Annotated in this window: 50 protein-coding genes (2 of these 50 only partly in view); 28 read left to right on the forward strand and 22 right to left on the reverse strand. The window is 39.2% G+C overall.

The features are described 5' to 3' along the window. A protein-coding gene (locus ACE1EF_RS13300; RefSeq protein ID WP_375721166.1) for a metal-dependent hydrolase crosses the window boundary here: on the forward strand, positions 1-134 show its 3' end. The gene continues 664 nt to the left of window position 1, outside the view; 134 of the gene's 798 nt are visible here — the last part of the coding sequence; its start codon lies beyond the left edge, outside the window; its stop codon occupies positions 132-134. On the opposite strand, the gene ACE1EF_RS13305 is transcribed toward ACE1EF_RS13300, so the two are convergent. From ACE1EF_RS13305 to ACE1EF_RS13335, 7 genes are all read right to left on the reverse strand, one after another. Next, positions 124-1806: a T9SS type A sorting domain-containing protein gene (locus tag ACE1EF_RS13305; RefSeq protein ID WP_375721167.1), complete on the reverse strand. Its 1683-nt coding sequence runs from the start codon at positions 1804-1806 to the stop codon at positions 124-126. The two genes, ACE1EF_RS13300 and ACE1EF_RS13305, sit on opposite strands and share 11 nt — an antisense overlap. Before the next feature lie 122 nt (positions 1807-1928). After that, the gene (locus ACE1EF_RS13310) at positions 1929-3602 is read right to left on the reverse strand and encodes a T9SS type A sorting domain-containing protein (protein WP_375721168.1); all 1674 of its coding nucleotides are present in this window, start codon (positions 3600-3602) and stop codon (positions 1929-1931) included. Between the two features lie 253 nt (positions 3603-3855). Then, on the reverse strand, positions 3856-4197 hold the full coding sequence (locus ACE1EF_RS13315; RefSeq protein ID WP_375721169.1) for a cupin domain-containing protein: 342 nt from the start codon (positions 4195-4197) through the stop codon (positions 3856-3858). Positions 4198-4208: 11 nt separating this feature from the next. Then, complete coding sequence (tal, locus tag ACE1EF_RS13320) at positions 4209-5165, reverse strand: transaldolase (RefSeq protein ID WP_375721170.1); 957 nt, start codon at positions 5163-5165, stop codon at positions 4209-4211. A gap of 138 nt (positions 5166-5303) precedes the next feature. Beyond that, positions 5304-5873, reverse strand: a complete 570-nt coding sequence (locus ACE1EF_RS13325; protein ID WP_375721171.1) for a YceI family protein — start codon at positions 5871-5873, stop codon at positions 5304-5306. A gap of 27 nt (positions 5874-5900) precedes the next feature. Continuing rightward, positions 5901-6614 (reverse strand): pirin family protein, encoded by a 714-nt coding sequence (locus tag ACE1EF_RS13330; RefSeq protein ID WP_375721172.1) that lies wholly within the window; start codon positions 6612-6614, stop codon positions 5901-5903. An 85-nt stretch (positions 6615-6699) separates the two neighbouring features. After that, a complete protein-coding gene (locus ACE1EF_RS13335; RefSeq protein ID WP_375721173.1) occupies positions 6700-7590 on the reverse strand; it encodes a helix-turn-helix domain-containing protein in 891 nt (296 codons plus the stop codon). Between the two features lie 256 nt (positions 7591-7846). Between ACE1EF_RS13335 and ACE1EF_RS13340 the strand changes: the two genes are divergently transcribed. The 14 genes from ACE1EF_RS13340 (at position 7847) to ACE1EF_RS13405 (ending at position 29006) form a co-directional block, all read left to right on the forward strand. Continuing rightward, positions 7847-9754, forward strand: coding sequence for a toxin-antitoxin system YwqK family antitoxin (locus tag ACE1EF_RS13340; protein WP_375721174.1), 1908 nt, complete (start codon positions 7847-7849; stop codon positions 9752-9754). A 5-nt stretch (positions 9755-9759) separates the two neighbouring features. Further along, on the forward strand, positions 9760-11055 hold the full coding sequence (locus ACE1EF_RS13345; RefSeq protein WP_375721175.1) for an energy transducer TonB: 1296 nt from the start codon (positions 9760-9762) through the stop codon (positions 11053-11055). A gap of 10 nt (positions 11056-11065) precedes the next feature. Further along, positions 11066-12328, forward strand: a complete 1263-nt coding sequence (locus tag ACE1EF_RS13350) for an energy transducer TonB (protein WP_375721176.1) — start codon at positions 11066-11068, stop codon at positions 12326-12328. Between the two features lie 13 nt (positions 12329-12341). Continuing rightward, entirely contained in the window at positions 12342-13664 is a 1323-nt protein-coding gene (locus ACE1EF_RS13355; RefSeq protein WP_375721177.1) for an energy transducer TonB, read from the forward strand. A gap of 229 nt (positions 13665-13893) precedes the next feature. Next, positions 13894-14583 carry an NADPH-dependent F420 reductase gene (locus ACE1EF_RS13360; RefSeq protein WP_375721178.1) on the forward strand — a complete coding sequence of 230 codons (690 nt, stop codon included), beginning with the start codon at positions 13894-13896 and terminating at the stop codon, positions 14581-14583. A gap of 422 nt (positions 14584-15005) precedes the next feature. After that, positions 15006-16445 carry a circularly permuted type 2 ATP-grasp protein gene (locus ACE1EF_RS13365; protein WP_473774495.1) on the forward strand — a complete coding sequence of 480 codons (1440 nt, stop codon included), beginning with the start codon at positions 15006-15008 and terminating at the stop codon, positions 16443-16445. A 10-nt stretch (positions 16446-16455) separates the two neighbouring features. Next, complete coding sequence (locus tag ACE1EF_RS13370; protein WP_375721179.1) at positions 16456-17418, forward strand: alpha-E domain-containing protein; 963 nt, start codon at positions 16456-16458, stop codon at positions 17416-17418. A 10-nt stretch (positions 17419-17428) separates the two neighbouring features. Further along, positions 17429-18181: a proteasome-type protease gene (locus ACE1EF_RS13375; RefSeq protein ID WP_375721180.1), complete on the forward strand. Its 753-nt coding sequence runs from the start codon at positions 17429-17431 to the stop codon at positions 18179-18181. A 5-nt stretch (positions 18182-18186) separates the two neighbouring features. Further along, positions 18187-19032 (forward strand): transglutaminase family protein, encoded by an 846-nt coding sequence (locus tag ACE1EF_RS13380; protein WP_375721181.1) that lies wholly within the window; start codon positions 18187-18189, stop codon positions 19030-19032. An 87-nt stretch (positions 19033-19119) separates the two neighbouring features. Continuing rightward, positions 19120-20580, forward strand: a complete 1461-nt coding sequence (locus ACE1EF_RS13385; RefSeq protein WP_375721182.1) for an arylsulfatase — start codon at positions 19120-19122, stop codon at positions 20578-20580. A 109-nt stretch (positions 20581-20689) separates the two neighbouring features. Then, positions 20690-22330 (forward strand): SulP family inorganic anion transporter, encoded by a 1641-nt coding sequence (locus tag ACE1EF_RS13390; protein WP_375721183.1) that lies wholly within the window; start codon positions 20690-20692, stop codon positions 22328-22330. A 147-nt stretch (positions 22331-22477) separates the two neighbouring features. After that, positions 22478-25252, forward strand: coding sequence for a T9SS type A sorting domain-containing protein (locus ACE1EF_RS13395; protein ID WP_375721184.1), 2775 nt, complete (start codon positions 22478-22480; stop codon positions 25250-25252). Between the two features lie 139 nt (positions 25253-25391). After that, positions 25392-28106, forward strand: a complete 2715-nt coding sequence (locus ACE1EF_RS13400) for an alpha-L-arabinofuranosidase C-terminal domain-containing protein (RefSeq protein WP_375721185.1) — start codon at positions 25392-25394, stop codon at positions 28104-28106. Positions 28107-28175: 69 nt separating this feature from the next. Continuing rightward, complete coding sequence (locus tag ACE1EF_RS13405; RefSeq protein WP_375721186.1) at positions 28176-29006, forward strand: metallophosphoesterase; 831 nt, start codon at positions 28176-28178, stop codon at positions 29004-29006. On the opposite strand, the gene ACE1EF_RS13410 is transcribed toward ACE1EF_RS13405, so the two are convergent. The 14 genes from ACE1EF_RS13410 to uvrB form a co-directional block, all read right to left on the reverse strand. Then, a complete protein-coding gene (locus ACE1EF_RS13410; RefSeq protein WP_375721187.1) occupies positions 29003-29956 on the reverse strand; it encodes a CPBP family intramembrane glutamic endopeptidase in 954 nt (317 codons plus the stop codon). The genes ACE1EF_RS13405 and ACE1EF_RS13410 overlap by 4 nt on opposite strands. 97 nt (positions 29957-30053) lie before the next feature. Then, entirely contained in the window at positions 30054-30497 is a 444-nt protein-coding gene (gene rplI / locus ACE1EF_RS13415; RefSeq protein WP_375721188.1) for a 50S ribosomal protein L9, read from the reverse strand. A 17-nt stretch (positions 30498-30514) separates the two neighbouring features. Further along, positions 30515-30784: a 30S ribosomal protein S18 gene (gene rpsR / locus ACE1EF_RS13420; protein ID WP_375721189.1), complete on the reverse strand. Its 270-nt coding sequence runs from the start codon at positions 30782-30784 to the stop codon at positions 30515-30517. A 3-nt stretch (positions 30785-30787) separates the two neighbouring features. Then, positions 30788-31135, reverse strand: a complete 348-nt coding sequence (rpsF, locus tag ACE1EF_RS13425) for a 30S ribosomal protein S6 (protein WP_375721190.1) — start codon at positions 31133-31135, stop codon at positions 30788-30790. A 195-nt stretch (positions 31136-31330) separates the two neighbouring features. Beyond that, positions 31331-31738 (reverse strand): hypothetical protein, encoded by a 408-nt coding sequence (locus ACE1EF_RS13430; protein WP_375721191.1) that lies wholly within the window; start codon positions 31736-31738, stop codon positions 31331-31333. 58 nt (positions 31739-31796) lie between these two features. Continuing rightward, positions 31797-33296, reverse strand: a complete 1500-nt coding sequence (locus ACE1EF_RS13435) for a TolC family protein (protein WP_375721192.1) — start codon at positions 33294-33296, stop codon at positions 31797-31799. Beyond that, positions 33293-33997 carry an ABC transporter ATP-binding protein gene (locus tag ACE1EF_RS13440; RefSeq protein ID WP_375721193.1) on the reverse strand — a complete coding sequence of 235 codons (705 nt, stop codon included), beginning with the start codon at positions 33995-33997 and terminating at the stop codon, positions 33293-33295. The genes ACE1EF_RS13435 and ACE1EF_RS13440 overlap by 4 nt, the downstream gene beginning before the upstream one ends. A gap of 10 nt (positions 33998-34007) precedes the next feature. Further along, the gene (locus ACE1EF_RS13445) at positions 34008-35246 is read right to left on the reverse strand and encodes an ABC transporter permease (RefSeq protein ID WP_375721194.1); all 1239 of its coding nucleotides are present in this window, start codon (positions 35244-35246) and stop codon (positions 34008-34010) included. Between the two features lie 10 nt (positions 35247-35256). Then, positions 35257-36450, reverse strand: coding sequence for an efflux RND transporter periplasmic adaptor subunit (locus ACE1EF_RS13450; RefSeq protein ID WP_375721195.1), 1194 nt, complete (start codon positions 36448-36450; stop codon positions 35257-35259). After that, positions 36447-37709: an efflux RND transporter periplasmic adaptor subunit gene (locus tag ACE1EF_RS13455; RefSeq protein WP_375721196.1), complete on the reverse strand. Its 1263-nt coding sequence runs from the start codon at positions 37707-37709 to the stop codon at positions 36447-36449. The genes ACE1EF_RS13450 and ACE1EF_RS13455 overlap by 4 nt, the downstream gene beginning before the upstream one ends. Beyond that, entirely contained in the window at positions 37699-38949 is a 1251-nt protein-coding gene (locus tag ACE1EF_RS13460) for an efflux RND transporter periplasmic adaptor subunit (RefSeq protein ID WP_375721197.1), read from the reverse strand. The genes ACE1EF_RS13455 and ACE1EF_RS13460 overlap by 11 nt, the downstream gene beginning before the upstream one ends. A 75-nt stretch (positions 38950-39024) precedes the next feature. Next, positions 39025-40137 carry a DUF6340 family protein gene (locus ACE1EF_RS13465; RefSeq protein ID WP_375721198.1) on the reverse strand — a complete coding sequence of 371 codons (1113 nt, stop codon included), beginning with the start codon at positions 40135-40137 and terminating at the stop codon, positions 39025-39027. Further along, complete coding sequence (locus ACE1EF_RS13470) at positions 40134-40715, reverse strand: acyltransferase (RefSeq protein ID WP_375721199.1); 582 nt, start codon at positions 40713-40715, stop codon at positions 40134-40136. Before ACE1EF_RS13470 ends, ACE1EF_RS13465 begins: the two co-directional genes overlap by 4 nt. A 141-nt stretch (positions 40716-40856) precedes the next feature. Next, positions 40857-42875: an excinuclease ABC subunit UvrB gene (uvrB, locus tag ACE1EF_RS13475; protein WP_375721200.1), complete on the reverse strand. Its 2019-nt coding sequence runs from the start codon at positions 42873-42875 to the stop codon at positions 40857-40859. Between the two features lie 219 nt (positions 42876-43094). Between uvrB and ACE1EF_RS13480 the strand changes: the two genes are divergently transcribed. From ACE1EF_RS13480 to ACE1EF_RS13540, 13 genes are all read left to right on the forward strand, one after another. After that, positions 43095-43550, forward strand: a complete 456-nt coding sequence (locus ACE1EF_RS13480) for a hypothetical protein (RefSeq protein WP_375721201.1) — start codon at positions 43095-43097, stop codon at positions 43548-43550. A 58-nt stretch (positions 43551-43608) separates the two neighbouring features. Continuing rightward, positions 43609-44079, forward strand: a complete 471-nt coding sequence (locus ACE1EF_RS13485) for a hypothetical protein (RefSeq protein ID WP_375721202.1) — start codon at positions 43609-43611, stop codon at positions 44077-44079. 252 nt (positions 44080-44331) lie between these two features. Further along, entirely contained in the window at positions 44332-44817 is a 486-nt protein-coding gene (locus tag ACE1EF_RS13490) for a T9SS type A sorting domain-containing protein (protein ID WP_375721203.1), read from the forward strand. Between the two features lie 3 nt (positions 44818-44820). Next, positions 44821-46278 (forward strand): fibrobacter succinogenes major paralogous domain-containing protein, encoded by a 1458-nt coding sequence (locus ACE1EF_RS13495; protein ID WP_375721204.1) that lies wholly within the window; start codon positions 44821-44823, stop codon positions 46276-46278. A 72-nt stretch (positions 46279-46350) separates the two neighbouring features. Next, positions 46351-47826 (forward strand): right-handed parallel beta-helix repeat-containing protein, encoded by a 1476-nt coding sequence (locus ACE1EF_RS13500; protein ID WP_375721205.1) that lies wholly within the window; start codon positions 46351-46353, stop codon positions 47824-47826. Positions 47827-48006: 180 nt separating this feature from the next. After that, on the forward strand, positions 48007-48681 hold the full coding sequence (locus ACE1EF_RS13505; RefSeq protein WP_375721206.1) for a VOC family protein: 675 nt from the start codon (positions 48007-48009) through the stop codon (positions 48679-48681). A gap of 80 nt (positions 48682-48761) precedes the next feature. Next, positions 48762-49763 (forward strand): helix-turn-helix domain-containing protein, encoded by a 1002-nt coding sequence (locus ACE1EF_RS13510; RefSeq protein ID WP_375721207.1) that lies wholly within the window; start codon positions 48762-48764, stop codon positions 49761-49763. Positions 49764-50009: 246 nt separating this feature from the next. Further along, entirely contained in the window at positions 50010-51155 is a 1146-nt protein-coding gene (locus ACE1EF_RS13515; RefSeq protein WP_375721208.1) for a DUF819 family protein, read from the forward strand. 12 nt (positions 51156-51167) lie between these two features. Further along, complete coding sequence (locus ACE1EF_RS13520; protein ID WP_375721209.1) at positions 51168-52598, forward strand: pyridoxal phosphate-dependent decarboxylase family protein; 1431 nt, start codon at positions 51168-51170, stop codon at positions 52596-52598. A gap of 55 nt (positions 52599-52653) precedes the next feature. Then, entirely contained in the window at positions 52654-55068 is a 2415-nt protein-coding gene (locus tag ACE1EF_RS13525; RefSeq protein WP_375721210.1) for a carboxypeptidase regulatory-like domain-containing protein, read from the forward strand. Positions 55069-55208: 140 nt separating this feature from the next. Further along, entirely contained in the window at positions 55209-55889 is a 681-nt protein-coding gene (locus ACE1EF_RS13530; RefSeq protein WP_375721211.1) for a 3-keto-disaccharide hydrolase, read from the forward strand. An 18-nt stretch (positions 55890-55907) separates the two neighbouring features. Then, on the forward strand, positions 55908-56360 hold the full coding sequence (locus ACE1EF_RS13535) for a VOC family protein (RefSeq protein WP_375721212.1): 453 nt from the start codon (positions 55908-55910) through the stop codon (positions 56358-56360). A 204-nt stretch (positions 56361-56564) separates the two neighbouring features. Then, positions 56565-57029, forward strand: a complete 465-nt coding sequence (locus ACE1EF_RS13540; protein WP_375721213.1) for a phage tail protein — start codon at positions 56565-56567, stop codon at positions 57027-57029. A 63-nt stretch (positions 57030-57092) separates the two neighbouring features. Here ACE1EF_RS13540 and ACE1EF_RS13545 read toward each other — a convergent pair whose 3' ends face one another. Beyond that, positions 57093-57671 carry the 3' portion of a hypothetical protein gene (locus ACE1EF_RS13545; protein WP_375721214.1) on the reverse strand. It continues 12 nt past the right edge of the window, so 579 of the gene's 591 nt are visible here — the last part of the coding sequence; the start codon falls outside the window, past its right edge; its stop codon occupies positions 57093-57095.

A 57671-nucleotide genomic window follows, 5' to 3' on the forward strand; every position in this document is an offset into this window, starting at 1 on the left:
TTAATTATACTTCGTACAGGAAAGATTACCAACAGCTTGAACTTAAATCAAAAGAAGTGCAGAAACAAATCCTCGGGGAACAGTTATATTCCTGGATGGATAATTTTGATAAAAAAGTTCCTTTTAATTTTTAATCAGCTTTCCTCTGAATTTTTCTCCTTTTAATGCTATCTGATATATGTAAATCCCCGTTTTCAGCTCTTTCATAGAAACCTTTTCACCACTTCTGATCCGTTTTGACAAGACTATTTTACCGCGGACATCAAATACAGAGAGGAGGGTTTGCTCACCTTCAATACCAGTATTGAAAATCACTGATTCAGTAAACGGATTTGGAAAGGTCTGAATAACGGGTTCTTTACCAGTCCCTTTCAACGCTGTTTCAACAGTGTGTACGTAATAATATGCTTTTTGCGTTACCGACCAGGCATCTGCAGTTTGATCCCAGGAGTAAGATTGATAATTCCGTAACTGGTTGCTGCCATCAAAAAATTCATAATCAATCTTTTGATCATTTATCCATTTTAGGTTTTCATCATCCCATTTAAAAGACACATACCGGGTTTCATTGCTATTACTGTCATACTGCATTTCATCTCTAAGTTCTCCAATCCAGTATTCATTTTCCGAATCCCAGTTATAGTAAGCAACCAGGGTTGTTTTACCCTGATCGTTAAAGTTATACTCATTTTTATTTTCCGGAATCCAACGGTTATTTTCAACATCCTTACTGAACGTTTCTGTCAAAGTTGTCGATCCATTTGAATTATATGTGTACATCACCTTTCTCCAGTCTATCCAAACCTCAACACCCTGGTCCCAGGTTGATCTCACATAAGCATATTGGAATGCCGTTGTATCATAGGAATACGTAAATTTTTCGTTTTTCAACCAGTCATCCAGAAAATTATCCCACCCGGAGCTTACATAATAGTCCAGATAGCCATCCACATCATAGCTGTATTCTGTTTTATAATCTCCTTTCCAGTCGTTGGTTTCTGAATCCCACTTATAAGATATATCGCTAAGTGTAAATCCATCTTCATCATATTCTGTCACATTTCTGGTATACCCGATTAAGCTATTGCTTTGCTCATCCAGTATATACTGTGTTTGTGAGGTGTTAAAGTTTAATGCATTAAAGGTATACTCTATCTGCCCGGTCTGTTTCCAGTCCTCCGGTTCAGCATCCCATTCATAAAACTGCCGGAGAATCTGATTCCCCTGATCATCGTATACATATACATCCTTAGAGTCTTTTAGCCATTCCATCGTATTGCCGTCCCATACATAATATACATATCCTGTTAATTCGTTCTTTGAATTGTATGTATAAGTGAGCCTGGCTGATTTTACAGGTTTGTTTTCCACTGCATCCCAGGCATAAATAATAGCCTCCGTTTTATTTCCATTCGAATCAAAAGCTGTACCTTCCATATCATCAGACACCCAGCTGTTTGTTGAGTTATCCCAGAAATAACTCTGACTTGATATTTCATTCCCAAAAGAATCATATTCATAGGTAGATTTCTCATAAGGTACCGAGTCCATAGGAGTATCAAAATTATACCTGACCATAGAATCCACCAACCAAACAAAGGAATTGAATAATACGGCGTTTTTAGGTGTCGTTTTATGACTTCCTGTATTTATATGAACCGGAAAATATTCAGGGTTTAAACTCTTCAATGGCGCATTGAAGTTTCTATTCTCAACTGCTTTCCTTTGCCAGTGATGTTGCGCAGATGTGTAGCTTAATGCTCCAAACAGCAACAGAATTATTGTATAAGTTTTATTCATTCTCATATTTAGTTGTTTAACAGGTTTTCCTTTATACAAAATCTTCAGAACAGAATGCAAGTGCGATGGAACTAAACCGGGGATATGTATGAAGATCGATACACATTTAATCGTCATCCTTCGTGCGATTATTTTTTTAAGAGCTTACCTGTAATCTCTTTTCCTTCAGTCATTAACCGATAAAAATAAACGCCGCTGTCAAGGCCATGTAACGATACTTTTGCATTATTCAATTTTGTTTTTGTTAAAATCATTTTGCCGTTGGAATCATAAATCATCAGGTGTGCATTCATTAAATTCAGATGAGTGGAAAAAGTAATTTCATTGTTAAAAGGATTCGGATACACCTCCAGATCACTTTGATTAATATTGTCCATTCCGGTATTGAGGCTCTGATAATAGGTCCATTCTTTTTCGTAGACAACCCAGTCACTTTGTTCTGAATTCCAGCGGTATAATTTTTTATTTTGCCTGTTTGAGCCATCCGCCAAATACGCATATTCTGTTTTGGAACTGCCCTTTAAACCGCCATTATCAAAGTCCTTATAGTACACCTCGTAATTGAGCAGTTTATTTTTGGCATTGAATTCCTGAACTATTTTTGAATCCTGCACCCAATCTCCCGGATCAGCATACCAGGTAAACTCCTCCTCCAAAAGTCGGTAACCTTCAGGGGAATTTACATACGTCGTTTTTTCATCCATTTCCCAGTCCGGTAATACCTCATCCCATTTATATTGTATAATTGAAGAAGTAAAACCATTTTCATCGTACGTATATTCAGCCTTTGAATCGGAATACCATTCCTCCGTGCTGCTGTTCCAGTACGATGTTATACTTGATAGCATAAGCCCATCGGTACTGTAGTCATATACTTCTTTGTAGTTATAGATTAGAGATTCATTGGCGTAATCCCAACGCCAGGAAATTTTTTCAGCAGGATAGCTGTTCTCATCCATAGCCGTTTCACTTTTGCCGGTCATTATCCAATCACTTACATCCCGATCCCAGGAATACCGAAAACCTGAATACTGAAATCCTTTTGCGTTGCTCAGGTATTCACCCTTTGATCCTACCCATCCTCCCTGGTCATCATCATAATACAACATGGAGCTTATGTATTCTGAGCCGTTTTCATCTTCGGTAAGTGAGGATTCATTCATGCTTGTTTCCATCCAGGTACCTTCTGTGCTGTTCCAGTTATATTCGGTTTGTTTGGAGGTAAATCCATTTTCGTTCGATTCATTTTCAAACTCATATTTTAAAGTTGGCTCCCATATATCATTTTCAGGATGCCAGTCTGAATAGGTCTCATTGGTTTTAATGCCCTCCGGATTGTATTCAACAGTAATCCTGGAGCTCAAATCAAATGCCATGCTTTCTTCATTCCAGGAATAATAAATCGTTGCCGTCCGCATACCATTGGTATTATAGGTGATTTCATTTTTAAACCTCCTGAACTGTGCATTGAAATCATTCCAGATATACCCCTGATTAGAAACCACCAAACCACTACTATTGTACACATTTTCAGAATGTTGAATCTGGGATGAATCACCGTCTAATGTAAAAGAGTAGGTATTAACGGAATCAATTAGATATTCCATCTCTGTGCTTTTAAATACAGTATTTGCACTCAGGGATTCTTTTATACCCGGAGGGTTTACATCTTCTCCGGCATATATAAAATCAGTGCCAATATGTATAGCGGATTCATTCTGTTGATTTGCGTTTTGCGAACGTACCGGCGTTAACAGAAAAGCAAATGTTACTAAAGCGAAAAAAAGTAAAAATGGTTTCATGCATCAAATTTTTAAGTTAAATAATCAGCTTACAGGAGCCATTATAAGGCCTTTAAGCCTAACATTTTGGGGGTAAATAGCGAAATGACCGGATAATATCCTGCCGGTTTCAACCATACATCGGATAAAAGTTGGAAGGTCATCATAAAAATGAAGTCTATTTTTTTATTATTGTCATTTCGGTAGATCAGACATAAAAAAACCTGATCTGTTTTATTCAGATCAGGTTATTATCACATCTTTTATAATAGATTTATTTCTTCATAAAATCTTCCCGCAAAGGTGTAAAATTATCCACAATTCTGGCCGTAGCACTGAGCAACTGTATCGTATGCATTTTATTGGGCGGCACAGCATACATATCACCAGCTTTCAGGTGCTGATCCGGTTCGCCTTCGCACAAAAAAATCAGTTCTCCTTCGGCCACATAAGCAGTCTGTTCGTGCGGATGATTGTGCGGTGGTTCCGGTTCACTCCACGGGCCATTTGTAAAATCAATGACTACAGTCATCAACTTATCCGTGTGAATTATTTTACGTTGTAACCCTTCCTTTACCTTTTCATAAGGTGTTTCATCAAATTTTAATACAGCCATTTCATATCAGATTATAGTTTTTTCTTCATCATCTCTTCCAGCTTAATCAGATCGGCACTGAATTTACGGATGCCTTCAGCCAGTTTTTCGGTAGCCATAGCATCTTCGTTCAGCAACCATCGAAATGTTTTTTCATCCACATCCATCTTTTCAATATCAGCCTTTTTAGCGTCATCAACAGTAAGCTGACGTTCAACTTCCACATCCATACCCTCCATTTCTTCAAGTAAATCAGGTGATATGGTCAAAAGATCACATCCTGCTAATTTAAGAATTTCTCCGGTATTTCTAAAGCTGGCTCCCATCACTTCGGTTTCATATCCAAACTTTTTAAAATAGGTATATATTTCCTGAACCGATTTTACACCCGGATCTTCATCTGCCGATATGGAATCCACACCCCAGTCTTTTTTATACCAGTCGTGTATCCTGCCCACAAACGGAGAGATCAATTGTAATCCTGCATCGGCGCAGGCAATAGCCTGAGCTTTACTGAACAGCAAAGTCATATTACAATGTATGCCATCCTCCTTTAATATTTTAGCGGCTTGAACTCCTTCCCAGGTTGAAGCTATTTTAATGAGGATTTTTTCCCTTGTTGCCCCCTCCTTTTCATACATCTCAATCAGATGTCTGGCTTTATCCACCGTTTTTTCAGTGTCAAAACTTAATCTTGCATCTACTTCGGTGGAGACGCGCCCGGGGACGATTTTTAGTATCTCAAGTCCAAAATTTACCGCGGCCCTGTCCATGGCCAGATCCAGTTGTTTCGATTTATCCGGTTCATTTTTTTTAGCAAATTCCGCTGCTTCATCAATCAGTTTTGCATACTGTTCATTTTGCGATGCTTTCAGAATCAACGATGGATTGGTGGTTGCGTCCTGCGGTTTATAATTTTTTATCGATCCAAAATCGCCTGTATCAGCTACAACTTTGGTGAATTGTTTTAATTGTTCGAGTGTATTCATGGTTTTGAATTTTAATAAGTTACATACTATATAACGTATTAGTTATAAGCATAAAACCAGATGATTTGTTCAAATATTTAACACAAAAAAACCTGTGGATAATTCCACAGGTTTTCTGAAAGATCAACATATTTTTGTTTACTCCACCACTAATTTCACTCCCAGAACAAAAATATCATCGATCACTTTATCTCCAAGATTATCAAAAAATGAATCTGAGCCATAACGTACATCATACTTTGCTCTGTCAACATTAATGTTGGCTGTATACGTATTTCCTTCTTTATTCACATCAAAAGTGATGGGATGCGTTATACCTTTAATGGTCAGATCGCCGGTTACCGTTGTCGAACCATCTATAACAGGAAAATTTTTCCTGATCATCAGTTTGGCTTCCGGATGCTTCTCCACACTAAAGAAATCATCTGATTTAAGATGGCCCACCAGTTTCTGATTATATTCCTGACTTTCGAGGTCCAGATTTTTTATTGAATTCATATCTACCACAAATTCTCCACCTGTAATGGCATTGTTTTTCACTTCCAGTTGTCCACTTTTTAAATCTATGGTTCCATGGTGCTGACCTCCAACTTTTTTACCTGTCCAGGTAATTTCACTCTTGTTGGTGTTTGCCTTCAATACTTCGGCTGATACATTACTAACCAGTAAGCTCAGCACAAGAACAGTTAAAAGATTAATTGTTTTCATTTTTTAATGTATTTAAAGTGTTAATAATCATATCTGCATTGGAACTTCCATCACTAAAAGCGAAGTTCCTTTTTCAGTATTAATTTTGATTTTATCCGTTTCACTAATGGCTATTCCGTCACGCTTTTCAAGTCTTGACTCCCCAATGAAAGCCTGTCCTTCCAAAACAAAAACATAGACGCCATCTGTTTGATTTTTCAATTCATACTCCACTGATTTAGCAGTGGTAAAATGCCCCATACTAAACCATGCTTTCTGATAGATCCAAACGCCCTGATCATCTTTATCCGGCGATAAAACCTGGAATAACGCATTTTCTGTTTTAAGGTCTCTGATCGAAATCTGATCGTAACGGGGTTCAATGTTTTTGCGATCCGGGAACACCCATATCTGCAGCAGGTTAACCGCTTTGTCGCTGTTCGGATTAAACTCACTGTGAAAAACACCTGTTCCGGCACTCATCACCTGCACATCTCCTTCTTTAATAACGGCCTGGTTTCCCATATTGTCTTTATGTTCCAGATCACCTTCGAGGGGGATAGTAATAATTTCCATATTGTCATGCGGATGCATGCCGAATCCTTTTCCGGGGTCCACAACATCGTCATTCAGTACACGCAGTGCTCCGAAATGAATGCGTTCAGGATTGTAATAATTCGCAAAACTGAACGTGTGATGCGTATCAAGCCAACCATGATTGGCGTGTCCTCTGCTGCTTGCCTTATGAATTATTGTTTTCATATCTCAATCCTCTTATTTTACAGTACAAAATTACGGAGAGTTGGCCCATCGGACCATGCGAAAATCAGGTCGGGTATTGCAAAAATCAGTTCTGGCGGGCGCTGTTTCTGAAATCCAGTGGCGATAAACCACTGTAACGCTTAAAAAAGTTGCTGAAATGTGCCGGCTCCTCAAATCCCAGGAAGTAAGCCAGTTCCTTATTGGACAGTTCTGTAAACAAAAGAGACCGTTTAGCTTCAAGAATAATACGGTGCAGGATATATTCCTTTGCAGATTTACCGGTTAGCGTCTTTACCGACTTATTCAGATAATCACTGGTTACAGATAACATCCCGGCGTAATCAGATACTTTATGACTGACTCTGAAATGTTTTTCAATCAGCTGCTTGAAGTTGCGTACCAACTGGTTACCTGTTTCAAGGGACTGAAGGTCATCGGTTTTTTGCAGAGAACAATGATTATTGCTTTGTATCAGCAAAAGTTTCAGCAAGGCACCAAGTGCATCACTCTTATATTCAATCTGTTGTTGTGTGTAATCGGAAATGTGACTGACCAGTGTTTTAAAGTAGTCAAACTGTTCAGCGTTCAATGGCAAAGGTGGTGTTTCACCATGTTCATTGAAAAGATAAACATCATCCACCATTTTATCGGGAATATGGTTTTTAACTAGGAATAATTTACTAAAATTCAGTACCCAACCTGTAGGACGTTCAGATGCAATAACCTGGTGTACCTGACCGGGGTAAACAAAAAACAAACTGTGGTCAAACAGCTCATACGTACGGAAATCAATATTATGCCTGCCTTTGGCCTTTTCGAGAAGAATAATGGTGTAATAATCGTGCCGGTGCGGTTTATCCGGTCTTCCTTCCATCTCATCATATAATGCAGCGACATCTTTCAAAATAAACTCAACAGGATCATCATTCTGACCTGTTAACGCATATGTTTTTATTTCGGTATGACCACTAAGCATTTTTCCGGGTTGTTGAAATTTTAAAACAGCTCACACTGTTATTCTGTTTATAATGGTTATAAATTTCCCTGACAAGGCCTCTTATAATGCGCGATCCAGTGTTGCATATAACATTTTTTAACTTTCTGATTGTATAATTAATGGTCAATGTATACTTTAGTGTTGTCAACTTAAGCTAAAAAAGTTTGACTGTTTGTCATGTTTGTTGCCAAAATATATTTAACCACATATTATTTAACCTTAATTATTCATACTTATGACCCGAAAAGAACATCTCTCCTTCTGTAAGAAATGTCTGAACAGGAAATATGACAGTAAGCAGGGTATCATCTGTAATCTGACACAGAAACCCGCTGATTTTGAAGATACTTGCGAATCTTTTTCTTTGGATCCGGAAATAAAGGACGTTGAAAGCCATATTGAAGAACCTGTTAGTGTTGCCCGTATAGATCCCAAACAGGGCGAACAAATCCTTGCAAATCTGAAATACTATCAGGATTTTAATTTTGCTGTTGTCGGCGGCCTGATGACCATGCTGGTAAGCGCTGTAGTTTGGGCGGTAATAAGCGTTGCTACAAAGATGCAAATCGGATTTATGGCCATTGGTGTTGGTTATCTTGTTGGAAATGCAGTCCGTTATTTTGGATCAGGTGTAGATAAAAAATTCGGAATTCTTGGTGCTGTTTTATCCATGTTGGGTTGCGTTTTCGGGAATCTGTTTGCTCAGGTAGGCTTTATAGCACAGGAACAGGCACTTGGATACTTTGAGACACTAAACTATTTAAACTTCAATCTTATCCTGCAAATCATGGCGGAGTCCTTCTCACCAATGGACCTGTTGTTTTATGGAATCGCCATTTATGAAGGCTACCGGTTTGCATTTAGAAAACTAAGTAATGCTGAACTTTTAAAAATACAGAATGGTGAATACGATGGTGTCCCTGCAAATCAGAAATTCAAAAAACCATTGGTTATTTCCAGCATCGTGGTTATGGCACTTTTCATTTTCACTTTAAGCAGGGGCAACAATGGGTTGAAGACTTATTACTATCAGTCGGGCCAGAAAATGTCTGAAGGAGATATTAAAAAGAACAGGATGGATGGCCCATGGACTTACTGGTACGAAAACGGAAGCAAACAGCTGGAAGCCAATTATGTGAATGGATCGCAGGAAGGAAAATGGAAATGGTACAACACAGAAGGGATACTTATTCAGGAGGGATTATATAAAGACGGACTGGAAAACGGACTATGGACACACTATTATGATAATGGCACCAGGATGGACTCCGGACGATTTGAAAACGGTCGTCAGGAAGGCTTTTGGAAAGGTTGGAATGCAACAGGCCTTTTAAGCTTTGAAGGTAATTATCACCTTGATAAACCGGAAGGTAAATACACAACCTATTACGAAAACGGAAATATTCTTGCAAGTGGCAACATGCATAATGGTGAAATGACAGGTACATGGTATAATTATTTTGATGATGGCAGTCCTGAAAGTGAAATAAACTACAGGGATAATAAACCTTATATTCTTAATGTATGGTTAGAAGATGGAAATCAGATTGTAAAAGACGGAAACGGTGAATATATCTCATATTACGAAAATGGCCGGATCAGACAGAAAGGGAAATTTGAAAACGGTTCAAAAGTTGGTATATGGAAAGACTATCACAGCACCGGATCATTATTGACAGAATATGTAATGGAAGATGATATCGTAAAAATTATAAATGCCTGGGATATACATAATAATCATATCATTATCGATGGGTTAGGAGATTATGTGAGTTATTATCCTGAAAGTGATCAGCTATATGAATCCGGAAAGCTGGTTGAGGGAAAACGGGAGGGTGAATGGATTGCTTATGGCCCTGGCAACGGGAAGTTACAAATTGAACAGCTTTATGAGGAAGGTCATCTGAATGGTCCGGTTAAATTTTATTTTGAAAGCGGCGAACTCCAGATTGAAGGAACTTATAAAAACGATAAGCAAACCGGTATATGGACCTGGTACTTTGAAGATGGAACTGTGAGTTCAAGTGTAGAATTTACAGATGGCAAAAAAACCGGAGTACAGGAAATTTTTAATGAGTTCGGTGAAAAAACAAAAGAAGAAATATACGAAAACGGAGAGTTGAAAGACCTGCGGATAATTTAAATAATATGATCATACAGTATAAATCAAAAATTATCGGATACAGGCTCTTCCTGGTTACCGGATTGATGTTGCTTGCCCTCTCTGCTTATGGCCAAAAGCTTAAAAAAGTAAAACAAAAACTACCGGATAATGTAATAGAAGAGTTTCATGTACTAAAATCAAACCCTGAGATAAAAGAAGGTGCTTATAAAAGAGAAGACAAATTAAATGGTCAACTTACTGAAGGTTTTTTTCATAATAACAAGAAGAATAAAATTTGGTCATTCTATGAATTGAATCCAAAAAATAAGACCCGTGAATTTGAAATTAGGATGGGTGGTACTTATGTCGATGGTGTAAAAGACAATCTTTGGTTTTACATCAATTTTAAAAATTCCGTTCTTAGAAAAGAATTTTATACTCTTGGCGTTTTAGATAGTGTATTAATATATGATGAATTTGGTTCCAGATTAAAGAAAAAGATATTTTATTATAATACTTTAGACAGTGTTATTTTTCAATACAATTCTAAATCAAAACCTGTATATGTTTATGATTCCCGATCAGATAAAATACTTCATTACTATTACTACACTAATCCACCGATGTACAAGGCAAAAGTTAATGATGAGTGGACGGAAACAGAACTGGATTTTCCACCTCTTTTAATTAACTGCGAAAAATTACAGAATTACTACAATTCTCTTATCAAGTCTCAAAAAGAAGAAAAAATTGTCGGTCCTATTATTAAAGGCACAATTGATGAAACAGGTCGACCTATGGAACTGGTCTTTATAGATAGCGTTCGTTTTCTAAATGGACATAAGTTTCTAATCCATCATGCATTAAGTGACAGCATTATGTTATTTCTAAAATCCAATGAACTCAAATGGATGGCTGGTCACAAAGATGGTTATCCTGTTTCAGCAAAATTTCTTTACAATACAAGGACTGGCCATAGTGATATTTCAGATAATCTTGTTTGTTACAAGAGCAAAGCTTTTTCTGAATTTATTATGCTTGATGAAGCAACGCCCTCTTTTCCCGGAGGCAAAATGGCTATGATGAACTACTTAAATAACACAACACACTTTCCGAAAGAAGCTAAAAATAAAGCCATTCATGGAAGAGTTTGGGTCAAATTTGTGGTAACAAAAAAGGGAATAATTAAAAATGTAAAAGTTATGCGTGGCGTACACCCTTTATTGGACAAAGAGGCAGTAAGGGTCATAAAAAGTATGCCTAAGTGGGTGCCCGGCAAAATAAAAGGAAAACCTGCAAATACCAACTTCATGTTACCAATAAACTTTGTACTTAAATAAACATCAAAAAATGAAAACCGCACACCTTGTTCTGGCATTGTTGCTTATTGCATCATCAACCTTTGCTCAAAAGCTTAAAAAAGTAAAACAAAAACTACCGGATAATGTAATAGAAGAGTTTTATGTACTGAAATCAAACCCTGAGATAAGAGAAGGAACATGCACAAGGGAAGACAAATTAAATGGCTATCTTACAGAAGGTTATTATCACAATAACAAAAAGAATAAAATTTGGTCATTTTATGAAATGAATCCTAAGCATAATATTCATGAATATGAACTTAAGATGCGTGGTAAATATGTGGATGGTAAAAGAGACAATCTTTGGTCATATTACAATTCAGGAAATATTGTTATCCGAAAAGAATTTTACACTCTTGGCATATTAGATAGTGTATTTATGTATGATGAATCGGGGGTTAAATTAAAAAGAGAGGTATTTTATTATAATGGCATAGACAGTGTTATTTTTCAATATAATTCTAACTCAAAACCTGTATATGCTTATGACTCCCGATCGGACAAAATACTTCGTTATTTTATCTATACCGATCCACCACTATACCAGGCAAAAATTAATAATAAGTGGGTGGAAACAGAACTGGATTTTCCACCACTTTTAATTAACTTCGAAAAAGTACAGAATTACTACAACACTCTAATCAAATCGCAAAATGAAGAACGGGTTATCGGTCCGGTAATTAAGGGAACTATCAATGAATACGGTCAACCTGTGGAACTGGCCTTTATAGATAGTGTTCGTGTTTTATCAGGAAATAAGACACTAATCCACGATGCATTCAGTGACAGCATTATGTTATTCCTAAGATCCAAAAGTCTCAAATGGATAGCCGGTCATAAGGATGGTTATCCTGTATCCACAAAATTTCTTCTCAATGCGCGATATAGTGACAATGATATTTCAGGTAATCCTGTTTGTTATGATAGTCCTGATACTTCTGAATTTACAATACCTGAAATAATGCCCTCTTTTCCGGGTGGCGAAATGGCTATGATGAACTATTTGAATAATGTTATCGAGTATCCGGCTGAAGCACAAAAAAATGGCATTCAGGGAAGAGTTTATGTAAATTTTGTGATAACAAAAAATGGACTCATAAAAAATGTAAAAGTTATACGCGGCGTTCATCCTTTACTGAACGATGAGGCTGTAAGAGTAATAAAAGAAATGCCAAACTGGATCCCTGGAAAAACTAAGGGAAAACCGGTAAATGTAAGTTTTATGTTGCCCATTATGTTTAGTCTTAATTAGTATTCAAAAAATAATGAAAACCGCACACCTTGTTCTTGCATTGTTGCTTATTGCATCATCAACCTTTGCTCAAAAGCTTAAAAAAATCAAACAGAAGACAGAAGATAATGTAAACGAAGAGTTTTATGTTCTAAAGTCAAATCCGGAAATAAAACAGGGAGATTATAAAAGTGAAAATGCTGTAACCGGCGAGATAATTGAAGGCTTTTACAGCAACAATAAGCGCGATAAGGAATGGAAATGGTATGTAAACACCGGGAGCAAAAAAGGGGGTGATATTAAAATATTACAGTCCGGAACTTATAATAACGGCATTAAAAACGGAACCTGGAAAAAGTTTAATGGCGGTCAGTACGATCGTTATACATTTTATTCCAACGGGATGAAAGACAGCGTTTGGATTTACCGCGATGGATTGAGAAACCTGGATAAAATGATATTCTATACGAATAACGAACAGGATAGTGTGGTTATTCAGTATGATTTCAAATCACGCCCGAAATATGTGTATCACAGCGGGTCCAATCAACTTTTAAGGTATTATAAGTATGAAGACACAAGCGCTTATTTCGTCAAGTCAGAAGGTGAATGGGTTAAAGAACAGTTGGATCACCCGGCCATTTTACTTAATCAGGAAATGTTTGAATTCTTATCTGACAGCATTATTTATAGTAAAGGTAAAGAATCAGCAAATATCCCACAGATAGAATGCATTGTTGATGAAAATGGACATGTTACTAAAACAATACTACAGAATGGCGACCCAGGTGTTATAAAAGCAGAGCTATTGAGTAATGGCGTAAAAGGTTATAATCCCAAAAAGTGTGATGATGAAATTCTTAAAGCTATTTCAGAAATATTAAAATCCGAAAAACTAAAATGGTTACCAGCAAAAGATGATATAAAAACCGTTACCAGCAAAGTCTATATATTGCATGATGCTTCTAATAATGCATATATTAACAATTCTGTTTATGCTTTCGAATTAGATAAACCAGATAAACTACCCGAATTTCCTGGAGGAGATAAAGCATTAGCGGATTATCTTTCAAGAACCCTTAAGTATCCATCAATTGCACAAGAAAATGGCATTCAGGGCAGGGTCTATGTCAAATTTACTGTGACAAGATCCGGCGAATTAATTGATGTGAAGGTAATAAGGGGTGCGGATCCGGCTTTGGATATGGAAGCTGTAAGGGTTATTAAACTAATGCCAAACTGGATCCCTGCTGAAGTTAATAATGTACCTATTGACCTGGATTTTGTTTTTCCCATTAATTTTATACTGGATAACAGGATGCCGGTTAACACAAACAGAGGGTTTAGATTACAGTAAAATATTCGGTTAAAGCTTTTATAAACCGTCATCAACATTTTGCTTTCTAAATACATTTTCATACCTTTAATAATGCAATTAATTCTCTCATTTTAATTGCATTATACAGGTACACATTCCCATTTTGCTTGCTTGCATAACAGATTAAATCTGCTGTTTACGGTAGATTGTCGGACTATGCTGAAAAAAGACAATAAACTGAAGTAAGCTCATTAAAAGCATTTTATATATGAAAGTTACAATATTAGGTACCGGTGTTGTTGGGCAAACCATAGCCAGCCGGCTTGTTGAACTACACCATCAGGTGGTTATGGGAACACGCAATCCGCATGAAACCATTCAGCGCACAGAACCAAATCAGATGACCGGAACATCGTTTTCTGAATGGCATAAGAAAAACTCTGCCGTAAAATTAATGGCATTCAATGAAGCAGCAAATGAGGCTGATCTGGTTATAAATGCAACGAATGGCTCAGTATCCCTGGCTGTATTAAAAACAGTTGGTAAAGAAACATTAAAAGGTAAGGTCCTGCTTGATGTTGCCAATCCTTTGGATTTTTCAAACGGCATGCCCCCTTCCCTGGCGGTGTGCAATACAGATTCCCTTGCAGAACAGATTCAGCGTGAATTTTCAGAAACCAAAGTCGTAAAAAGCCTGAATACAATGAATACCGTAATCATGATGCATCCGGTAACGATTGCAGGCGATCACAATGTATTCGTTTGTGGGAATGATGAAAATGCAAGACAAATGGTAAAAGATCTGCTTTACAGTATTGGCTGGAAACATGAAAATATTCTGGATCTTGGAGATATTACAGCAGCACGTGGAACGGAAATGCTCCTGCCTGTCTGGCTCAGGTTATATGGCATCTTCGGACATGCAAATTTCAATTTTCATATTCAAGCAGATAAATAGCTAAAAATATTGTGTTTCATATTGCCGGTTATATAATTCAGGATCAAACGAGAATAATTGACGTAAGCAAAACTATACTAATATGTTACACTTGAAATTGAATAACTTTTAAAAAATCCAATTCACGGATACAATAAAATATTTTGAAACCATAACAATCCAATCAATACCATAATGTGCAATACTTGCGTCTATAAATAAACTTTTTGACACAATTAACACACTTTGATGTAATATTTTGCTATAATTGTATCAGATTTAGAATTTAAGTTCTGTCCATGATTTTTAGGTTCATGTCCGGGAATCATAATGAATTACGGTGAATAATTCAAAATAAATAGCAAAATGCCTGATCAGAATAAACTTGATTATGGCCTTTACATGAAGCTTTACAATATAGTTTAACAAATTCAAAAAGGTATATGCCAAGAATAAGTTTTGATCAATATATCGCAAAAGGTTTTTATGATGAAATGTTTGACGCAAATGGAAAAGTCAGACCTCATTATAAATTATTCAAAAAAAGACTGGATAAACTGGGTTGGACCAAACTTAACTTCCTGCAGCATTCAACAGACAGGGCACAATTATCATTGGGCATGACTTTTAATGTTTACAGTGACAACCAGGGAATAGAACGCATATTACATCTTGATATTCTTCCGAGAATAATAGATGGAAGTGACTGGAATTATCTTGAAAGAGGTTTGACTCAGCGCATTATTGCCTTGAATATGTTCATTGATGATTTATACAATGAACAAAAGGTACTAAAAGACAAGATCATCCCACATGAGTTGATTGCAGGAACCAAATCATACCTTAAAGAGTGTATGGGAATAAAACCACCACTTAATGTTTGGAGCCATATCACCGGAACGGACCTTATTCGAGGTGATGATGGTAATTTTTATGTGCTTGAAGATAACCTGAGATGCCCGTCCGGTGTATCCTATATGCTTGAAAACAGGGAAATTCTTAAACGGACCTTCCCTGAACTTTTTGAAAAACTGCATGTCCGGCCGGTTTATAATTATACGCATCATTTGCGTGATATGCTGGAGTCACTTACTCCGGTTCAGAATGCCAGTGTTGTGGTACTTACTCCCGGAATTTATAACTCGGCATATTTTGAACACGCCTACCTGGCTCAGCAAATGGGTGCCGAACTTGTAGAAGGAAGAGATCTTGTTGTAAAGAACGACATTGTATATATGATCACTTCAAAGGGTTTACAAAAGGTTGATGTAATATACAGAAGGGTTGATGATGACTTTCTTGATCCGATGGTATTCCGGAAAGATTCAATGTTGGGGACATCCGGACTTTTTAATGCCTACAGAAAAGGAAATGTTGTACTCGTAAATGCACCCGGAACAGGAGTAGCGGATGATAAGGCAGTGTATGCCTATATTCCACGTATTGTAAAATACTATCTTGGAGAGGAAATTATAATTCCTAACGTTAAAACTTACATTTGCTCAGAAGAAAGCGATCTTAAATACGTAATTGAAAATATTGATAAGCTGGTGATAAAACAAACCGATGGATCCGGTGGTTACGGGATGCTTATCGGACCAAAATCCACGAAAGAGGAGCAACAGATATTCATTAAAAAAATAAAAGCCAATCCAAGGAATTACATTGCGCAGCCTACTATTAATTTATCAAGAGTTCCGACGCTAACGGAGGGTTCTATTAATGGCAGACATGTAGATCTGCGACCATATATACTTTACGGTAAGGATGTTAAAATCATTCCCGGTGCCTTGACAAGAGTAGCCCTGAAAAAGGATTCACTTGTGGTGAATTCATCGCAGGGCGGAGGAAGTAAGGACACCTGGGTTTTGGATAATATTTAAATTTCACACTATGTTAAGTAGAGTTGCAGATGCCATATACTGGATGAACAGATATATTGAAAGAGCCGATAATTATGCACGGTTTCTGGATGTAAATTTCAACCTTTCGCTGGACCTTCCCCCTGACATTTCGGAACAATGGCAGCCTCTGGTAGCGACAACCGGAGACTGGGAGTTATATAAAAGTCTGCATAGCAAACCCGTAAAAAATAAAGTCATTTATTTTCTGGGGTTCGACGAAAACAATCCAAATTCAATTTTCAATACCATAACCAGCGCACGTGAAAATGCAAGATCTGTACGACCGGACATCACGAAGGAAATATGGCAACAAATCAATAATTTATACTATTTGGTAAAAGATGAGAAAGAGAAAAAACGATGGCAGAAAAATGATCCCCGAAGTTTTTTTAATGAAATAAAAAAGGGATGTCAGTTATTAAATGGTATCTTCGACACAACTCTCTCCCGGAACGAAGGTTGGCACTTTGGGAAAATAGGACAACTCATTGAAAGAGCCGATAAAACATCGCGGGTACTGGACGTTAAATACCATATGTTGTTGCCAAAGCTGGAAGAAGTAGGTTCTCCTTTTGATCTCATTCAATGGACAGCTCTCTTAAAATCTGTGAGTGCTTTTGACATGTACAGAAAACAATACGGGAAGCTAACCCCTTTTCATATATCAGAATTTCTTATTCTGGACGATGCATTTCCAAGATCGATACTTTACTGTCTTGATAAAGCAGAGAAATCCTTAAACGTTATTACAGGAAGTACAACAGGTTACTCCAATAAAGCAGAAAAACAAATCGGAATTTTAAAATCACAGCTTGAATATGCCGATATAAATGATATTTTTACAACGGGATTACATGAATATCTTGATAATTTTCAGGTTAAATTAAATGAGACATCAACAGCTATTTTTGATACATTTTTCTCAATTGAAAATGCTTTAAGCAACAGCTAATCATCTTATTATGACATATTGTTTAGCCATTAAAGTTAAATCCGGTATTATAGGAATTTCCGATACCAGGATCACATCGGGGCATGAAACTACAAAGGCAAAAAAAGTCTTTACCATAAATAAAAATCAACATTCATTTTTTATTATGACCTCTGGGTTAAGATCTGTCAGGGACAAAGCCTTAACTTATTTCAGGGAAATAATTGATGAAGATGATTCGTCCTTTAATAAACTTTACAAGGCCGTAAATGCGTTTGCCGCACAGGTTAAAAAAGCAGCCAAAGAGGACAGGGAAGCCCTCAGGGAGGCTGGATTACATTTTAATTTATTTGCACTGGTTGGGGGGCAACTTCAGGATGACGACGGCCATAAAGTATTCCTTCTGTATCCTGAAGGAAACTGGATAGAAATTACAGAAGGTTCGCCGTTTATGATCATAGGAAATAACGGATACGGAAAACCGATTCTCGACAGGGTACTGAAATATAATTCGAGTCTTAAATTTGCTCTAAAAGCAGGATTTCTGTCATTTAATGCCACACAGGTAAGCTCCAACGACGTGGATTATCCCATCCATGTGGTGTATTACGAAAAAGACAGTTACAACATTATAGAAAAACAATACAAAAAAGAAGAACTGCAAAGTATATCTCAGTTTTGGCAACATCAGTTGAGCGAATCGATAAGTAACCTCGATGATAGTTGGATGGATAAACTTTTCACTAAAAACGGTGATACATTTGAAACGCTTGACGAAGAATAAACCGGATGAACCTGCACATATCGCATATAACAGAATATTTTTTTAGTACAGATGTTTTTTTTGAACCTCACGTTCTTAGATTCAAACCGAAAGCTACTCCGTATTGCAGTCCTAAGGAGCATCATATAACGGTTGATCCGGAACCAGCAGGACTTTCCCATTTTCTGGATTCAGAAAACAATGATATCCAGCTTTGCTGGTTTAACCATGTACATAGTACACTATCTATTAAAAGTGAATCTTTGCTGACCATTAGCGCCTTTAATCCGTTTCAGTTTCTGATTTATCCGCTCGAATATAACGTATTACCCTTTCATTATAACGCAACAGATTCTGAGTCACTGGAAATATACCTCAGATATCAGGATGTACCCGATGACCTTGCAAATTATGGGAAACGAATATTAAAAGCTTCCAATAATGAAACTATTTCTTTTCTGACCAATATTACAAAAGCCATACACGATGATTTTCTTATAGAAACGCGGCTGGAAGGTGCACCTTATACACCTGCAAAAAGTTTTACATTAAAAAGAGGTTCATGCAGAGATCTGGCATGGATGCAAATCAATCTCCTGCGCTTTCTGGGTATTGCATCAAGATTTGTTAGCGGATATTACTTTCTGGACGATGATGCTGCAGTTTTTGAGTTGCATGCCTGGCTTGAAGTTTATTTGCCTGGTGCAGGTTGGATCGGCCTTGATCCCACACATGGCATCGTTACCGGTAATCATCATATTCCTGTGGCTTCAAGCCGGATTCAGGAAAATACAATGCCGGTTTCCGGTACCATAAGAGGAAGCGCTACTTCAAAAATGGAGACTAATCTTTACATTCAAAAGTTAAAATAACTGGCCCTGAACTGTAATTCCAACAGCATTTTTGTTTGTTTTATCAATCATGTATATCTTTAATGCTTCAAACACTTTTGTAAAAAGATGAATAAATCCCTTTATACATTTTCAACCGTTATTGCCGGATCAGTTTTATTGTCTGTAACCTCTTGTCAGCCTAAGGAGAAAAAGACAGCAGAAAAACCAAATATTATCTACATTTTAGCCGATGATTTGGGTTATGGCGATGTAAGTTGCTACGGACAATCTCATTTTAAGACACCTAATATAGACAGGCTGGCGCAAATGGGAATGAAATTCACCAGGCATTATGCCGGTTCTACTGTCTGTGCTCCTTCGCGATCATCGTTAATGACCGGAATGCATACCGGACATACACCCATTCGCGGTAATAAAGGCGTTGAACCGGAAGGACAGGTGCCAATGGATTCTGCAGCGTTAACAATAGCCGAAGTTTTAAAGACAAACGGGTATGTAACAGGTGCATTTGGGAAATGGGGACTCGGTTTTCCGGGTTCAGAAGGAGATCCGAACTTCCAGGGATTTGACGAGTTTTTTGGATATAACAGCCAGACCCTGGCGCATAACTATTATCCGTATCATCTCTGGCACAACCAGACCAAGGTAATGCTGGAAGAGAATCAGGGGCATCAAACCGGTGCATATGCGCCAAACCTGATTCACAAAAAAGCGCTTCAGTTTCTTGAAAACAACAGGGACACATCTTTCTTTCTTTTCTATCCAACCATTATGCCACATGCAGAACTGGTTGCACCGGAAGAATATATGGATCAGTACCGGGAAAAATTTCTCCCTGAAAAAACCTATGAAGGAGTGGATGATGGTCCACGTTACCGGCTGGGGCCCTATGGTTCACAGGATGAATGCCATGCCGCATTTGCAGCCATGATAAAACTGCTGGACGATCAGGTAGGTGAAATCATTGATAAAGTTGAAGAACTTGGCCTGAGCAAAAACACACTCATTATTTTTACCTCAGATAACGGACCACATAAGGAAGGTGGTGGTGATCCTGATTATTTTAACAGCAATGGCCCGTTCAATGGATATAAACGCGATTTATACGAGGGTGGCATCCGCGAACCTATGATTGCAGCCTGGAAGGGGCATATCAACGAAGGATCGGAGACGGATCATATTTCAGCCTTCTGGGATGTTATGCCTACAGTATGCGATATGATTGGCACAGAAGCTCCTATGGATATTGATGGGATATCTTTCCTTCCAACCATGCTGGGAAAACCCCAGAAAGAACACGATTATCTGTACTGGGAATTTCATGAACAGGGAGGTAAACAGGCTGTATTGATAGACAACTGGAAAGGTATAAAATTCGGCATTCAGGAAAATCCGGATACTGCGCTGGTTCTTTTTGACCTTACCACAGATACAGGCGAGTTACATAATGTGGCGGATCAGCATCCTGAGATGGTTGAAAGAATGGATCTGATCATGTTGGAGGAACATCATAAATCAGACCTCTTCCCGTTTGAATATGAAGAAGTTCAGGAACCGGTTCAATAAAAATGTAGCCGTACCGGGCATAGTAAAGTTTTAACATAAAAAATTTTCTGCCACATCCGGAACAACGGATTTGAAATTACTATAATTTCGCGCTTTATTTTTCACCAAGATGGAAAACATATTCAAGCCGAAATTCTTCTCCGTTCTAAAATCCGGAATATCTAAAAAACAGTTTTCAGCCGATGTCCTGTCAGGAATAGTTGTCGGAATTGTAGCATTGCCTCTTGCTATAGCATTTGCTGTCGCCTCGGGTGTATCGCCGGAAAAAGGATTAATTACAGCTATCATCGCCGGTTTTATCATTTCTTTTCTTGGTGGCAGCCGGGTTCAGATCGGTGGTCCAACCGGTGCCTTTATCGTCATTGTATATGGAATCCTGGAGAAGTATGGATTTGAAGGGCTTATGATTTCAACCATTCTGGCTGGCGTAATCCTGATATTATTCGGCATTCTGCGTCTTGGAGCCTTATTGAAATACTTTCCGCATCCCTTAATCGTTGGCTTTACAAGTGGCATTGCCCTGGTTATTTTTTCCACACAGATTAAAGATGCACTCGGACTGGATCTTGCCAAAATACCCTCCGCATTTATTGACAAATGGGGAACATATGCGGTGAACCTTCATCATATCAACCCGTACGCACTGGCCATTACGGTCATCACCATCCTTATTGTGGTCTTTTCAAAAAAGCTAACAACCAAAATACCGGGCTCCTTTATTGCCATACTGCTTACTACAATGGTGGTTAAACTGTTTAACCTTCCGGTTACAACGATAGAATCGTTTTTTGGAGCTATCCCGAATCACATCAGCTTCAGTTTTCCTCACCTACAATTATCAGAACTGTCAGTCTACCTTGCTCCAGCCCTGACAATCGCCTTACTCGGTGGAATAGAATCACTGCTCTCCGCTGTTGTGTCTGATGGTATGATCAGCGGGAATCACAGATCTAACACCGAACTCATTGCACAGGGTATTGCCAATATCGTTACACCATTTTTTGGTGGAATACCTGCAACAGGAGCCATTGCACGTACAGCAACAAATGTAAAGAACGGCGGCAGGACACCAATAGCCGGCATGGTTCATGCTGTGACACTTCTGCTCATCATGTTGTTTCTTGGACAATGGGCAAAACTGATCCCGATGTCTGCACTGGCCGGAATTCTGATTGTGGTTGCCTACAACATGAGTGAATGGAGGTCCTTCAGATCTGTACTACGTGGATCTGTATTCGATATTATTGTTTTACTCAGCACTTTTATACTGACCGTACTGGTAGATCTCACTATTGCTATTGAAGTTGGCGTCGTTCTGTCTGCATTACTGTTTATGAAGCGTATGGCTGATATCGGTAATGCTGAGGTAAAAGAAAAAATCGACAGCGACCTGATAGAGAACTACTCAGAAATTCCTAATGGCATTTCAATCTATGAGATCAGCGGACCAATGTTTTTTGCATCTGCGAAAACTTATTCGGAAACACTGAAGGATATTGGTGCTAAAAGTAAAGTTCTTATTATCCGTATGCGGCATGTACCCTTTGTGGACTCTACCGGTTTACATAACCTAAAGGAAGCCATTAAAATAATCCAGCAAACCGGAGTAAAGATTGTGTTTTCCGGCGTAAACAGTAGTATTCTTCAAAATTTTGATACATTTGGACTGCTTGAATATATACCGGCCAATCATATTTTTGATTCATTTGAAAAAGCGGTAGATTTTGCGAAAAAAGAATTGCAGACCTGATCCAACCCTCAGGATCTGCAGATCATGTTTTAATGCATTTATTCTTCTATCCGTTTACAACAGCTGTAGTAAAAATATTAAAAAAGTTCGTCGATTATATGACAGGTAAAGTGTGAGGAAATAGCGTTCTTTGTGTAAAATTCATAAATGATGAACCACAAGCGACTTTCTTTATTTGGCATTTTACTTATCCTGGCCGGACTTTCCACCCTGTTTTTAATCACTGATAAAATCTCATTTCATGATGAAGATTCAGAATATGAAGAAGAAAATGAGGAGAGGCCTGATGAAGATGTATTAAAGGGAAAAGAGAAGGAACTGTTCCTTAAATACCTGGAAGAAAGACAACAACAGACTTTGCTGAAATCCACTTCAGCAAGCGGCGAAAGCAGCTATGCCAATGGTGCCCTTACCGGAACTTGGAGACACAAAATACCACATACAACAGGTTATGGTTACCGTGTTGATAATTCAGCGTACGATTCGCTAAGAAATGTATTCTATGTAGTTACATATGCCGGCCATTTGTACAAACTTGAATATGAGAATCAGATAAAATGGACCCTGCTTAATCATAAGATACAGATGAACCCACCGGAAAATGATTCGGCAAATCCGGTATTTACAGGTACGCTTTTAGCGGACTCAACGTTCAGGCTTATACGAAGTAATGACAATCAAAACCGAATGGAATATTCTGATGATGATGGAAAAACCTGGAAAATAAGCACCGGAGCATCTGTAACCAGAAGCTGGTCTAATCAAGGCTTTGAAATCACCAGTCAAAGTAACAAAACCATTGTTTTGCATACCTACGATTCAAATTACCATCATTTATATTTCTCATCAGATAATGGTGAAACGTACAAGGCATCCTCCATGACTTTTCCCATCTCCACCTACGATGTAAGAATAGCCAAACCGTTTAATACAAACGACGCTTATCTTTGGGTTTGGTCCAAAGGATCAAAAAAAACTGATGTCTATAAATATAATCCGGAAAGTAAAGATTTTGAACTGAAATATAATTCGTCTTCCACGCTGGCAGGTACGAACCTGTCAAGTGCCGCGGCTACATATTACGGAGGAAAGTATCACTTTTACCTTTCCACTATCAATTCTGATTATACCATTTATTATTCGGATGATGAAGGTCAGACCTGGACGCAGAAAAATGCGGGAAGAGATAAACCATTTGAAGTCATAAGCCCCAACAAGCCTAATATCCTGATCAGTGGTTTTGAGGATATGAAGCTATCTGCAAATTATGGTACTTCATGGACCGGTTATGATCACAAACTGGGCTGGGACCTTCAGCACCTGAAAACATTTGAAATGGCCGGAGGGAAATTTATTACACTGGCCGGACTGGATTTTGGTTGTTATATCTCTGAAACACCTGAAAACAAAGACTCCTATATCTGGTGTAACAATGAAGCGTGGTATGCGATGCATTATGATGCGGCCAGCAGTGAAGAATACAATTCTGTCTATATGGCTAATCAGGACAGAGGAACAACGGCATATCGGGATACAGCTTCAGATGTCAATACCGTTGATGTGGATGGTACAGACGTTTTAAGAGTCTGTTATGCAAACAAAGAGAAATCGGTATGGACATGGTTTTACTATGGAAGGATAAAACACCGCTTTAATTTTCCAACAGGCATCAGTGGTGAAGCTGTAGTTGATGGTTTAGGGAACTGGTGGGCAGCCCCCATTGTTGCATCACCTGATGAATCCGAAGATGCAATATATGCAGCATATGGCAGTAATCTGAAGAAATTCACATATAATTCCGGTTCGAATTCGATTAGCCAATCCACACATGATTTTAACTTCAATTCCAGTTTCGGTGATGATCTGGGCGGATTCGGATATTCAAAACTGAACCGGAATAACTGGTATGCGGCATTAAACAACGGCTTATTTCTGTATTCGAAGGATGCAGGTACAACATGGACAAAATCACTCTATCCCGGAACCAGGCCACGGGCAAATGACCAGACCTACAATTACCCGAAAAACCAGATTGTGATTAAAGCATCCCGGATTGACTCCAACAGGGTGTATTATGCCGGTGTTGGTAACATATTTCTGATTTCGGATGATGGAGGCAGAATATTTTTACCACACAAAAAAGGACTTGATATCTACAGGATGAGAGATTTTGACCTTTCTCCTGACGAAAAATTTATTTTTGCAGCCTGCGGTTATGAAGGGGCATGGGTGTTTTCTGTTGAAGACAACTACTGGTATCAGATGAGTGATGATCCGATTCCAAGTGTTGACTTTACAGATGTTCAGTTTATTGAAAGTAAAAACTGTGTCAGATACAGTACGTTTGGCAGTGGAATTATTGACTTCTATATCAATACCATTTTCCCACCTCGTCCGCCTATTGATTTTTCTGCCAGCACCTTAACCGATTTTGCGATACTTTTAAGATGGTCTGATAATTCATTTAGTGAAGATGGTTTTATTATTGAACGAAGCTCTGACGGCACTTTTGTTGCTGTTGATACCGTTCAGACCGGAACCAGTATTTATGTCGATCGTAACCTGAATGCATCCACAACTTACCAGTACAGACTGAGAGCTTATAACAGCGGCGGATCATCAGAACCAACACCAACAGTTGAAGCCACAACAAAAACAGCCACAGGAATGGATGTGTTGGATGTGAGTATTAAAATATATCCGAATCCGGCAGGCAGGGTTTTAAATGTGGAACTTGGGACCATTAAGAACGATGCAATGCTCAATATAATAGACTTAAAAGGAAAAACGGTGATAACTAAAAAAATATCGGTTGGGACGGAGAACCTTCAAATACCACTGGACAATATTGAGCAGGGTACCTTTATCCTCGATTTTGTATATGATGGTAAACATTTAACACGGGAATTTATAAAAAACTGATCGATGCAGGCAGATTTGTGTGATTATCTTGCAATTATCTAAAATTTAACATCTCAAATAAGTGTTAATTTTACAATCATTTGTATATTCGTAACCTTGAAATAATATTGATTTGATTATTAAATTTTTAACCAGTATCATGAAAAATATTGTAGTCGTACTTTTTTTATTGTTTATAATCTCCTGCACCTCCAAAAGTCAGGTAACCTTTGAAGTAGATGGAAATGAACCGGGGAAAGCCATCAGTACCAATCTGATTGGCGCATTCTTTGAAGATATCAACTATGGTGCCGATGGTGGGTTATACGCTGAACTTGTACAAAACCGTTCTTTCGAGTATTATCCTGTTGCAGGTTATACCGATATGCAGCCACTTGACGCCTGGTCGCTTGTTACTGAAGGTGGTGCTGTGGCAACAATGACAGTGGAAAACAGTAATCCCATTAATGAAAATAATACACATTACCTGAAGTTAGCGGTTTCAAATAACGGATCAGGTGTAGGAATTAAAAACTCCGGATACGATGGCATCACAGTAAAAGCAGGTGATAAATATGATTTTTCAGCATATGTAAGATGCGATGGAAGTTTTTCAGCCCCGGTATCTGCATTTATTGTAAACGGTTCCGGAACTGTCATTGGTGCTTTTATCATCAACAATATTACAAGCGACTGGCAGAAAGTTACCGGCGTTATTACCGCAAGTATGACAAGCCAAAATGCATCGCTTCAACTCAAAACAAATGCAACCGGAACATTGTACTTTGATATGATTTCATTGTTCCCTCAGAAAACATTTAAAAACCGCAAGAATGGATTAAGACAGGATCTGGCTCAGGCCGTTGCTGATCTTCATCCCCGTTTTTTGCGTTTCCCCGGAGGTTGTGTGTCTCACGGACGGGGTAACGATAATGCTTACCGCTGGAAAGAAACAGTTGGAGATGTTGCAGAACGTACGCCAAACTGGAATCTCTGGGGCTACCATCAGACATACGGCCTCGGATTTTTTGAGTATTTTCAGTTTTGTGAAGACATAGGAGCCATCCCGTTTCCGGTTCTGCCATTGGGCGTATCCTGTCAGTTCAGAAACAGGGAAATAATACCTATGTCTGAAATGCAACCCTGGGTTGATGATGCGCTTGATTTAATTGAATTTGCAAATGGTAATGCCTCAACCACATGGGGTAAGGTAAGAGCAGACATGGGCCATCCGGAACCCTTTAACATGGAATATATTCTGCTGGGAAATGAAGAGGATGATATCCCTGAGTTTCGTGAAAGATTCCTTCTTATTGCCAATGCAATAAGGGAAAAGTATCCGGAGATTAAGATCATTGGTACATCTGGAACGGATGATACCGGAAGTTACTACAGAAGCCTCTGGGAATTCAGCAGGGAAAACAATCTTGATGCTGTGGATGAGCATTATTATAATTCACCATCCTGGTTCCTGACGAATAATCACAGATATGACGATTTCCCAAGAACCGGACCGAAAGTATTTATTGGTGAATATGCCTCGCAGGGTGATCAACTGTACAATGCTATTTCGGAAGCAGCTTACCTGACCGGCGTTGAACGGAATGCAGACATCATTGAGTTTACCTGCTATGCACCGTTATTCTGTAATGAAAACCACAACCAGTGGAATCCCGATCTGATCCGTTTTGATAACAATAATGTAGTAAAAACTGCAAGCTATTATGTTCAGCAGTTATACAGTTTATATGATGGGGAAGAATACATACCTTCTACGCTGACAATGCCTGAAAACAGTGCACCGTTTGTAGGAAAAATCGGTGTTGGAAGCTGGAATACACAGGTTGTTTACGATGATGTAAAAGTGGAAAGCAACGGGACTGTATTACTGGATGAGAATTTCAGTGACGGTGCTGCAAACTGGGCTCCCATTGCTGGATCTTTCAGTGTAAATTCAGGTACATACGTACAATCTGGTGGACAGACGCCTGCATGGAGTATTGCCAATACTGTAATTAACAAAAGTGAATATACCCTTACTTTAAAAGCCATGAAAACCGGGGGTGCAGAGGGCTTTCTGATTCCTTTTGCCCTGCAGGACGACAGAAACTATTACTGGCTGAATATCGGTGGTTGGGGAAATACTCAAAATGCCGTTGAGCAGGCAAGTCAGGGCTCCAAAGCCACACTGGTATCAAAGGGAGGCAGCATCTCGAATAACAGATGGTACACCATAAAAATTGATGTTAAGGGGCAGTCGGTCGATTTCTATATGGACGACAATCTTTTGTTTAGTATTCCTGCACCTGACGGACCGGTGACGGCTTCGGTTGTAAAAGATACCAAAACAAATGAACTGATCATCAAAATGGTTAATGCTGATGAACAACCTGTTACAGTAAATATGAAACTCAAAAATGTGGACACTTCGGAAGATGCAAGTGTAATTACATTGACCGGACCATCATCATCCACAAGAAACTCGCTGTCGTCCCCGGATCTGATCAAACCGGTGGAATCAACTGTGAGCGTATCTGCTTCATTTGATTATACGCTGCCGGCCTACTCTTTCCAGCTGTTCAGAGTTAAACTGGGGAATTCAACCAGCCTGAATGATGCATCGCGCAACAATGGCAGTGACCTGACCATAATGCCTAATCCGGCACGTGAAAAAGCCATGATATGCTACAATAATTCTTATGGATCACCGTACAAATTATACGTGTTCGATCCTTCCGGTAGAATGGTTTATAAAAAAATTACAAAGAATTCTACGACTCAGATTGAAAAAGGTAGTATGAAATCAGGTGTATACCTTGTAAAGGTAAGTGACAACGGAAAAGAATTCAACGGAAAATTAGTGATAAACAATTAAGTGAATTTTTATTGATATGAAAAGGGACCGGTAATTTTTAAACCGGTCCCTTTTTAATTTGTTCTCACAATGAAAAGGAAAGTCCGAAAAAAATATATGCTGCTGTTTCTGATCACCGGTTTATTATTGCTGGGTTATGCCCACCTTGAAATATACCGGATCAAAACAAAACATATTACGGTTTATTCAGAACACCTTCCAGGAACTTTTGAAAATAAAAAACTCATCTTTATTTCCGATGTTCATCTGGGCCCCTATATGTCGCAAAAAAGAGTGAAGAAAATTGTAAACCGGATCAATGCTTTAAAACCGGACATAATTCTTCTGGGTGGCGACTATATTGATATGAGAGCCAGGTACATTAAACCCGTATTTGATGAATTAAAAAATCTGCAGGCACCACTGGGAATTTTCGGTGTGCTTGGCAATCATGAATTTATTGAAGATCCGCAACAGGTTAAACAGAAATTTCATGAGTTTAACATGCACCTGTGCGATAACGCTTCATTCTGGATTAAAGAAGGGCAGGACAGCATAAAGATCGGAGGTGTTGGCGATTTATGGGAATCCGATCAGCATATTGATCAAACGGTAAATGATGTAAACGATTCTGATTTTTGCATCTTACTCTCACATAATCCGGATTATACAGAGACATTAAATACGAACAAAGTTGACCTGATGCTTTCGGGACATACGCATGGCGGACAGGTCACATTTTTTGGCTTATGGGCACCGTTATTGCCTTCGGAATATGGACAGAAATACCGCTACGGACTTAAACAGATAAATCAAACCCAGCTTTATATAACATCCGGAACCGGTGTTGTAGGTGTACCCTTCAGGTTTTTCTGCAGACCGGAGATTGTTGAAATCACATTAAAAAAAAGTGACAGCTAAAGAATACCATGCATATCTAAATCTGCATCGTCCTTTAACTTAAGCGGTTGAATGAACTTCCTGAATCCATCAAACTTATAAACAAACCAGGCAACTACAGTAAAAATAGCACCTGAGATCAGAATTCCGACCCATTGGTATGACGGATCAATTGTGAGAACCTGAAACGCGGAGTTGACTTTTATGGCTGAACCTGCATAGTTCACCCCTACACCCAAAAAGAAATTATTGATAAAATGAATGCCCAGTGCCATTTCAAGACCATCATCCAGAATTGTAATTAGTCCCAGGAATGCACCTAAAAGAATGTACCCCGGCATCATTACCCAAAACCCATACTCATGAATCTCCGGATTACCGGAGTGCATCAAACCAAATAAAACGGATGTGACAATCCATGAAATAACAGGATATCTGAACAGGTTTCCAAACATCTGGTAGAGGTATCCGCGAAAAAATATTTCCTCAAACCCGATCTGAAATGGGAAGAATACCAGTGCAATTAACAAGAGCCATAAAAATGAAGCGGGTTCAAATGTTACTATATAATTTTCCGGATCCATAATGTAATCTATTACCGTTGATCCGGCAAGTATAAGTCCCCATATCAGCATGGCAAATCCAATGCGCCTGAAATCCGGCTTTGGACGGGATGTGATAAATGTTTTGAATGGACGTTTATGGAATCCCCGGGCAAAGAACAACCCAAAGAAGGCCGGTAAAAAACCTAACATTAAGATAAAGAAACCGAGGTTGGAAGAGATACCCATAGCCTCAAAATCCATTGTGCTTAATGCGTCCATGTTTATTCCTCCCTTTGCTGCAGCCACAACGGTAAGCAAAATACCGGATAAGAACTGCCCGGCAATAAAGGCGATTACGATTAATACAAACGACGGAATATACGCCGAAACAGATGTTTGTCCTTTTTTGACCTGATCAAGAAACATGATGTAAGATTTAGTGAGGTACAAATATAAAATAAAAAACCCCGATTTGCATCGGGGTTATATAGTTTGAAAAACGATAAATCGTAATTTGGAAATTCTATTCCGGTACTACTTCGAATCCTATTTCAACACTTACTTCTTTGTGCAGTTTCAGCGTTGCCTTGTACTTACCAACTTCTTTAACGGCTTCTTTAATGCTGATCAGTTTACGATCCACATCATAACCTTCTTTTTCAAGTGCTTCTGCAATCTGAATATTGCTTACTGAACCGAAAATTTTGCCTGTAGAACTTGTTTTGGCACCAACCACCAGGTTCACTTCACCCAGTTTACCTGCCATTGCTTCAGCTTCCTGTTTGATTTTAGCCAGTTTGTGTGCTCTCTGCTTCATGTTTTCTGCTAATACTTTTTTAGCTGAATCAGTAGCTACAACTGCTTTTCCCTGAGGTATAAGATAGTTTCTGCCGTATCCATCCTTAACAGTAATAATGTCGTCCTTATATCCTAAACCTATAATGTCTTCTCTTAAAATTATTTCCATTATACTATCCTCCTCAATTATTTCATCAAATCAGTTACATACGGTAATAAAGCCAGGTGACGGGCTCTTTTAACGGCCTGAGCCACTTTTCTCTGGAATTTTAAAGAGGTACCGGTCAACCTTCTTGGAAGGATTTTTCCCTGTTCGTTAAGGAACTTCTTCAGGAACTCCGGGTCTTTGTAATCAACGTATTTGATTCCGTTCTTTTTAAAACGGCAATATTTTTTTCTGTTAATATCAACCGAGGGCGGTGTTAGATATCTAATTTCTGACTGACTCTGTGCCATGGCTTAGTTCTCCTTTTTTGCTTTTAAATTCGACCTTCTTTTCTCTGCATACTCAATAGAGTACTTATCCAATCTGAATGTAAGGAAACGAATGACCCTTTCATCACGACGGTACTCTAACTCTAATTTTGCGATCAAATCTGGTGTTGATTTGAATTCAAGCAACTGGTAAAACCCTGTTGATTTTTTCTGAATGGGATAAGCTAATTTCCTTAATCCCCAGTTCTCCTGATGTACAATCTCAGCTCCGTTATCAGTCAGGAGCTTGTTGAACTTTTCTACCGCTTCCTTCATCTGGTTCTCAGACAAAACGGGAGTTAAAATGAAAACGGTTTCATAACTGTTTAACATACTCTCTATAAATTTAATTAATGATTATATCCTTAATTTTCGACGCGCAAAGATATTAATTATTTTATTTACAGCAAACTGTATCAGGCATTTTAAAAAATATTTAAACCTATTCTGGTTTAGGTGAGTATTTGACTGCTTGCACTAATATACATCCACACTGGTTAAAATCAGACTTCATTGAAGATTCAATTATTAATCTACTTTATCTGAACAGAATACGGTTAGAATTTTATTTTCCTTTAGCCAAATTTGTATTCCTATTTCATCAAACTCAACAACTTCCTGATAATCATCATCAACAGGCATATAAATACGATTCGTCTCTCCAGAAGGCTTCAAATTAAACTTACTGGTAAAAGTACTGAATGACAACCCTATAAGATTAGTTCCATTAAAAAACAACTCTTTTCTACAAGCGATTGAAACAATACAATTCTTTTCGGTATAAATATCTATACCAACCTCTTCTAATTCATAAACATCCCAGCTGGTAATATCATCACATTCAGTAAAACTAAAGTCAAATGCTGAATACGCTTCAATGTTTTCTTTAAACACAAATAAACCAACTCGATTAAATGGAATTAGTTCAATAATCATAGTTTTGATCTCAGATTGTCACTGAAAGATATCCGCACAAACATATTGACAAGCCTACTTAGTTAATCGGTCGGTCTTCCTTAAAATCATAATAGGTTTTACGCATCAAATCAGCAAGCAGCAATTCGTAATTAATATAGGCCGACAGGTGAGATAAATAGGCGTTATTAAGTCGTTCGCGTTCAAGAGCCAGAGCCTGACTATCAATATCCCCATCCGAATAGCGAGACAATGTTATCTTGAAACTTTTTTCAGCCACAGCAACGTTTTTCTCCAACAACTGCAGGCGTTTCAAACTATTGCTGTAATTAGCAACCAGGTTCCTGACTTCATTATCAATACTCCTTTCAAGTTGCTCCTTCTGATAAATATTTTGTTGCAACTGAGCCTTGGCCCTGTTAACCCGGGCTTTGTTCTCACCCCAGTCAATAATTGGTATACTAATATCCAGTGAAACGCCATAATTCGGGCCCCGGTCTGTTAGATTTGTAATTACACGATCCGTTGTCTGGTTCAGGTTAAATGCTCCGGGATTATCTTCATCATCAATTCCGGTTAGACCATATGAAGCATTTATGGCACCTGAAATACGCCCCTGGGCTTTTTGCCGTTTAAGATTCAGTTCATTCAGTTCAATCTGTATATCCTGTTCCCTGAGTTCAAGCCTGCTTTTTCTGGCATATTCCAGTGCTTTGTCAAGTTCCACAATAACCGGAGCATAGTCCATATTGGCATCTATCGTTATACTGTCAGTAATGGGAAGTCCTAACAACTCCTTGAAGGAATTGGATGCCGTTTCAAGATTTACCCGGTTAAGGTCATAGTTATTCTGAGCCTCTGCCAGGTCCACTTCCATCTGCAGCGCATCAACCTCCCGAATAAGGCCGACGGCGAATTTATTCTGAGCGATATCATAAGCCTCCTTTTGCCTGTCCAGGTTCAGTTTTGCAATATCCATCCTCTTCTGAATGGCTAACAGGTTGTAAAAATTATTACTTACATTATATACCAGGTTCAGTTCTTCACGGGTTAATCTTTTTTGAGAACTTTCATAATTCAGTTTGGCAGTCTTAAAATTCGTCTGAATATCATTATATCCGAAAAATGCATTTAAGGGCTGGTTTAATCTGACTGCGGTATTAAACCTCGAGGTTCTGGTATCGTTTGTATAATCGGTGATGACGCTAGGATTGGCTTCCAGAAAAATATTTCCGTCCGTTGGTAATGGTTGTGTAACCCGTAATCTGCCCGAAAGTGCATTTGTTTTCAACGGGTTATACGACACAACTCCTGTTGGATCCCTGAATTCATAAATGGTATTGGAAAAACCCGGAACCTGCATATCCATATCCACATGTGTTTTCAGGCTGCTGGTTGTGGCCTTGAGATTAAACTCTGCCATTTTTATATTCTGCCTGAGTATAAGGATATCATAACTTGACATTTTTGCTATCGCTATGCTGGTTTCAAGATCCAGAAGGTGTACTTCCGGTTTTTGTGCTTTAAGTCCTGATGCACACAGTATAACTGCAGTTAATATGAATAGTATTCGTTTCATTTTCTAAGCGTTTCGGTTTTGTTCTGGTTTTTCTTATCGGTATCGATCAGGCCGTCTTTAATATGAATAATCCTGTCGCTGTAATCCGCTATTTCCTGTTCGTGGGTAATGAGGATAATGGTATTTCCTTCCTTGTGCAGCTGATCAAACAAATTCATAATTTCCAGTCCCGTTTTGGTATCGAGTGCCCCGGTTGGTTCATCCGCCAGCAAAATACCGGGTTTGGTAACCAGGGCTCTTGCTATGGCAACACGCTGCCGCTGACCACCGGAAAGTTCAGATGGCTTATGTTCCATTCTGTCACCAAGTCCTACCCGCGATAATGCTTCATGAGCCCGTTCTATCCGCTCGTGTTTCTGCATTCCGGCGTACATAAGAGGCAGTTCCACATTATGCAGAGCACTGGACCGCGGCAACAGATTAAAATTCTGAAAAATGAATCCAATCTCCCTGTTGCGCATTTCAGAGAGTTCATCATCGCTAAGCCTGCTGACATCAACCCCTTTAAAAAGATACTCCCCTTCGGTCGGTACATCAAGGCAGCCGATAATATTCATTAAAGTTGATTTTCCTGATCCGGATGGTCCCATGATGGCGACATATTCGTTCTGCTTTATCTTCAGGTCGACTCCACGAAGCGCCCGGACAGAAACCTCTCCCATGAGATATTTTTTTTCAAGTCTGCTTATTTCAATTAACATAATTCTACGTTTACTCGTAACGGATGGATTCAATAGGATTCAGATTCGATGCATTCTTAGCGGGAAGATAGCCGAAACTGATTCCCACGACTACGGAAAAGCCAAATGCAACAAATACAGAGTAGAGCCGGATAAAAGTGTTGACATCCGTAAACAGGGAAATCAACAAAGAGAGCGATACACCCAGCAAAACACCAATAATTCCACCAGTAATACTAATAGCCACTGCCTCTGTAACAAACTGGCTCATAATATCTGCTTTTCTTGCACCGATGGCACGACGGATACCTATTTCGCGGGTACGTTCCATTACGGTAGCCAGCATGATATTCATAATACCAATTCCTCCCACAAGCAAAGAAATGGCGGCAATGGCGCCCAAAAGAATATTATAGATTCGTCTCTCCTTCTCTTCCTGTTTCAGCAGCTCCAATGGTATGATGATGCTGAAATCGTTATTATTGAAATGATGCCGGTTCAGAATGCTCCGGATCACTTCCGAACTTTCCACCAACATGCCGGCTTCCTTTATTTTGACCGTGATCTGTCTGATCTCACTTTCATATTTTTTTGAACGTTCAAACCTTTTGTTAAATGTTGTAAGTGGCATATACACGTCATTGTTCAGGTCGCGTGATGCCAGCTCACCAACCGTCTCTGTAAAAAGCGCTTTGGGTTGCATGGTTCCGATCACTTCCATCCACTGATCTTCGATCTTCACTTTTTTACCGATGGGATCCACACCGGCAAAAAGTTCCTTGGCCACACCGGCGCCCAACACACAAACCTTAAGGTTTCGTTTATAGTGATCCTCATTTATAAATTCCCCTTCATCTGTTTTCTGGTTCAGAATATCGATGTAGGATGGGGTAATGCCGATGACGGTAGACTTTACCGATTTATCGGAAAATTTCACATCTGTGCTTTTTTCTGCCTGCGAGGCTACATCCTCCACATAAGGAACGATTTCCTTTATGGTAGAAGCATCCTGAAGGGATAAACCCGGTGAGAATTTGGCTCTGACCTCTTCCAGTTCTGCATCCGAAAGATCTTTATCCCGGATGATGATATTATTAACACCTAAATCCTGGTATTTGGCAATTGCTTCACGTTTAGCTCCCTCACCGATGGATAACATGGCAATAACAGATGCCACACCGAAAATAATCCCGAGCATGGTCAGAAAAGATCTGAATTTATGATCGTACAAACCGGTCAGTGCTAAACGTATATTTTCTTCAAACTGCATAATTTCCTGTTTAAATAATTTCTTTCAGTGGTACGACACGGGCACCATTTTTCAGGTCACTTTTCAAAATGGTAACGGAGTTATTCTTTAAACCGGTTTCCACCTCTGTTTTTACCGGCTTATGTCCTTTTAAAACATATACATAGCTCTTCCCACCTTCATTCAGCACGCATTCATTCGGAACCAGCAGTACATCATCCTCATCAGCACTGATATACTCACAACTCACAGTCATCCCCGGTTTAAGCCGTTCATCCGAAACATCCATCGTTACAATAACATCAAAAACCTTTTTCCGTGATTCGTTGTTGGCTCTGTGACAGAGACCGCTTATAAAGGTTATGGTACCATCGAAAAACACGTCATCCAGCGCATCCAGCTTTACCTTAACCGGCATACCTTCCTTAACCTTGCTGATATCTGTTTCGTTTAAAACGGTTTCAACCTTCATCCAGGTCATATCGGGAACATCTCCCATATTCCGGCCCGGATAAATCTCGTCTCCTATTTTCAGCAATTCCCCCGTTCTTCGGTTATACCCCACCTGAAAAATCCCATTGATAGGTGAACGTATGGTCAATTTGGGTAAGATATCAATCGCATTATCTATCTCATTTTCCAAACGTTCTATTCTGATCTCCTGAATCCGGCGTTCCTTTTCCTGCTGAATATCAGCAAGCTCAAGTTTTCTTTTGGTTTTCTCCAGCCTTATTTTAGCCTGCTCAAACTCCAGTTCCTTCACTTTCTGTTCATTTACTGAGGCAAAACGGGCACTTTCCATCTCGATTTTATTCAACTCAAAAGTGGCCTGTTCACTACTGAGTGCCGCCAGCATACTGCTTTTATCAATCTGTTGTTGAACCACCATTTTTTGCATGTTGGCATTTTGAGTTTCAAGATCAATCTTTCTGTCTGCGATATATTTCTTTACTTCAGACGGGTCCAGCTGGATGACTGAATCCCCAGCTTTAACGGCGGTTCCATGATCCAGAATACCTGTTATTTTCATTTCGTACCAGTAGCGGCCGTATCGCGGCAGGACAAAGCTTTTCTTATTAACTGCCTGCAGTGTTCCGGTCTCGGTAATCGTAAGCTTAAAATCTCCTTTTTTAACCTCTTTATAGGCGTACTCCTCGCCTGAACAGGAAACAAAAAGCAACGGCAAAACCAGAATCAGATATATAAAACTACGGTTCCGGTTCATACGTCTTTGTTTTTAGCTGTTTTAGTATTCGAATCTTCTTCCACTGCAAACGGGTCAACCAAAGCCACCTCATCGCCTTCTTCCAGTCCTTCCTCCACAATGACGAAATCATTATTGGACTGAGCGGTTTTTATATCCTGTCTTTTAAACTTACCACCTGATTTTACATATACGTAGTCCTGCCCCATCTCTGAGAAAACGGCTTCCAGCGGCACAAACATGACATCGTTAATTTCATCAATAATAATTTTACAACTTACAGTAAGGCCGGGCATCAGTTTGTTATCTGTGGAATCCGTAATCAGTACTTCCACCGGAAATACTTTTATATCAGAGTTGCGTTCCTTGTTAACCGCCAGATTGGCCACTGATACCACTTTTCCATGGTAGATCTGCCCGGAAAAAGCATCCGGACGGATTTCAACCTTAAGTCCCTTCTTTATCTTTGAAATATCAACCTCATTAATTTTCACCGTCGCTTTCAGTTCCGATAAATCAGGAAGCTGAACCAGCGGCTGCCCCGACCAGCACTGATCTCCAATCTGGTATTTGGCGTTGGTACTCCAGTTTTCAGCAATAATTACAATACCGGGATTCTGAGATACCAGAATAAGCTCATTCAGGGTTTGTTTAGACTCTTCAAGCTGTGAACGTGCCTGTTCAATGGAGAGTTTTTTCTGAGCAATCTCCTCACGCTGTATCTTTTTGCGGTTCTCAATCTGTTCAAGTGCTTTTTCAAGTTCAATCTCTGCCTTTTCAAGATTCAGCTTAATTTTTTTACGCTCGATTTCGGAGTAGTAATCAGAATTTTCAAATTTTATCTGCGAGATCTCCTTGTTGATCTTCGTGATCTGGTAGTCGGACATCAAGTCCTTAATTTCTGATTCATGCTGGGCCTGTGTCCGTTCCAGTTCAGCCTGGTTTATTTCCAGGCTCGACTCGGATTCCACAATGGCCTTATTGACTTCCGAAGGATCAAAAGTAACAACAGTATCCCCTTTTTCTACTTTACTTCCATCGGTTACCAGGCTGGAAATTTTGAGGTTCCCATAACGCCATGATGACAGGTTTGGCGTACTTATATTGATTGAATTGGTGGCATTTACATCGCCCTCTTCTGTAATTTCAATTTGGAATGTACCCTTTTGCGCTTTATATACAGATATCTCCTTCCCGTTTTTTGAGCTACAGGAAAATGCAAAGACTGTAAGCATCAGCCACAAAATATTGGTTATCTTAAAGGGTGGCTTATTTTTCATTAATTGTATCATTTGTGTTATTGTTGATTTGAGTGGTGTCAAGAAGATGAATTTTATGAACTTCAGAATCCAGTGGTTTATTTAACAGAATAACATCGTTTTCACCGAGACCTCGTGTAACAACAGCATTTTCAACAGACTCATAGCCTGTATTAATCTGCTGTTTATTTATTTTCCCTTTTGTTAAAACATATACATATTTTACACTGTCAATGGTTTCAATGGCTATCTGGGGTATCACAAGACAATTTTCCTGCCGCTTAATGATTACATTACATTTTGCTGTCGTACCAAGGTCCGGAATCTCACTGGTCTCATTAACCTTAACGGTAACGTCAAAAACCTTAATTTTAGAATTTCTGCTTACCGGTTTACCAACAGGGGTCATATGACTGACTTCGCCTCTGGCTATGACACCCGGAACAGCATCAAAGGTTATTTCAACAGGCTGCTTCATTTCCAGGCGTTTAAATTTGCTTTCCGGCACCTGGAGTAATACTTTAATGCTTCGCATATCCGGCAGGTTAACAATTCCGTCTCCCGGCCATACCCTGTCACCTATTTTCAGTTTTTCACCATTGGGACTTCCAATGGTAGCCATGCCATCCTGAGGTGCAATCAGAACCAGCTGATCAAGATCGTCTTTAGTCCGCGAAATATAGAGTTCAAACTGCTTTATCTGCAGTCTCATCTTACGCAGTTCAGCATTATTAATCTCTTCTGTAGAACGAAGCTTATCTTCCAGCTTCCTGCGGGTTATTTCAGCTTTTTCTATTTCGAGACGGGTCAGTTTTTTTTGTACATCGGATGAATATTTCATCTGAAGTGAATCCATGAATACAATGGATGTCTGTACTTCATTATTCTTTACCTGAGCCTCAAGCAGGGCTATATTCATGGCAAGACTTGCCTCCAGTTTTGTATACTGAGCTCTTGCAGAACTTAAGGATTTAAGTCTGTTATCATAATTTGTAATCAGCTGCTGATTTTCCAGGATGCATACCGTGTCTCCCTTCTTCACAAATTCCCCATCTTCAACAAGATAAGCCACAGTAACATTAAATATCCTTGGACAGGAAACGGAAACTGAATTTACAGCATCCACCACACCTTCCATCTTCACACTCTCGGTAAAGTCCCCTTTTTCAACTGTAGAATAGACGTACTTATTGTCTTCATTGGAACATGAAAACAAAAAAAACAGCAGTACAAGAGGTATCAAATTATACAAAATTTTCATCAGGGTTACTTCTACATCAAAAGGAATACTGTAATAACGCAAATAGCGGGTAAATATTACTTACATTATTACTGTTTATCCATTAAGTTCATTTTTCAACTGATTTTTTATGCGTTTATCTTCCTTTAACCTTTTCTCTATCACATCAATATAAGATTTAATCAATTCATAATCGGGACTCGATTCAGACAGGACCCTTGAATCAAGGTAGATATATCTTGCATTAACCAGATATTCCATTGTTTTATCAAGCTTGTCATGCAATTCATAGTAAAACGCTATGTTAAGCGCAGCACGTGCTTTATTTTTACCGGTTGCTGTGTCATACACCCTTTTCCATTCCCTTAAGGCCTCATCCGGCTTTCCGTTTTCATAATATTTCCCGCCAATTCTAAGGCCGGGTGAACCGGATTTATAATAAACCCTCTGTACTTTCTTCCAACCGGGAAATACATCAGAAATAGACGTCCTTCCTGCATCCCATGCAGCTTCCGCTACAAGGGTTTCCAGTAAACCCTGCCTGTTTTCATCGTTCACCTCCATATAATCCAGTTCAAAAAACAGGGTATCACGATGTGTTTTGGTTGCAAGAAGCTTGAGTGTTCTGGCATCATAAAAACGCCATATTGTATAATATTCTGTATATGCAGAATAATTGGACTGGTTTTCATAAGCCATAAACCAGTTTTCCGGCAATACATGATATACCAGGTCATTCACATAAGAAAACATATCCAGCGTTGCTATTACATCCACCTGGTTTGAGTCCGCCAGATTCAATACCTTATTGGGAGATAACATCTGGTTTGTCCAGACTCTGGATCGATCCGAAAGATTTTTTTCCTTGACCATAACCGTATCCAGAAAGTCTTCCTGGTTAAGTATGTTGGCGGCATTAAGCACGCAGGATATGCCAAGCGAGTCGACCTTAAGCGTATCTTTCAGTTCTGTTCTGCTCTGGCTTCTTAATTTACCGGTATAATTATACCGTCTTGTAGTCAGAAAATTTCCCAGTGTAGCAGGTTGCTGAACTGTATTGTCAACCAGCAGAATACTTCTGAAATCACCTGCTACAGGATCTTTAGCCGGTTTTAATACTTCAATCGTAAGTTCCTTCTGAGCTACACATGAAGAAAAAATCAACACGATAAAAATAACAACAATGCTATGGAAATTGCTTTTACTCATTCTTCAACCACTGTTACTGTATCTGTTGCGATATCGAGCCGGTATTTTTGCTTACTTTCAGGACATTCGGCTTCCTGATTTGCATCAAACTTCAGTTTATGGCCATAAATACTCACCCACCCGGTTTGACGGGCCGGATTCCCAACAACCAATGCATACGGTTTAATATTTTTTGTAACCACCGCTCCTGCTCCTATCAAAGCATATTCACCGATTTCAACGCCACACACAACGGTGGCATTGGCGCCAATGGATGCGCCTTTTTTAACCAGTGTTTTGGCATATTGGCCTCTCCTGTTGACATGACTCCGGGGATTAATTACGTTGGTAAATACCATGGAAGGACCAAGAAATACATCATCTTCACAAATCACCCCGGTATAAACAGATACGTTATTCTGGATCTTAACATTATTTCCCAAAACAACATCCGGCGATATAACCACGTTCTGACCAAGATTACACTTATTGCCAATCGTACACCCCGACATCACATGCGTAAAATGCCAGATTTTTGTATCATCTCCTATTTGACAATTATCATCAATAACTGCAGTCCCGTGTGCAAAGTAATTCATGCTAGCGTATTGGAAGTTTCAAGCAAATCTAATCTTTTCCCGCTATCAAAGCAATAATTGAGCCAAATTGGAATAATAGTTTAAGAAATTTTAAAATAAAAATGTGCTTTGTTGTTGTATTGTATTCATTAACCACTCTACTCACATCTTCGCATTTACCAGTTCCTGCAGTCGTTTTATTTCGTCGCGGTACTGGGCAGCTTCAATAAATTCAAGTTTCCTTGCGGCTTCTTCCATTTTCTTTTTAGTGGCAGCAATGGCTTTCTCAAGGGCATCTACATTCATATACTGTACCACCGGATCGGCTGCCACATTAACCTCTGATGGTCCCGAATAAGCTTTGGGTCTGCCTTCTTTTTCCTCTTTTCCCGAAATGGTTCTGCCCAATGCTTTCGTAATACCTTTCGGCGTAATACCATTGTCGGCATTATACTTCAACTGTTTTTCCCTTCGCCTCAATGTTTCATCAATGGTGCGTTTCATGCTGTCGGTAATCTTATCCGCATACATGATTACCTTGCCGTTTATGTTTCGGGCTGCACGTCCTGCTGTTTGGGTCAGTGAACGTTCTGAACGTAAAAAGCCTTCCTTATCTGCATCCAGAATAGCCACCAGTGAGACTTCCGGTAAATCCAGACCTTCACGCAGCAGGTTGACTCCGACCAGCACGTCAAAATCACCACGCCGAAGGCCTTCCATAATTTTTACACGTTCCAGGGTATCCACATCCGAATGAATATAACTGCAACGCACCGACATCCGGTTCAGGTATTTGGTGAGCTCCTCCGCCATACGTTTGGTCAGTGTTGTTACCAGAACCCGTTCCTGTTTTTCAACCCTGATACGGACTTCTTCCATCAGGTCATCAATCTGGTTCTGGCTTGGGCGAACCATAATTTCAGGATCGAGCAGCCCGGTTGGACGGATCACCTGTTCAGATACCACACCTTCACATTTCTCCAGTTCATAATCAGCCGGTGTGGCACTTACAAAAATGGTCTGTCCGGTAATGGATTCAAATTCGTCAAATTTCAATGGCCGGTTATCCATGGCTGCCGGTAAACGAAAACCAAAATCCACCAGGTTTTGTTTGCGGCTTCGGTCTCCACCATACATCGCCCTGATCTGAGGAATGGACACATGACTTTCATCTATGATGGTCATGTAATCATCAGGAAAATAATCGAGCAGACAGAATGGTCGTGTACCGGGTTTCCGGCCGTCAAAGTACCGCGAATAATTCTCAATACCTGAACAATGACCAATTTCCCTTATCATCTCCAGATCGTAGGTCACACGTTCTTCAATGCGTTTGGCTTCAAGCGGCTTGCCGATCTCCTTAAAAAAATCCACCTGTTTCACCAGGTCATCCTGAATGGTATAAATGGCTTCCTTTATGCGGCTTTTATTCGTCACAAAAATATTCGCCGGGAAGATCATCACTGAATCCACTTCATCCTTTTTGCTGTTATTTATGGGATCAATCAGCTGAATTTCCTCAATCTCCTCACCCCAGAAAATAATTCGGTAAGCAAAATCGGCATCGGCCGGATAAATATCTACCGTATCTCCTTTAACACGAAAGGTTCCGTTTCTGAAATCAATTTCATTTCTGGAATAAAGGCTGTCAACCAAACGCCTGAGAAATACATTTCGCGGAATCTTGTCTCCCACTTTTACCTGTATCAGGTTGGAATGAAAATCTTCCGGATTTCCCATACCGTACAAACACGAAACGGATGAAACTACCAGCACATCCCTTCGGCCCGATAATAATGCCGAGGTCGCGGATAAGCGCAGTTTCTCAATCTCATCATTGATCGACAGGTCCTTTTCGATGTACGTATCGGTTACCGGCAAATAGGCTTCCGGCTGATAATAATCGTAATACGACACAAAATACTCCACCCTGTTCTCAGGGAAAAAAGCTTTAAACTCTCCGTAAAGCTGTGCGGCCAGTGTCTTATTATGGCTCAGCACCAAAGTGGGACGTTGAACCTGTTCCACCACATTGGCAATGGTAAAGGTTTTACCGGATCCTGTTACCCCTAAAAGCGTCTGGTACCGCTCACCACTGTTGATCCCTTCCACCAGTTGCCTGACCGCTTCAGGCTGATCACCGGTGGGTTCAAATTCTGATATGATCTTAAAATCGGCCATAATTTACCTTATAATCCATAACACATTCGGACGTTTTCTGTTTGGTTTACCGCAATGAGAATGTAAAAATAACGGGAATAAACGATACAAAAAAAGAATAGGACGAAGAAAAAAATGAGATGAAACGGCAAATGAAAGAAACTTCATGTGTCACGATTTTGATTTTTTGATTCATTAAAAAAATATCGTAAATTTACATGTACTCCTTAATTAAAAACCATGATTAGAAAATTAGTTCCTGTTATTGTTACCTTACTTATTTTCATAGCAATATTAGTATTCAAAAATCAAATATTTGCCGGTACTGACAGTTCTCAAAAGACCGTAAACCATACGACCGGAATAAACGCATTAAAGAAGTCTTCAGAATTAAAAGTGAATTCTCCATCGGGAAAACGATACCTCCTTATTCAGGAATCTAATCATTTACCTGTTTCAATGACTGATATAAAAGTGTATGAATTTAAATCAAACGGTTTTATTCTTACCCGTGGTTTCTCGTACAGTTCATTATTGGTATGCTCTGTTTCTGGAAATCATACGGATGTGAAATGCAAGTGGTTAAATGGCAATGAGATTCTTATTAGTTATCCTGACAGTTGTTCCGCTATTAAATTCAAATCGTCATTTGTGATGCACAACGATTCATTAAAGATCCACTATACAACCTTTTAAACAGAATACGGATGTGTTTTGAAGCAATATCATAAACTTAAATATAAATGCTGAACATATGAAACCAACTTTTATCCCGCTTATTGCTGTACTCATTATTTTGACAGTAGTCCTTGCTTTAAATGACAACCTAAACAATGAACAACAAATACAGGCAGCAGACAGATACCAAACGTCTGCCGTGAATAAAAAAAACAAGGTTGTTAAAAATATGCTCTACTCACCGTCACATTCTAAATATGTTGTGACATGGGAAGAAGGTTTTGAAAAATCATTTACATATACAAATGTTATGTTGTTTTATGAAATAAAAGAGCTAAATAAATCCGGTTCTCAATATTCAATAAACCAAATTTTAGATGGCAAACAGGTAATACTGCTTAAGGGAACAGACCTTAATATAACATACAAATGGTTGAATGATCACGAACTGGACCTCACTTTTAAGAACAATTCTGATTTTATGTTACGATACGATATGCTTGAATTCAAAGGTGATACAGTCTGGATTACCTATCATAACAACTAGCTTATTTCGTTATTTTACACTGATTAAACCATAATAAATTACCAGCTGTTCTTATTCTCAGCAAAGTTATTTAAATTTACAAGTGGCTATGTGGTTTTAAAAGCACATGCCGGATGATGTACCCACGTCTTTCACTTTCTGATGTTATATGCTGCAAAACGGTTTATACGTTAGCTAAATTCAAGAATCTCTCACATTTACCTCTTTAACTGTGATCCGGAACATATAATCCGGTTCAATTAAATAACTGATATGCGAAAAAGAATAACATACTTCATCAGCATCTGGAGTATTTTAGGTTGCTGCTCTGCATTAGCACAGGAAACAATCGTCACAGGTGGGGGAAAAGCAGAAGGAAGTAACGGAAATTCAGCTTATTCAGTTGGACAATTGCTAGCTGTTCCGGTTGAAGGAGATGATGTACTAATCGTACCCGGTGTTCAGCATGCATTTGAGATTTCAGCAGAATCCGGAATGGTGGATGATTCCGGGGTGAACCTGACCCTGACGGCTTTTCCAAATCCGGCTTCAGAAACTTTAATTCTTGATGTAGACACGTTTTCAGTTACGAACTTAACCTACAGGTTATTCGATCAGGAAGGCACACTGGTAAAAATGGAACACATCAGTAATGTTCAAACCCGTATTCCGACAAATGACCTGGCAAAAGCCACTTATTTCCTAAGGGTGCTGAAAAGCGATGAGCTTCTTAAAACATTTAAAATCGTAAAAAACTGAGTCATGAAATATCTGTTAACCTTTTATATCCTGCTTTTTCTGTCAATCTTAGGATCAACAGAGTATACCATAGCACAGGCCCCTGAAAAAATGACCTATCAGGCCGTTATCAGAAATACCACCAATAAACTGGTGACCAATACCAGCATTGGCATACAAATCAGCATTCTGCAGGGTTCTGTTTATGGACAGGCGGTTTATGTGGAAAGGCATTTCCCGACGACTAACAGCAATGGTTTAATCACACTGGAAATTGGAGACGGCACTGTGGTGAAAGGCAGCATGTCCGGAATTGACTGGAGTGACGGCCCCTATTATCTGAAAACAGAAACAGACCTGAAGGGCGGAGCCAGTTATACCATTTCAGGAACCAGTCAGTTAATGAGTGTTCCATATGCGCTGCACGCCAAAACCGCTGAGCGTCTGCTTGGACAGGCATCAGAATCTGATCCGGTTTTCTCATCCAGCGATGCAGCCCTGATCAATGATAACGACGTATCGAATATTAAAAACCTGAGTGGAACAAATACAGGTGATCAGGATATCAGTAACCTGGCAACTAAAGCGGAGCTTTCGGATTCAACACAAATGCTACTGGGTAATATCCCTGATGTGAGTGGATTTATTACTGCGGAATCAGACCCGGACTACCATGCCTGGAATAAAGATTATAATGATCTCACCAATACACCGGAATCATGGGACAGCACATATGCCAGCATTAAAAACAAACCCAATCTGAATGTGTATGCCACAAAAAATATGGCGAATGGAAGGATCACCAATCTGGGAAATCCGGTTAATGAGAATGATGCCGTAAACAAGGCTTATGTGGATGCCATATTAAAGCAGCTGAGCGATAAAGGATTGATTCTTTCAGATATTGACGGAAATTTTTATACAACCATTAGAATAGGACCCCAAATCTGGATGGCTGAAAATTTAAAAACAACCAGATTGAATGACGGTACTGCAATTATTCAGGCCACAGATAATGCTGAATGGGGTGCTTTATCAGAGCCGGGGTGTTGCTGGTATGAGAATGAAAAGGAATCCGGTGATTCTGTTTATGGCCCCTTATACAACTGGTACACTGTAGAAAGTGGCAAAGTATGTCCTCAGGGATGGCATGTGCCATCTGATACGGAATGGACAGCGCTTGTAAATTTTCTGGGTGGTGAAACAGCTGCCGGAGGAAAGTTAAAAGATGCAGGAAACACCCTATGGATCACACCAAATGCCGCGGCCACCAACGAAACCGGTTATTCCTTCCGTCCCGGTGGATACAGGAATTACGCCGGAGCATATGGCAGCATTGGGTATTATGGTTACCTCTGGAGTTCAACAGAAAACAATGCCTCCACTGCGTGGTACCGAAGTCTGTACTACAACAGCGGAAATGTTGTAAGAAACAGTATCGACAAAAAAACCGGCTATTCCATTCGGTGCGTCAAAGATTAAACAATAGAATTTCACAACTGAAATTCAATATTTCTCTGAAACAGAATATCTTTACATAAAAACCGAATTGTTATGAGACTCGTCATAGCCCTGACATCGCTGATTATTTCCATATCAGCAAGTGCAACAACGTATTATGTAGACACCAACGGTACCGATTCCAATTCCGGCATATCTGTGAATTTACCGTTTAAAACCATTACCAAAGCATTGAACGAGCTAACTCCGGGAGATTCCATACTTGTAAGAGGCGGCATACACAATTATTCATCGACCATTTACATCTCTAAAAGTGGAACAGAAAACGACACCTGTTACTTATTCGCATATCCGGGTGAGCGGCCCGTCCTGAATTTTTCAGGAACGGATTTCGGGAAAAGGGGGATAAGTCTGACCGGAAGCTACTGGTATATAAAAGGCTTTGATATTGTAAAAGCCGGCGATAACGGACTGAATGTATCAGGAGGAGCACACAATACCGTTGAGTTCTGTTCCTTTTCCGAAAATAAAGATACCGGGGTTCAACTGGGAAATGGTTCACACGACAATACCTTCATAAACTGCGATTCCTATTATAATGCTGATCCATCGGACTATGGCGATGCTGATGGTTTTGCCCCCAAACTGGATGTCGGGACCAATAATATTTTTATTGGTTGCAGGGCCTGGGGAAACTGTGATGATGGCTGGGACGGCTACATGCGCGGTGCAACTGATGTAACTACCATCTTAAAAAACTGCTGGACCTGGGGCAATGGCTGGCTGAAAGATGGCACTGACCCCGGTTCACAGGCGAACGGGAACGGATTTAAAATGGGGGGCGGAGATAATGGGAACAGTGCTATGCTGGAACATCACTTTTATCTGACCAACTGCATGGCTTTTTATAACAAAGCCAAAGGATTTGATCAAAATAATAACGTCGGAACGATGTCTATGATGAATTGTACTGCTTTCAGAAATAAATCATCAGATTTTAAGTACTACAAAACACTGGCTCCCGGCGAATCACTCATCCTTAAAAACTGCATCTCATACCAGGGCAATGTCGATATTCCAGACTTTGCTGTTCAGGCCACAAACAGCTGGTTGATGACTTCTCCGTTTTCTGACATCGATTTTATCAGCATAGATACCACCGGCATTTCGGGACCGCGAAAAGCAGATGGCAGTCTGCCGGATGTACCGTTTATGCATCTGGTTTCCGGAAGTGTGTTTATTGATGCAGGAACAGATGTAGGTTTACCTTATTCAGGATCAGCACCCGACTTAGGCGCATTTGAATTCACTTCTGCATCCGGGATCAAACCTGCTTACTCTGTCGGGATCAAAACATACGTTAAAGACGATATACTTTTTGTGCGGTTTTCTGAACAAATTGACGAACCGGTATCCGTCGGTTTATACTCCATCAGTGGACAAAAAGTATGCTCTGCATTACTAAGTCAACAGTTGAATAGATTAGACCTCCCGGATTTACCGCATGGGATTTACATGTTGCAAATTCAAAGCATTAAGATGAAGAAGACAGTAAAAATTTTAAAATAACCCGAAAGGATTTTTGTTTTCATGAAACATTAAAAACAACATACACGTAAAACCGTTATACATCCAAGAGCTTTTTAAGCATAGCATTGAACCTCATGACTCAGTACCTGATGATGGTTTTATGAACTGAGCCTGCCCCCTGCTGCTGGTGACATACAAAACATTTAAACCGGTTAAGTTATGTACATTAACAAGCTTAAGATTTATACACAAAACCTGCAGGAGCAAATACGGTTTTATTCCCTGGTTCTCGGACTTGAAATTATTCAAAACAATGTAAACACTGCATCATTCAGAATGGGAGACTCTATATTGGTTCTGCAAAAATCAGCAAAGTCAAATCCGTACCATTTTGCCGTTAATATTCCGTGCAACCGTATTCAGCAGGCGTTGATATGGTTAAAAGATAGGGTTGAGATATTAACCGGTGCTGAAAATGAAATACACGAGTTTCACGACTGGCATGCTCAAGCCCTATATTTTTATGATTCAGACAAAAATATTGTTGAACTGATCGCCAGACAAAATCTTCACAATGCGTCAGATGATATTTTTTCGGAACATTCGTTTCTGGAAATCTCAGAGATCGGTCTACCTGTTGATGAAATTGCACCGATTTATAAGCAAATCCACGAAGCCACGGGCATGAATATTTACAGTGGCGATAAAGACCGGTTCTGTGCTATTGGCGATGAACATGGCTTATTTATCTGTATCAATAAATATAAAAAGGACTGGTTTCCAACCATGGAAAAGGCTTATTCTTCAGCATTTGAGTTACAGTTTTTCCATAACAATAAAGAATGGTTAATGGAATTCAGTCGTAAAAAACCTTACATATTAACTCTTAAGTAATTACAACTATCTTTGATCTGAATATACAACACGTTCTTTTTACTTTATTTTTTCCACTATAACTAAAATGCAAAAACATCATGGAACAGGAAAATCTTATCCAGGTTCAGTTGTTCGACAGAATTCGTGAACAACTACCAAAACATGTTTCACTTGTTGATGAGGTTGCAGATATTCTGAAAATAAGCACCGACAGTGCTTATCGGAGGATAAGAGGAGAAAAGACGATATCACTTGATGAAATACAGAAACTGGCCAGCGTATTCGATCTCTCACTTGATGATTTAACAGGGAATAAAAGAACCCTGACATTTGAAACATTTTTATTGAATGAAGAAGAAAACAGTTTCAGGCAATGGTTTGAAATCATTCTGAAAATTACGAATCAAATCGTTAGCCACAAAGGTGCTGAAGCTATTTTTATTTTAAACGAACTTAACATATTTCATTTATTTCAGTTTCCTGAGCTTTTAGCATTTAAGTTATTTTTCTGGCAAAAATCAAGTCTGGGTTTTATTCCTTTTAAAGAAGCAAAATTTACTATAAATATGTTCAACCACCAGTATAATGGTATAGCTGAACGAATCACTGAGAATTACATCAAAATAAACTCCATTGAGTTTACTACAGAAGAAAATCTGAATAGTTTTCTAAAACAGGTGCAATACTATTATGATTCAGGATACTTCGAATCCCGTGATGATGCATTAATTATCTGTGAAAAACTGCATGATCTGGTAAACCATCAGCAACGACAGGCAGAATTAGGATATAAATTTCTACCTGAAAAAGAAACCAACGACATTAGAGGAAACTTTCAGTTGTATTATAACGATATCATTCTTACTGACAATACAGTTATCATCAAAACCGGCAACTCTGGCTATACCTTTATGACGACCAACGCCATAAATCTATTACAAACCCATAACCGGATGTTTTATCATTACAATTATAACTGGGGAATGAACCTGATTGTAAAATCGCTCCTGATTAGTGGTACAGCAGAGAAATTCAGATATAGCTTTTTTAGAAAGTTACATGAACAGATTAATTGCCTTGAAAAAAAAATATCTGGGTAGTGTAATATACAGCACGATATATGATCTTTTTTCATACTAAAAATAAGAACTTTGCATGACTAACTTTTGTATTTATTCAAACAACGGCTTTAGCAATAGTAGAAACTGCAATATTTAATACGATCTTTTCTAATTCCAATAAACCTTTGCATTTTTTCATAAACGTAAAAAATTCGCTATTAAAGACGCCTTTATCAGCAATTGACAGCACTTTAACTTTGTTACCAGAAACAAATCCAAAGTGCTATGCTAGTCATCTCCATCACATTAATTGTTTTTCTGGGCTTTCCGGTCACAATTGACAGGTTGGAAAAAAAATCACGTATAATACGATGGTTATCTCCTATCATTGTTTGTTATCTGGCCGGAATACTACTGGGGAATATTCCTGGACTCAATCTCAACAGGGAACTTTTGAATATGATCACAGGTATTGCCGTATTTCTTGCAATTCCGTTACTCCTGTTCTCCTCTCACTTTAAGAAGATCATAAAACAGGTAAAACCTGCCCTTCTGGCTTATTTTCTTGGTGTCGCAGGGTTACTGATCTGTGTATTTCTTGCATTTACTATATTTCGGGAGGAAGTTTCAAAACCTGAAGCCGTTTCCGGTATGCTTGTGGGTGTATACACCGGTGGAACACCAAATATGAGTGCCATCGGACTTTCTCTTAATGTGGAAGAAGAAGTATTTATTTTACTGAATAGTGCTGACATTGTGTTTAGCGGCGTGTATTTTGTATTTCTGCTCACTTTTGGAAAACATCTTCTTGCACTATTTCTTCCGGGTTCTGTAAAACATAACAAAACAGAATTAAGGGAATTAAGTCAGATACAGCAGTACGGTATAAAGAAGAATATTAGCTATATAGCTGCAGGATTTATTTTGTCAGTATTGATCTTTATGCTTTCTACCGGTTTTTCCTGGCTTATTATGAAAGACTGGAACATGGATAATGCTGTGCCATATATTATTCTTGGTATAACAACTCTGGGTATTGTTGCTTCCTTTCACCCTAACATCAGAAATCTGCCACATACCTACAAAACGGCAAACTATCTGCTTCTTGTTTTTGCCATGTCCATGGGCGCACTGGCCAATTTCAGTGAACTGATAGCTAACAGTTCTGTCCTGTTCCGATTTTGTGGATTTGTAGTCTTTGGCAGTGTCACCATCCACCTTTTACTTGCCTATCTTTTCAAACTCGATCGGGACACGGTAATTATAGCCTCTACGGCAGCCATTTTTGGACCGGCTTTTATTGGACCGGTCGCCAAATCCATCGATAACGATGAGATAATTACCATAGGAATTTCACTGGGACTCATTGGTTATGCCATTGGAAATTATCTGGGAATTGGATTCGCATTACTTCTAAATAACAGCTGGTAAAACACATATAATATGAATAGTTTTCAGAAAAAAGGCACGAGCTTTTCAGTGCTTGAAAAAGAGTTGAAATCTGTCATGGAACGTGACAGGATCTGGGAAAATGGCAAAACATTTGGCTTTGTATATCATCCCGGTAATGAGATTGCCCAAATTACTTCTATGTACTACAATGCCTATATGTACAACAGTAATTTAAATCCATTTATATCGCCCTCCCTCCGAAAGTATGAGAAAGAAATTATTGGTATGACAGCAGCAATGGTGCATGGTAATAGTAAAGTCACCGGAACCGTTACAACAGGAGGCACAGAAAGTATCTTCAGTGCTCTGAAAGTTGCACGCGATTATTCCCGGGAGGTAAAAAAAGCATCTGCTCCTTTCGAAGTGATTTTACCGGATACCGTCCATCCTGCATTCCTGAAGGCGTGCCATATTTTGTGTCTTAATCCTGTAACTGTACCGGTTAGGAAAGATAAAAGGGCTGATCCTGAAGCAATGGAGAAAGCTATCACTGCTAATACTATTCTCCTCACCTGTTCAGCACCTTGCTTCCCTTATGGTGTAGTTGATCCGGTACAGGATATATCAGAAATTGCCCGAAATAAAGGATTGCTGTGTCATGTAGATGCCTGTATGGGAGGGTATATGCTTCCGTTTCTTGAAGATCTTGGATTTAAGATTCCAATTTTCGATTTCCGTATTCCGGGTGTTACTTCCATATCGATGGATGCCCATAAATACGGATATGCACCTAAAGGTGTTTCAGTCATACTGTACAGGGATCATGAACTACGTATGAAACAGTTTTTTATTTACACAGATTGGTGTGGTGGCATTTATGGTTCCACAACCTTTCAGGGAACGCGAGAAGGCGGTCCGATGGCAGCCTGCCGTGCTATCATGTGTCATCTGGGTAGAGAAGGATACCGGAAACTTGCTAAAGAGGTTATGGAAACAACGCTAAAAATAAAAGCAGGAATCACCCGAACAGGAGTTCTGAACATCATATCAGATCCGGAAATGTCTGTACTGGCTTTTACTTCAGATACAATAAATATATATGCACTAGGGGATGCACTAAAAGTCAGGGGATGGAACCTTGATCGCCTTCAGTTTCCCAAAGCATTACATATGACTGTTAACAGACTGAATGTAGGAAAAGAAGATGCATTTATAAAAGATATTACCGAATTGGCCTCAAGTGAAAAGTTAAGTATAAAACATCCTGTTCAGTCTGAACTTACCAGCAAACTGGCTGACAAACTTACAAATCTCATTCCTGAAGGCGTGATAAAAAATACTGCCCGGCTAACCGGTTCAATATTAAGTGACAATAAACTTGAAAACGGTGGAATGGCATCGCTTTATAATCTGAGTGCTTCTATTAAAAACAGAAAATCACTGAAGAAGATGGTTCTGAATATGATAGACGGGATGTACTAATGAAAAAGTAATTCAAATTCTTTTATATGATGAATAACCCAAAAATTGAATAATCATGAAACGTTATAGATTTATTATACTGTTTTTGTTCTGCATCTTTAATGCTAACATGCTGGATGCTCAGGAGCTGACACAAACAATAAGGGGAAACGTGAATGATATGGTTTCGAATCAGCCACTTTTTGCTGCTACAATAGCCATATATGACGACTCAACAATGATATCTGCTGCGGTAACCGATGACAAGGGAATGTTCAGGATTGAAAAACTTCCGGTAGGTCGATATACCGTTGTTACATCCTATGTTGGATACAGGTCGGTGGTTCTTCCTGATCAGATTGTAAATTCTGCCCGGGAAATTGTACTGTCGGTCAAAATGGAAGAACTCCCTGTAGAAATTGGCGAAGTACAGGTACGGGGAACCGGCCAGAAAGGAAATGCTATGAATAAGTTAGCTTTCGTAAGTGCCAGAACATTTTCAGTGGAAGAATCAGAAAGGTATGCCGGTAGCCGTGGTGACCCGGCACGAATGGCGTCAAATTTTGCAGGTGTGCAGGGTAACGACGATTCTAACAATGACCTTATTATCCGTGGAAACTCTCCTCTCGGCGTACTGTGGCGATTAGAGGGTATTAATATTCCTAATCCGAACCATTTTGGTGTTAGTGGTACCACCGGAGGCCCCGTCACTATCCTGAATAATAAAGTGCTTTCTGTGTCTGATTTTCTTACCGGAGCATTCCCCGCAGAATTCGGAAATGGCATTGCCGGTGTTTTCGATCTTAAAATGCGAAACGGCAACAACGAAAAACATGAATACTCTGCACAACTGGGTTTTCTGGGCACGGAACTACTGGCAGAAGGACCCGTAAACAGGAATCATCATTCGTCCTATCTTTTGGCTTACCGTTACTCTACCCTCTCTATTTTTAAAAGCCTTGGCATACAAATCGGAACCGATGCAATTCCCAAATACGAGGACCTTTCATTCAGATTAAATTTTCCTTTCAAAAATCAAGGCAACCTCGCCGTTTTTGGTATTGGAGGAAACAGTGCCATTGACATTCTTGCCAGCGAGCAAGACCAACCTGGCGATGAAATATATGGTTTTGAGGCCATGGATGAACACTTCAGAACCGGTGTCGGAGTGGTGGGAGTGAAATACACAAAATCGTTGGGAACACAGTCATTATTGAACTTAACAGCCGCAAGCTCATTTGAACATCAGTCCAATCATCTTGATAAAGTCTACAGGGAAGTTGTCAACAACCGATATGTTATAGATTCAATCATGTTTTCACATAACGGATTCCATAACAATCAGTTTAAACAGTCACTTATTGCAAACCTCGACAAGAAATTATCCAGAAAAGTAACATTAAAAACCGGCTTGGTGTTGGATCTGTATACTTTCGATATGCTTGATTCTATTTTTAACGATGTTCTGGAGCGACATGTAATCCGGCTAAACTATAAGGGTCCGGCACTGCTTTCGCAACCCTATGCGCAGGTTAAATTAAATTCTTCAGAGAATCTGAGTCTGACAGCAGGTATACATGGACTGTTCCTGAATCTGGAAAATAACCTGAGTAAATCAGTGGAACCGAGATTCGGCTTAAAATACCGGATCAGTACACAACATTATCTGGGATATGGATTCGGTCTTCACAGTCAAATGCTGCCGTCCTATATTTATTTTTCACGGGTAACCCATGATGATGGCAGTAGTAGCATTCCCAACGCCGGTCTGGATCTGATAAAAAGCATTCATAATGTTTTAACGTGGGATTACAGTCTTAACCCTTACCTACGAATTAAAACGGAAGCCTATTACCAACACCTTTATAATGTTCCGGTTGAAGCCGTACCATCCTCATATTCATCGCTTGATGAAGGCCATGACCTGAGTAGGTTTTTCCCTGACAGTCTTGTAAACACAGGCACAGGCAGAAATATGGGAATGGAATTCACTCTGGAAAAGTTTTTCCATAAATCCTACTTTTTGTTGTTCACGGCATCGTTATATGACGCCAGACGAACCGGCAGTGACGGGAAATTGTATAATGCCGTTTTTAACGGCAGATATATCTTCAATGCTCTGGGATCTAAAGTGTTTAGCTGGGGCGACAAAAGCAGGTCTACGCTGACATTAGGCGGCAAGCTAACTATGGCTGGCGGGAAACGCTACACGCCGATAGACCTTAATGCATCCCAAATTGCTGGCGAGGCAGTCTATTTCGATAAGCAGAGAAACAGTATGCAGTTCAGTGATTATTTCAGGGCAGATGTAAAACTAAACTACAGTCTTAACACCCGGAAAGTTACCCATGAAATAGGACTGGATATAGTTAATGTAACAAATCATCGTAACATACTCAAACAGACCTATGTTCCCGGTTCTAATGACCCGGTCCGGGAAAAATATCAATTAGGAATGCTTCCGTTGTTTTATTACAGATTAGATTTCTGATCATGATGATTTCTTAATAATGTATCGCTAAATTTGATAAGTAAATTCAAAAATATTTAAAATAACAGGTGTCCTGAACATACTTTTTCAAACATTGTTTTTTTATCATATTCAAATTTCATCTTCTTATTTCAATGACCATGTTAAAATATCTTTATGCTTTTCTTTTCATTTACATCACATGCTCAGGTTGTTCAAATGCACAGGATACCGTTCATCTGTTTAACGGAACTGATTTAAACGGATGGTATGCATTTGAACCGGAAACAGGAGTACATCAGGATGCCGGAGAGCTTTTTGAGGTTGCTGATGGCATGATAAGAATGTATGGGACAAAAGCCGGCTACCTGATGTCGGATCAGTCTTTTCATGACTTTACCTTAACCACTGAATTCAGATGGAACACAGATACAGCATTTACGAGAAAAAATAATAAACTGAACAGTGGACTGATGTACCTGGTCCGGGAAACAACACCTGATACGCTTTGGCCCGGAGGAATTCAGTTTCAGATAAAAGAAGGAGCAAGCGGGGATTTTATTCTCCTGCAGGATGTCACACTTATACATAATGGCACTAGAACTGAACCCGGCAGAAGTGTTGTCGTAAAACGATTAGCTGATGCAGCCAACCCTATCGGAAACTGGAATACGCTGACCGTTACCTACCGCAACGGAACCATCAAACAGGAACTTAATGGAAAACTTGTAAACGAAGGCAGCGAACCGTCGGTAACAGAAGGCCGGATCTTATTGCAGTACGAAGGTTTCCCTATTGATTTCAGAAAGGTAGATATAACTGTTGACCCGGATCAACAATGAAATAACAGTGTATAACAGATGAAACACGATAAAATCATTCCCAGCCTTTGGTTCTGCACAAAGAACGGCACTATCACTGAGGTTGTGAGGTATTATAAAACAATTTTTGATGAAGCATTGCAGGAAGGCAGCATAATTCCCCTTGGTGAAACCCCGAGTGGGAATGCTGAAATGTGTGAAATAAGAATTTTTGGTCAAACGTATTCGTTGATGAGTACGGCCCAGGAACACCACGCTTTTAATGACGCCCTTTCTCTTACCATAAATTGTAGAGATCAGGATGAAATAGATAAGTTCTGGAACTATTTCACGAAGGAAGGTGAAGCATCGCAATGTGGCTGGTGCATCGACAAATATGGACTTCGATGGCAGGTGATACCTGAAAATCTGGGCGAACTGATGCAAAAACCCAATGCCTTTGACGTGATGATGCAACAAACAAAAATTGTGATTGCGGAGTATTTGCTGTAAGATAATTATTTATAAGGTTTATTTAAACCAATCTTATCTTTCCGCCGTTATGTATGGTAATGCATCAGGTACCTGATTTGCTCTTCGTGATTCGAACAGAAATGCTTCGAACCTTATCAGCCGACGGATCTCCACTTACTTCATTTAATTCATCATGAATGAACTGTTTATTCAATAAACTGAAATTAAAAGGAGACAAACGAAATGTCATACAAAGTTGATTTTACCAATGTATCAGTTACAGGTCTGGAATCATCACCTGTAGCAGAGGCTCTGGCCGGATTGCGTGCCAATGAAGCCCGTTACTTTAAAAATAAATACAACCATGATTTTACGGTTGAACCTGCTGCCGAAAGCAAGGATACCCTGGATTATGTAAACCTGGTATTAAAAGAAGAACGCGACCTGGAATTTGCAGCCAAACCTTTGGAAACATCACAGTTCCAGGTGGAAAACATTAAGTTTTCCTACATCTTTTATGAAGACGGACTTTCGGTCAATGTTATGTATACGATTGATGATCCAAAGAAAAGGGCTGTTGGTTTTAAACTTTCCGAAGGCATGGAAATACCAAAAGAGCTGGAGCCAAAATTTAAATTTGCCCGCCAGAAGTCGAAACTGGCAGGGACCATCCGTGGATCATTTTTTGTGATAAAAGGAGAATATTAGGATTCGAACAGCAACAAATTTCAGCTTATTAACGGACTTGCCGCAGCAACAGAAGCAGAACCTTTACTTCTGCTTAAGCTCCATTCTGGCTTTGTGTAGTTCGGTATTAATTTTGGTATAGCGATCCAGTGAGTTTTTCTTATGCTGTTCGTACTCTTCCTGAAGTTCCTGGTATTCTGTTTTGGTTTTAACCGTGACTGCATTACTGCGTTTGAACATCAGAAACATGATTCCTGCAAAAATTAAGACTGCTATGATAATACCATATAATGTAACGGAATAGGCACCTTTGTCCATCTGGATGCCCAAAACGGAAATAGAATTCTGACGTTTAATACTTTCATCCAGTTTTACCTGAAGCTCATCCGTTCTGCTTTTATTTGTTTTCAGTTCGTTCTGTAAGGAAAGGATCTGATTCTCATTCTTTATAATTCCTTTTTCCAGTTCATTAATGGTATCTTTTACTGCACCATAAAACTGATCCATTTGTTCCGGAGTCAGGAAATAGGAACCATTCCAGTAATTGAGGTTCTTCTTAAATACGTCGTATTGTTGTTCAAGATTTGTTTCTTCTTTCCATGCATTAATATCCTTTGCAAATGAGGTGAGAGAAACAGCAATCAATAAGAATAAAACTAATGT

The organism is Quyinboa sediminis (assembly GCF_042219855.1).
GTDB lineage: Bacteria > Bacteroidota > Bacteroidia > Bacteroidales > UBA5342 > JBHJHP01.

Bases quoted from the DNA above. Each gene is read 5' to 3' on its own strand.
- ACE1EF_RS13525 (WP_375721210.1), top strand. From the start codon at position 52,654: ATGAAACGTTATAGATTTATTATACTGTTTTTGTTCTGCATCTTTAAT.
- ACE1EF_RS13540 (WP_375721213.1), top strand. From the start codon at position 56,565: ATGTCATACAAAGTTGATTTTACCAATGTATCAGTTACAGGTCTGGAA.
- ACE1EF_RS13440 (WP_375721193.1), bottom strand. From the start codon at position 33,997: ATGTTAATTGAAATAAGCAGACTTGAAAAAAAATATCTCATGGGAGAG.
- ACE1EF_RS13305 (WP_375721167.1), bottom strand. From the start codon at position 1,806: ATGAGAATGAATAAAACTTATACAATAATTCTGTTGCTGTTTGGAGCA.
- rplI (WP_375721188.1), bottom strand. From the start codon at position 30,497: ATGGAAATAATTTTAAGAGAAGACATTATAGGTTTAGGATATAAGGAC.
- ACE1EF_RS13355 (WP_375721177.1), top strand. From the start codon at position 12,342: ATGAAAACCGCACACCTTGTTCTTGCATTGTTGCTTATTGCATCATCA.
- ACE1EF_RS13510 (WP_375721207.1), top strand. From the start codon at position 48,762: ATGGAACAGGAAAATCTTATCCAGGTTCAGTTGTTCGACAGAATTCGT.
- uvrB (WP_375721200.1), bottom strand. From the start codon at position 42,875: ATGGCCGATTTTAAGATCATATCAGAATTTGAACCCACCGGTGATCAG.
- ACE1EF_RS13515 (WP_375721208.1), top strand. From the start codon at position 50,010: ATGCTAGTCATCTCCATCACATTAATTGTTTTTCTGGGCTTTCCGGTC.
- ACE1EF_RS13430 (WP_375721191.1), bottom strand. From the start codon at position 31,738: ATGATTATTGAACTAATTCCATTTAATCGAGTTGGTTTATTTGTGTTT.
- ACE1EF_RS13485 (WP_375721202.1), top strand. From the start codon at position 43,609: ATGAAACCAACTTTTATCCCGCTTATTGCTGTACTCATTATTTTGACA.
- ACE1EF_RS13345 (WP_375721175.1), top strand. From the start codon at position 9,760: ATGATCATACAGTATAAATCAAAAATTATCGGATACAGGCTCTTCCTG.
- ACE1EF_RS13445 (WP_375721194.1), bottom strand. From the start codon at position 35,246: ATGCAGTTTGAAGAAAATATACGTTTAGCACTGACCGGTTTGTACGAT.
- tal (WP_375721170.1), bottom strand. From the start codon at position 5,165: ATGAATACACTCGAACAATTAAAACAATTCACCAAAGTTGTAGCTGAT.
- ACE1EF_RS13310 (WP_375721168.1), bottom strand. From the start codon at position 3,602: ATGAAACCATTTTTACTTTTTTTCGCTTTAGTAACATTTGCTTTTCTG.
- ACE1EF_RS13410 (WP_375721187.1), bottom strand. From the start codon at position 29,956: ATGTTTCTTGATCAGGTCAAAAAAGGACAAACATCTGTTTCGGCGTAT.
- ACE1EF_RS13350 (WP_375721176.1), top strand. From the start codon at position 11,066: ATGAAAACCGCACACCTTGTTCTGGCATTGTTGCTTATTGCATCATCA.
- ACE1EF_RS13385 (WP_375721182.1), top strand. From the start codon at position 19,120: ATGAATAAATCCCTTTATACATTTTCAACCGTTATTGCCGGATCAGTT.
- ACE1EF_RS13395 (WP_375721184.1), top strand. From the start codon at position 22,478: ATGATGAACCACAAGCGACTTTCTTTATTTGGCATTTTACTTATCCTG.
- ACE1EF_RS13435 (WP_375721192.1), bottom strand. From the start codon at position 33,296: ATGAAACGAATACTATTCATATTAACTGCAGTTATACTGTGTGCATCA.
- ACE1EF_RS13530 (WP_375721211.1), top strand. From the start codon at position 55,209: ATGTTAAAATATCTTTATGCTTTTCTTTTCATTTACATCACATGCTCA.
- ACE1EF_RS13480 (WP_375721201.1), top strand. From the start codon at position 43,095: ATGATTAGAAAATTAGTTCCTGTTATTGTTACCTTACTTATTTTCATA.
- ACE1EF_RS13535 (WP_375721212.1), top strand. From the start codon at position 55,908: ATGAAACACGATAAAATCATTCCCAGCCTTTGGTTCTGCACAAAGAAC.
- ACE1EF_RS13315 (WP_375721169.1), bottom strand. From the start codon at position 4,197: ATGGCTGTATTAAAATTTGATGAAACACCTTATGAAAAGGTAAAGGAA.
- ACE1EF_RS13500 (WP_375721205.1), top strand. From the start codon at position 46,351: ATGAGACTCGTCATAGCCCTGACATCGCTGATTATTTCCATATCAGCA.
- ACE1EF_RS13460 (WP_375721197.1), bottom strand. From the start codon at position 38,949: ATGAAAATTTTGTATAATTTGATACCTCTTGTACTGCTGTTTTTTTTG.
- ACE1EF_RS13365 (WP_473774495.1), top strand. From the start codon at position 15,006: ATGCCAAGAATAAGTTTTGATCAATATATCGCAAAAGGTTTTTATGAT.
- ACE1EF_RS13375 (WP_375721180.1), top strand. From the start codon at position 17,429: ATGACATATTGTTTAGCCATTAAAGTTAAATCCGGTATTATAGGAATT.
- rpsR (WP_375721189.1), bottom strand. From the start codon at position 30,784: ATGGCACAGAGTCAGTCAGAAATTAGATATCTAACACCGCCCTCGGTT.
- ACE1EF_RS13495 (WP_375721204.1), top strand. From the start codon at position 44,821: ATGAAATATCTGTTAACCTTTTATATCCTGCTTTTTCTGTCAATCTTA.
- ACE1EF_RS13465 (WP_375721198.1), bottom strand. From the start codon at position 40,137: ATGAGTAAAAGCAATTTCCATAGCATTGTTGTTATTTTTATCGTGTTG.
- ACE1EF_RS13340 (WP_375721174.1), top strand. From the start codon at position 7,847: ATGACCCGAAAAGAACATCTCTCCTTCTGTAAGAAATGTCTGAACAGG.
- ACE1EF_RS13370 (WP_375721179.1), top strand. From the start codon at position 16,456: ATGTTAAGTAGAGTTGCAGATGCCATATACTGGATGAACAGATATATT.
- ACE1EF_RS13405 (WP_375721186.1), top strand. From the start codon at position 28,176: ATGAAAAGGAAAGTCCGAAAAAAATATATGCTGCTGTTTCTGATCACC.
- ACE1EF_RS13380 (WP_375721181.1), top strand. From the start codon at position 18,187: ATGAACCTGCACATATCGCATATAACAGAATATTTTTTTAGTACAGAT.
- ACE1EF_RS13520 (WP_375721209.1), top strand. From the start codon at position 51,168: ATGAATAGTTTTCAGAAAAAAGGCACGAGCTTTTCAGTGCTTGAAAAA.
- ACE1EF_RS13505 (WP_375721206.1), top strand. From the start codon at position 48,007: ATGTACATTAACAAGCTTAAGATTTATACACAAAACCTGCAGGAGCAA.
- ACE1EF_RS13330 (WP_375721172.1), bottom strand. From the start codon at position 6,614: ATGAAAACAATAATTCATAAGGCAAGCAGCAGAGGACACGCCAATCAT.
- ACE1EF_RS13390 (WP_375721183.1), top strand. From the start codon at position 20,690: ATGGAAAACATATTCAAGCCGAAATTCTTCTCCGTTCTAAAATCCGGA.
- ACE1EF_RS13325 (WP_375721171.1), bottom strand. From the start codon at position 5,873: ATGAAAACAATTAATCTTTTAACTGTTCTTGTGCTGAGCTTACTGGTT.
- ACE1EF_RS13360 (WP_375721178.1), top strand. From the start codon at position 13,894: ATGAAAGTTACAATATTAGGTACCGGTGTTGTTGGGCAAACCATAGCC.
- ACE1EF_RS13490 (WP_375721203.1), top strand. From the start codon at position 44,332: ATGCGAAAAAGAATAACATACTTCATCAGCATCTGGAGTATTTTAGGT.
- ACE1EF_RS13335 (WP_375721173.1), bottom strand. From the start codon at position 7,590: ATGCTTAGTGGTCATACCGAAATAAAAACATATGCGTTAACAGGTCAG.
- ACE1EF_RS13455 (WP_375721196.1), bottom strand. From the start codon at position 37,709: ATGAAAAATAAGCCACCCTTTAAGATAACCAATATTTTGTGGCTGATG.
- rpsF (WP_375721190.1), bottom strand. From the start codon at position 31,135: ATGTTAAACAGTTATGAAACCGTTTTCATTTTAACTCCCGTTTTGTCT.
- ACE1EF_RS13450 (WP_375721195.1), bottom strand. From the start codon at position 36,450: ATGAACCGGAACCGTAGTTTTATATATCTGATTCTGGTTTTGCCGTTG.
- ACE1EF_RS13470 (WP_375721199.1), bottom strand. From the start codon at position 40,715: ATGAATTACTTTGCACACGGGACTGCAGTTATTGATGATAATTGTCAA.
- ACE1EF_RS13400 (WP_375721185.1), top strand. From the start codon at position 25,392: ATGAAAAATATTGTAGTCGTACTTTTTTTATTGTTTATAATCTCCTGC.